This window comes from Sphingopyxis sp. (assembly GCF_051861155.1).
In the GTDB taxonomy this organism is placed as follows: domain Bacteria; phylum Pseudomonadota; class Alphaproteobacteria; order Sphingomonadales; family Sphingomonadaceae; genus Sphingopyxis.
Genome location: NZ_JBHYDE010000003.1, coordinates 170,912 through 225,465, shown reverse-complemented (window position 1 = coordinate 225,465; position 54,554 = coordinate 170,912). Strand labels below are relative to the sequence as shown.

58 protein-coding genes and 3 tRNA genes (2 of these 61 running past the window's edge) are annotated in these 54,554 nt (G+C 65.6%); 21 read left to right on the top strand and 40 right to left on the bottom strand.

Annotated elements, in window-relative coordinates:
• The 10 genes from ACTIFP_RS07080 to ACTIFP_RS07035 all read right to left on the bottom strand — a co-directional run.
• Positions 1–489, bottom strand: partial view of a DUF808 domain-containing protein gene (locus ACTIFP_RS07080; protein ID WP_439568010.1) — the 5' portion only. 447 nt of this gene lie to the left of the window's left edge; 489 of the gene's 936 nt are visible here — the first part of the coding sequence; it begins with the start codon at positions 487–489; its stop codon lies beyond the left edge, outside the window.
• 20 nt (positions 490–509) lie between these two features.
• On the bottom strand, positions 510–1,883 hold the full coding sequence (locus ACTIFP_RS07075; RefSeq protein ID WP_439568009.1) for an aspartate aminotransferase family protein: 1,374 nt from the start codon (positions 1,881–1,883) through the stop codon (positions 510–512).
• A 203-nt stretch (positions 1,884–2,086) separates the two neighbouring features.
• Positions 2,087–2,827 carry a gamma-glutamyl-gamma-aminobutyrate hydrolase family protein gene (locus tag ACTIFP_RS07070; RefSeq protein WP_439568008.1) on the bottom strand — a complete coding sequence of 247 codons (741 nt, stop codon included), beginning with the start codon at positions 2,825–2,827 and terminating at the stop codon, positions 2,087–2,089.
• 43 nt (positions 2,828–2,870) lie between these two features.
• Positions 2,871–3,914, bottom strand: coding sequence for a glucokinase (locus tag ACTIFP_RS07065; RefSeq protein ID WP_439568007.1), 1,044 nt, complete (start codon positions 3,912–3,914; stop codon positions 2,871–2,873).
• A 44-nt stretch (positions 3,915–3,958) separates the two neighbouring features.
• Positions 3,959–4,035: transfer RNA gene (locus ACTIFP_RS07060), tRNA-Arg, on the bottom strand.
• 44 nt (positions 4,036–4,079) lie between these two features.
• On the bottom strand, positions 4,080–4,607 hold the full coding sequence (locus ACTIFP_RS07055) for a DUF1254 domain-containing protein (RefSeq protein ID WP_439568006.1): 528 nt from the start codon (positions 4,605–4,607) through the stop codon (positions 4,080–4,082).
• A 1-nt stretch (position 4,608) separates the two neighbouring features.
• Positions 4,609–5,184, bottom strand: coding sequence for a DUF1214 domain-containing protein (locus tag ACTIFP_RS07050; RefSeq protein ID WP_439568005.1), 576 nt, complete (start codon positions 5,182–5,184; stop codon positions 4,609–4,611).
• A 95-nt stretch (positions 5,185–5,279) separates the two neighbouring features.
• Complete coding sequence (gene ppdK / locus ACTIFP_RS07045; RefSeq protein ID WP_439568004.1) at positions 5,280–7,940, bottom strand: pyruvate, phosphate dikinase; 2,661 nt, start codon at positions 7,938–7,940, stop codon at positions 5,280–5,282.
• A gap of 112 nt (positions 7,941–8,052) precedes the next feature.
• Complete coding sequence (gene glyS / locus ACTIFP_RS07040; protein ID WP_439568230.1) at positions 8,053–10,437, bottom strand: glycine--tRNA ligase subunit beta; 2,385 nt, start codon at positions 10,435–10,437, stop codon at positions 8,053–8,055.
• Positions 10,434–11,315: a glycine--tRNA ligase subunit alpha gene (locus tag ACTIFP_RS07035; RefSeq protein ID WP_439568229.1), complete on the bottom strand. Its 882-nt coding sequence runs from the start codon at positions 11,313–11,315 to the stop codon at positions 10,434–10,436. Before ACTIFP_RS07035 ends, glyS begins: the two co-directional genes overlap by 4 nt.
• A 251-nt stretch (positions 11,316–11,566) precedes the next feature.
• Between ACTIFP_RS07035 and ACTIFP_RS07030 the strand changes: the two genes are divergently transcribed.
• From ACTIFP_RS07030 to ACTIFP_RS07015, 4 genes are all read left to right on the top strand, one after another.
• Positions 11,567–11,782, top strand: coding sequence for a helix-turn-helix transcriptional regulator (locus tag ACTIFP_RS07030; RefSeq protein WP_137753487.1), 216 nt, complete (start codon positions 11,567–11,569; stop codon positions 11,780–11,782).
• Positions 11,748–12,389, top strand: coding sequence for a hypothetical protein (locus ACTIFP_RS07025; protein ID WP_439568003.1), 642 nt, complete (start codon positions 11,748–11,750; stop codon positions 12,387–12,389). The genes ACTIFP_RS07030 and ACTIFP_RS07025 overlap by 35 nt, the downstream gene beginning before the upstream one ends.
• Positions 12,390–12,455: 66 nt before the next feature.
• Positions 12,456–13,403, top strand: coding sequence for a TraB/GumN family protein (locus ACTIFP_RS07020; RefSeq protein ID WP_439568002.1), 948 nt, complete (start codon positions 12,456–12,458; stop codon positions 13,401–13,403).
• Between the two features lie 53 nt (positions 13,404–13,456).
• Positions 13,457–14,299 (top strand): TraB/GumN family protein, encoded by an 843-nt coding sequence (locus ACTIFP_RS07015; RefSeq protein WP_439568001.1) that lies wholly within the window; start codon positions 13,457–13,459, stop codon positions 14,297–14,299.
• A gap of 1 nt (position 14,300) precedes the next feature.
• Here the strand turns inward: ACTIFP_RS07015 and ACTIFP_RS07010 are convergent, their stop codons facing one another.
• From ACTIFP_RS07010 to ccmC, 10 genes are all read right to left on the bottom strand, one after another.
• Positions 14,301–14,801 carry an AHH domain-containing protein gene (locus tag ACTIFP_RS07010; RefSeq protein WP_439568000.1) on the bottom strand — a complete coding sequence of 167 codons (501 nt, stop codon included), beginning with the start codon at positions 14,799–14,801 and terminating at the stop codon, positions 14,301–14,303.
• Positions 14,802–14,810: 9 nt separating this feature from the next.
• Positions 14,811–15,644: a hypothetical protein gene (locus ACTIFP_RS07005; RefSeq protein WP_439567999.1), complete on the bottom strand. Its 834-nt coding sequence runs from the start codon at positions 15,642–15,644 to the stop codon at positions 14,811–14,813.
• Between the two features lie 102 nt (positions 15,645–15,746).
• Positions 15,747–17,708: a potassium transporter Kup gene (locus tag ACTIFP_RS07000; RefSeq protein WP_439567998.1), complete on the bottom strand. Its 1,962-nt coding sequence runs from the start codon at positions 17,706–17,708 to the stop codon at positions 15,747–15,749.
• A gap of 44 nt (positions 17,709–17,752) precedes the next feature.
• Entirely contained in the window at positions 17,753–18,403 is a 651-nt protein-coding gene (locus tag ACTIFP_RS06995; RefSeq protein WP_439567997.1) for a tetratricopeptide repeat protein, read from the bottom strand.
• Entirely contained in the window at positions 18,400–18,834 is a 435-nt protein-coding gene (locus tag ACTIFP_RS06990) for a cytochrome c-type biogenesis protein (RefSeq protein WP_439567996.1), read from the bottom strand. Before ACTIFP_RS06990 ends, ACTIFP_RS06995 begins: the two co-directional genes overlap by 4 nt.
• The gene (locus tag ACTIFP_RS06985) at positions 18,831–19,361 is read right to left on the bottom strand and encodes a DsbE family thiol:disulfide interchange protein (RefSeq protein ID WP_439567995.1); all 531 of its coding nucleotides are present in this window, start codon (positions 19,359–19,361) and stop codon (positions 18,831–18,833) included. Before ACTIFP_RS06985 ends, ACTIFP_RS06990 begins: the two co-directional genes overlap by 4 nt.
• Entirely contained in the window at positions 19,358–21,328 is a 1,971-nt protein-coding gene (locus ACTIFP_RS06980; RefSeq protein WP_439567994.1) for a heme lyase CcmF/NrfE family subunit, read from the bottom strand. The genes ACTIFP_RS06985 and ACTIFP_RS06980 overlap by 4 nt, the downstream gene beginning before the upstream one ends.
• Before the next feature lie 103 nt (positions 21,329–21,431).
• A complete protein-coding gene (gene ccmE / locus ACTIFP_RS06975) occupies positions 21,432–21,866 on the bottom strand; it encodes a cytochrome c maturation protein CcmE (RefSeq protein WP_439567993.1) in 435 nt (144 codons plus the stop codon).
• Positions 21,863–22,018 (bottom strand): hypothetical protein, encoded by a 156-nt coding sequence (locus ACTIFP_RS06970; RefSeq protein ID WP_439567992.1) that lies wholly within the window; start codon positions 22,016–22,018, stop codon positions 21,863–21,865. The genes ccmE and ACTIFP_RS06970 overlap by 4 nt, the downstream gene beginning before the upstream one ends.
• Positions 22,019–22,020: 2 nt before the next feature.
• A complete protein-coding gene (gene ccmC / locus ACTIFP_RS06965) occupies positions 22,021–22,755 on the bottom strand; it encodes a heme ABC transporter permease CcmC (RefSeq protein WP_439567991.1) in 735 nt (244 codons plus the stop codon).
• Between the two features lie 142 nt (positions 22,756–22,897).
• On the opposite strand from ccmC, the gene ACTIFP_RS06960 reads away from it, so the two are divergent.
• Together ACTIFP_RS06960 and ACTIFP_RS06955 are read left to right on the top strand one after the other, a co-directional pair.
• Positions 22,898–23,938 (top strand): AraC family transcriptional regulator, encoded by a 1,041-nt coding sequence (locus ACTIFP_RS06960; protein ID WP_439567990.1) that lies wholly within the window; start codon positions 22,898–22,900, stop codon positions 23,936–23,938.
• A gap of 31 nt (positions 23,939–23,969) precedes the next feature.
• Positions 23,970–24,890 carry a lysostaphin resistance A-like protein gene (locus tag ACTIFP_RS06955; RefSeq protein WP_439567989.1) on the top strand — a complete coding sequence of 307 codons (921 nt, stop codon included), beginning with the start codon at positions 23,970–23,972 and terminating at the stop codon, positions 24,888–24,890.
• A 362-nt stretch (positions 24,891–25,252) separates the two neighbouring features.
• Here ACTIFP_RS06955 and ACTIFP_RS06950 read toward each other — a convergent pair whose 3' ends face one another.
• The gene (locus ACTIFP_RS06950; RefSeq protein ID WP_439567988.1) at positions 25,253–25,606 is read right to left on the bottom strand and encodes a YbaN family protein; all 354 of its coding nucleotides are present in this window, start codon (positions 25,604–25,606) and stop codon (positions 25,253–25,255) included.
• Positions 25,607–25,779: 173 nt separating this feature from the next.
• Positions 25,780–26,829 carry a Glu/Leu/Phe/Val family dehydrogenase gene (locus ACTIFP_RS06945; protein WP_439567987.1) on the bottom strand — a complete coding sequence of 350 codons (1,050 nt, stop codon included), beginning with the start codon at positions 26,827–26,829 and terminating at the stop codon, positions 25,780–25,782.
• A 310-nt stretch (positions 26,830–27,139) separates the two neighbouring features.
• On the opposite strand from ACTIFP_RS06945, the gene ACTIFP_RS06940 reads away from it, so the two are divergent.
• Positions 27,140–27,334: a hypothetical protein gene (locus tag ACTIFP_RS06940; protein WP_439567986.1), complete on the top strand. Its 195-nt coding sequence runs from the start codon at positions 27,140–27,142 to the stop codon at positions 27,332–27,334.
• On the opposite strand, the gene ACTIFP_RS06935 is transcribed toward ACTIFP_RS06940, so the two are convergent.
• Complete coding sequence (locus ACTIFP_RS06935) at positions 27,324–27,671, bottom strand: hypothetical protein (RefSeq protein WP_439567985.1); 348 nt, start codon at positions 27,669–27,671, stop codon at positions 27,324–27,326. The two genes, ACTIFP_RS06940 and ACTIFP_RS06935, sit on opposite strands and share 11 nt — an antisense overlap.
• A 65-nt stretch (positions 27,672–27,736) precedes the next feature.
• Here ACTIFP_RS06935 and ACTIFP_RS06930 point away from each other — a divergent pair, with 65 nt between their 5' ends.
• The 5 genes from ACTIFP_RS06930 to ACTIFP_RS06910 all read left to right on the top strand — a co-directional run bounded on the left by ACTIFP_RS06930 (position 27,737) and on the right by ACTIFP_RS06910 (position 29,810).
• A complete protein-coding gene (locus ACTIFP_RS06930; RefSeq protein WP_439567984.1) occupies positions 27,737–28,042 on the top strand; it encodes a hypothetical protein in 306 nt (101 codons plus the stop codon).
• Positions 28,039–28,248, top strand: a complete 210-nt coding sequence (locus ACTIFP_RS06925; protein WP_439567983.1) for a hypothetical protein — start codon at positions 28,039–28,041, stop codon at positions 28,246–28,248. The genes ACTIFP_RS06930 and ACTIFP_RS06925 overlap by 4 nt, the downstream gene beginning before the upstream one ends.
• A 50-nt stretch (positions 28,249–28,298) precedes the next feature.
• Positions 28,299–28,508 carry a hypothetical protein gene (locus ACTIFP_RS06920; protein WP_439567982.1) on the top strand — a complete coding sequence of 70 codons (210 nt, stop codon included), beginning with the start codon at positions 28,299–28,301 and terminating at the stop codon, positions 28,506–28,508.
• Between the two features lies 1 nt (position 28,509).
• Positions 28,510–28,830, top strand: coding sequence for a hypothetical protein (locus ACTIFP_RS06915; RefSeq protein ID WP_439567981.1), 321 nt, complete (start codon positions 28,510–28,512; stop codon positions 28,828–28,830).
• Between the two features lie 128 nt (positions 28,831–28,958).
• The gene (locus ACTIFP_RS06910) at positions 28,959–29,810 is read left to right on the top strand and encodes a tyrosine-type recombinase/integrase (RefSeq protein WP_439567980.1); all 852 of its coding nucleotides are present in this window, start codon (positions 28,959–28,961) and stop codon (positions 29,808–29,810) included.
• A 248-nt stretch (positions 29,811–30,058) separates the two neighbouring features.
• Here the strand turns inward: ACTIFP_RS06910 and ACTIFP_RS06905 are convergent.
• Positions 30,059–30,135, bottom strand: a tRNA-His gene (locus ACTIFP_RS06905).
• A gap of 113 nt (positions 30,136–30,248) precedes the next feature.
• Here ACTIFP_RS06905 and ACTIFP_RS06900 point away from each other — a divergent pair.
• Positions 30,249–30,929 (top strand): prolyl hydroxylase family protein, encoded by a 681-nt coding sequence (locus tag ACTIFP_RS06900; RefSeq protein ID WP_439567979.1) that lies wholly within the window; start codon positions 30,249–30,251, stop codon positions 30,927–30,929.
• A 132-nt stretch (positions 30,930–31,061) separates the two neighbouring features.
• Here the strand turns inward: ACTIFP_RS06900 and ACTIFP_RS06895 are convergent, their stop codons facing one another.
• Positions 31,062–31,808, bottom strand: a complete 747-nt coding sequence (locus tag ACTIFP_RS06895; RefSeq protein WP_439567978.1) for an SIMPL domain-containing protein — start codon at positions 31,806–31,808, stop codon at positions 31,062–31,064.
• 134 nt (positions 31,809–31,942) lie between these two features.
• On the opposite strand from ACTIFP_RS06895, the gene ACTIFP_RS06890 reads away from it, so the two are divergent.
• Together ACTIFP_RS06890 and ACTIFP_RS06885 are read left to right on the top strand one after the other, a co-directional pair.
• A complete protein-coding gene (locus ACTIFP_RS06890; protein WP_439567977.1) occupies positions 31,943–33,718 on the top strand; it encodes an ABC-F family ATP-binding cassette domain-containing protein in 1,776 nt (591 codons plus the stop codon).
• Positions 33,719–33,774: 56 nt separating this feature from the next.
• Positions 33,775–34,272 carry a DUF2569 family protein gene (locus ACTIFP_RS06885; RefSeq protein WP_439567976.1) on the top strand — a complete coding sequence of 166 codons (498 nt, stop codon included), beginning with the start codon at positions 33,775–33,777 and terminating at the stop codon, positions 34,270–34,272.
• Positions 34,273–34,274: 2 nt separating this feature from the next.
• Here the strand turns inward: ACTIFP_RS06885 and ACTIFP_RS06880 are convergent, their stop codons facing one another.
• On the bottom strand, positions 34,275–34,757 hold the full coding sequence (locus ACTIFP_RS06880; RefSeq protein ID WP_439567975.1) for a DUF6456 domain-containing protein: 483 nt from the start codon (positions 34,755–34,757) through the stop codon (positions 34,275–34,277).
• Between the two features lie 88 nt (positions 34,758–34,845).
• Between ACTIFP_RS06880 and ACTIFP_RS06875 the strand changes: the two genes are divergently transcribed.
• Together ACTIFP_RS06875 and ACTIFP_RS06870 are read left to right on the top strand one after the other, a co-directional pair.
• Positions 34,846–35,406 carry a helix-turn-helix domain-containing protein gene (locus ACTIFP_RS06875; protein ID WP_439567974.1) on the top strand — a complete coding sequence of 187 codons (561 nt, stop codon included), beginning with the start codon at positions 34,846–34,848 and terminating at the stop codon, positions 35,404–35,406.
• Between the two features lie 108 nt (positions 35,407–35,514).
• Positions 35,515–36,687: a glycosyltransferase gene (locus ACTIFP_RS06870; protein ID WP_439567973.1), complete on the top strand. Its 1,173-nt coding sequence runs from the start codon at positions 35,515–35,517 to the stop codon at positions 36,685–36,687.
• Positions 36,688–36,786: 99 nt separating this feature from the next.
• Here ACTIFP_RS06870 and secF read toward each other — a convergent pair whose 3' ends face one another.
• Genes secF through yajC form a run of 3 tightly spaced genes read right to left on the bottom strand, consistent with a single transcriptional unit; the run spans position 36,787 to position 39,775 of the window.
• Positions 36,787–37,767 carry a protein translocase subunit SecF gene (gene secF, locus ACTIFP_RS06865; protein ID WP_439567972.1) on the bottom strand — a complete coding sequence of 327 codons (981 nt, stop codon included), beginning with the start codon at positions 37,765–37,767 and terminating at the stop codon, positions 36,787–36,789.
• 13 nt (positions 37,768–37,780) lie between these two features.
• A complete protein-coding gene (gene secD, locus ACTIFP_RS06860; RefSeq protein WP_439567971.1) occupies positions 37,781–39,394 on the bottom strand; it encodes a protein translocase subunit SecD in 1,614 nt (537 codons plus the stop codon).
• 51 nt (positions 39,395–39,445) lie between these two features.
• A complete protein-coding gene (gene yajC, locus ACTIFP_RS06855) occupies positions 39,446–39,775 on the bottom strand; it encodes a preprotein translocase subunit YajC (RefSeq protein WP_168452466.1) in 330 nt (109 codons plus the stop codon).
• 273 nt (positions 39,776–40,048) lie between these two features.
• Between yajC and ACTIFP_RS06850 the strand changes: the two genes are divergently transcribed.
• Positions 40,049–40,125: transfer RNA gene (locus tag ACTIFP_RS06850), tRNA-Pro, on the top strand.
• Positions 40,126–40,176: 51 nt separating this feature from the next.
• Here the strand turns inward: ACTIFP_RS06850 and ACTIFP_RS06845 are convergent.
• Entirely contained in the window at positions 40,177–41,034 is an 858-nt protein-coding gene (locus ACTIFP_RS06845) for an amidohydrolase family protein (protein WP_439567970.1), read from the bottom strand.
• 100 nt (positions 41,035–41,134) lie between these two features.
• Positions 41,135–42,124 carry an NADPH:quinone oxidoreductase family protein gene (locus ACTIFP_RS06840; protein WP_439567969.1) on the bottom strand — a complete coding sequence of 330 codons (990 nt, stop codon included), beginning with the start codon at positions 42,122–42,124 and terminating at the stop codon, positions 41,135–41,137.
• Positions 42,125–42,196: 72 nt separating this feature from the next.
• Here ACTIFP_RS06840 and ACTIFP_RS06835 point away from each other — a divergent pair, with 72 nt between their 5' ends.
• Both ACTIFP_RS06835 and ACTIFP_RS06830 read left to right on the top strand, forming a co-directional pair.
• Positions 42,197–42,766, top strand: coding sequence for a glycoside hydrolase family 108 protein (locus ACTIFP_RS06835; RefSeq protein ID WP_439567968.1), 570 nt, complete (start codon positions 42,197–42,199; stop codon positions 42,764–42,766).
• Positions 42,767–42,828: 62 nt separating this feature from the next.
• The gene (locus ACTIFP_RS06830; RefSeq protein WP_439567967.1) at positions 42,829–43,242 is read left to right on the top strand and encodes a holin family protein; all 414 of its coding nucleotides are present in this window, start codon (positions 42,829–42,831) and stop codon (positions 43,240–43,242) included.
• 97 nt (positions 43,243–43,339) lie between these two features.
• Here the strand turns inward: ACTIFP_RS06830 and ACTIFP_RS06825 are convergent, their stop codons facing one another.
• From ACTIFP_RS06825 to speB, 5 genes are all read right to left on the bottom strand, one after another.
• The gene (locus tag ACTIFP_RS06825; protein ID WP_439567966.1) at positions 43,340–43,816 is read right to left on the bottom strand and encodes an SRPBCC family protein; all 477 of its coding nucleotides are present in this window, start codon (positions 43,814–43,816) and stop codon (positions 43,340–43,342) included.
• On the bottom strand, positions 43,813–46,467 hold the full coding sequence (alaS, locus tag ACTIFP_RS06820; RefSeq protein WP_439567965.1) for an alanine--tRNA ligase: 2,655 nt from the start codon (positions 46,465–46,467) through the stop codon (positions 43,813–43,815). Before alaS ends, ACTIFP_RS06825 begins: the two co-directional genes overlap by 4 nt.
• 72 nt (positions 46,468–46,539) lie before the next feature.
• Positions 46,540–47,127: a hypothetical protein gene (locus ACTIFP_RS06815; protein WP_439567964.1), complete on the bottom strand. Its 588-nt coding sequence runs from the start codon at positions 47,125–47,127 to the stop codon at positions 46,540–46,542.
• Positions 47,117–47,743 (bottom strand): glutathione S-transferase family protein, encoded by a 627-nt coding sequence (locus ACTIFP_RS06810; protein ID WP_439567963.1) that lies wholly within the window; start codon positions 47,741–47,743, stop codon positions 47,117–47,119. Before ACTIFP_RS06810 ends, ACTIFP_RS06815 begins: the two co-directional genes overlap by 11 nt.
• Before the next feature lie 18 nt (positions 47,744–47,761).
• On the bottom strand, positions 47,762–48,577 hold the full coding sequence (speB, locus tag ACTIFP_RS06805) for an agmatinase (RefSeq protein ID WP_439567962.1): 816 nt from the start codon (positions 48,575–48,577) through the stop codon (positions 47,762–47,764).
• Between the two features lie 158 nt (positions 48,578–48,735).
• On the opposite strand from speB, the gene ACTIFP_RS06800 reads away from it, so the two are divergent.
• Positions 48,736–49,743 carry a hypothetical protein gene (locus ACTIFP_RS06800; protein ID WP_439567961.1) on the top strand — a complete coding sequence of 336 codons (1,008 nt, stop codon included), beginning with the start codon at positions 48,736–48,738 and terminating at the stop codon, positions 49,741–49,743.
• Positions 49,744–49,973: 230 nt separating this feature from the next.
• Here the strand turns inward: ACTIFP_RS06800 and recA are convergent, their stop codons facing one another.
• The 4 genes from recA to ACTIFP_RS06780 all read right to left on the bottom strand — a co-directional run.
• Positions 49,974–51,053 carry a recombinase RecA gene (gene recA, locus ACTIFP_RS06795; RefSeq protein ID WP_439567960.1) on the bottom strand — a complete coding sequence of 360 codons (1,080 nt, stop codon included), beginning with the start codon at positions 51,051–51,053 and terminating at the stop codon, positions 49,974–49,976.
• A gap of 230 nt (positions 51,054–51,283) precedes the next feature.
• A complete protein-coding gene (locus ACTIFP_RS06790) occupies positions 51,284–51,634 on the bottom strand; it encodes a response regulator (RefSeq protein ID WP_439567959.1) in 351 nt (116 codons plus the stop codon).
• Positions 51,627–53,975: a response regulator gene (locus ACTIFP_RS06785; RefSeq protein WP_439568228.1), complete on the bottom strand. Its 2,349-nt coding sequence runs from the start codon at positions 53,973–53,975 to the stop codon at positions 51,627–51,629. The genes ACTIFP_RS06790 and ACTIFP_RS06785 overlap by 8 nt, the downstream gene beginning before the upstream one ends.
• A gap of 122 nt (positions 53,976–54,097) precedes the next feature.
• Positions 54,098–54,554 carry the end of a M13 family metallopeptidase gene (locus ACTIFP_RS06780; protein WP_439567958.1) on the bottom strand. It continues 1,604 nt past the right edge of the window, so 457 of the gene's 2,061 nt are visible here — the last part of the coding sequence; the start codon falls outside the window, past its right edge; the stop codon is at positions 54,098–54,100.

Genomic DNA, 54,554 nt, shown 5'->3' with positions numbered 1-54,554 from the left:
CACTTCATTGAGGGCGATCACCATGATTTCGGCCGACAGGATGAAATCGGTGCGGATCGCACCCTTCACCATCACCTCTTCATGGTTGGGATCGACAACCTCGGCGGCGTCCTCAGCCAGGCTGTGTTTTTCGGCGGCAAAGCTGTGCCAGACCTTCTCGGCACCCTCGAAGCACAGATAGGCGCCGCCGACCATCAGCAGCGGCGTGATCGCCCATTGCGCCACCGCCGACAGCAGCAGCAAGACAGGCAGGATCAGCACCAGCTTGTTGAACATCGACCCCTTGGCGATGCGCCAGATGATCGGCAGTTCGCGACTGGGCTGAAAACCCGTGACGTAGCGCGGCGTCACCGCGGCGTCGTCGACCACCACCCCCGCGGCCTTCACCCCCGCTTTCGACGCGGCGGCGCCAATATCGTCGATGCTCGCCGCCGCCACCTTGGCGATCGTGGCGACGTCGTCGAGCAGGGCAAAAAGGCCGGAGGGCATAGGGTGTTGGTCTTTCCTGTTCAGAGCGCCCGGAGCTTGGGCAGCACCTCATCGAGCGATTTGCGGATGATGGCAACCATCTCGTCGATCTGCCCCTCCGAAATCACCAGCGGCGGGCACATCACCAGGCTGTCGCGAATGCCGCGGACCATCAGCCCGTTCGCGATGCACGCGTCACGCGCCATCGGCCCCGCGGTGCCCTCGGCCCCGCCAAAGCGCCCCCGGGTTGCCTTGTCGGCAACGATCTCGACCGCGCCAAGCAGCCCGATCGAGCGCGCTTCGCCGACCAGCGGATGGTCGTTCAGGCTCGCCAGCGCCTTCGCCAGATGCGGGCCGGTGACGCTGCCGGTGCGCTCGACCAGCCCCTCACGCTCAATGATCTCGATATTCTTGAGCGCGACCGCCGCCGCGACCGGGTGGCCTGAATAGGTAAAACCATGGACAAAATCGCCGCCGGTCTTGAGCACCTCGACAACATGCGCCGCAACCGCGGTTGCCGAGATCGGAAGGTAGCCCGACGACAGCCCCTTCGCCATCGGCATCAGGTCGGGCGCGAATCCCATCGTCTCATGCCCCCACATCTTGCCGGTGCGCCCGAATCCGCAGATCACCTCGTCGGCGACGACCAGCAGGCCATATTTGCGCGCGACCGCCTCGACCTTGGGCCAATAGCCCTTGGGCGGGATGATCACGCCGCCCGCACCCTGCACCGGCTCGCCGATGAACGCGGCGCAATTTTCGGGGCCGACCTCCAGGATCTTGTTCTCGATCGCCTGCACACAGGCGTCGCAGAATCCCTCCTCGGTCATCCCCTGCCCTTCGTTAAAGGCATAGGGTTGGCGGACATGTTCGACCCCGGCGATCGGCAGGTCACCCTGCGCGTGCATCGCCTTCATACCGCCCAGCGAAACCCCGGCGACGGTCGAGCCATGATAGGCATTCCAGCGGCTGATAAAGACGGTCCGGTTCGGTTCGCCCTTCAGCTTCCAATAATGGCGCACCATGCGGAACACCGTGTCATTCGCCTCGCTGCCCGACGCATTGAAAAAGACATGCGGCAGGCGATTGTTCGTCAGGCTCGCGATCTTTGCCGCCAGCGTCACCGTCGGCGGCGTCGCGGTCTTGAAGAAGGTGTTGTAAAAAGGCAGCTCGCGCATCTGCGCCGCCGCCGCCTCGACCAGCTCCTCGCGGCCATAGCCGACATTGACGCACCACAGGCCCGCCATCCCGTCGAGGATGCGATGGCCGTCGCCGTCATGAATGTAACAACCCTCGGCATGGGTGATGATGCGGCTGCCGCCGAGCTTTTCGATTTCGGCCCAATCGGCCTGCGCGGGAAGATGGTGCGCGACGTCGAGGCGCTTGAGTTCGGCGATGTCGTGATTGCGGGGCATGTTAGTCTTCCTGAAGTCCCCCTCCCGCTTGCGGGAGGGGTTAGGGGTGGGCACGCGCGCAGCGCGTCCAAGGGACGAGAGGATGGATGTTCGCCTGTGGCTCACCCCACCCCCAACCCCTCCCGCAAGCGGGAGGGGAGTCCTTGCTCAGGGCGAGAAACAGAGCCGCGCGAGATAGCGGTCATAACGGGTAACGCGCCGGTTCATAATTCGCCCCTTAGCGCGCGGCCCAGCAAGCGGAAATAGGTCTGGCTGTCATCGCTTTCGCCGGTCGCCCATTCGGGGTGCCATTGCACCGCGAGCAGCGGCGCGCCGTTCGGGCGCGCGCTATATGCTTCGACCAGCCCGTCGGGCGCCTGTGCCTCGATCGCCAGCCCGTCGGCGAGGTCGCCGACGCCTTGATAGTGCACCGAATTTACGTCGAGCGACGCGGCGCCATAAGCCGAGGCCAGCATCCCGCCCGCGACCAGATCGACCTGGTGACGATGGTCGAACATCGCGTCGAAATCGGCGCCGTCGGGGGCGTGGTGGTGCAGCAGCTCCGCGCTCGCAGAGGTATCGCGGCGCAACGTGCCCCCCAGCGCAACATTGATCTCCTGAAAGCCACGGCAGATACCGAACAGCGGCCGCTGCGCCGCGATCACCGCTTCGACCAGTTCGAGCATCATGCGGTCGCGGTCGGGATCGAACGGGCCCTCGCCCGCCCCCGCGTCGCCATAACGCGCCGGTTCGACGTTCGATGGGGTTCCGGTCAGCAGCACCCCGTCGAGCCGCCCGACCACCTCGTCGGCGCGCATGAATTCGGGCAGCGACGGGATGATCAGCGCCGCGCAATCGGCATATTGCATCGCCGCGGTCGCATAGCGGTTCATCACCGCCTGCGCCGTCTCGACCCCGACAATGCGGTTGCAGGCGATGATGCCAAGGACAGGGCGCGCGGACATGGTCCTTAGCTGCCGATTTTCGCGGCGGCGCGCCAGTGCTAATTTAGACGTATTGGCGCGCAAACGCCGCCGCGGCGCCGAACAGGCCGGGCTGCGGATGGGTGATCAGCTTCACCGGCAGCGCCGCCATGAACCCTTCGAACCGACCCTTTTCGATGAAGCGTTCGGGAAAGCCCGAACGCACCAGGCTGTCGCGGATGCGCAGGCCCAGCCCGCCGGCGATGACCACCCCGCTCGCCCCTTGCGCCAATGCCAGGTCGCCCGCGACGCTGCCCAGCGACAGGCAGAAGCGGTCGACCGCCGCGGCGGCAAGGCTGTCCTGCCCGCCGAGCGCCGCGGTCCAGATCGCCTTGTCGTCGAGCGGGGTCACCGCACGCCCTTCGAGCCCCGCCAGCGTTTCGTAAATATCGACGATCCCCGGGCCCGAAACGATCCGTTCGATCGACACCCGCCGGTGCCGCTTGCGCAATCGCGCCAGGATCGCATCCTCGATGCTGTCGAGCGGCGCGAAGTCGATATGCCCGCCCTCGGTCGCCTGAACGCGGTAGTCGGCGCCGTCGCGCCAGATATGCGCAACGCCCAGCCCGGTGCCGGGACCGATGACGCTGATCGTGCCGGTCTCCGGCAGCGGCTCGTCGGGGCCGGTCAGCCGCTCGAAAAAGCTGGCGTCGGCCTGCGCCACCGCATGGCCCACCGCTTCGAAATCATTGACCAGCACATGGCGATCGACGCCCAGCTTTTCGCCGATCAGCGCCGGACGGATGATCCACGGATTGTTGGTGAAGCGGATGATCTCGCCGCGCGTCGGCCCGGCGATCGCGATTGCGACGGCGCGCGGCAGGCCGCCCTGACGCTCGGCAAAATCCTCCCACGCGGTCTGAAAGCTTGCATGATCCTTGGTATGCAGCGTCGTCGCCTCGCCCAGCGACAGCACGCGGCCGCCCGCGATCTCGGCCATCGCAAAACGCGCATGGGTACCGCCGATGTCGACCGTGACGATGGTTTCGCTCATATCTCTCCCTCGCCGCTCGGTTGCGGCTTTGCCGTGCGGGAATGTCGCATGCCCCGCAGCGATGCAACAGGGCATAGCTATGCGCTCGGCAAAGGGCGGGATGTCCGGATTTGCGGAAATGGCGCACCCGGAACGATTCGAACGTCCGACCCCCAGATTCGTAGTCTGGTGCTCTATCCAGCTGAGCTACGGGTGCGTGGAGAGGCGCCTTTAAGGGGCACCGCGCGGGGGCGCAACCCCCTATTTCAGCTTTGTGACCGTCGCGCAGGATGATTGACGCCGCACCGCGTCCAGCCCGCCGATTTCCTTGGGGTCTTTGAGCAGCAGACGGATCAGCGCGATGCCGCGGTCGTGACCGGTGCGCACGACCTCGGCCCCCGCCGGCACCGCCTGCCCGTCGCGCGCGACGACGATTCGGAACGGTTTGCCGCCCGCCTCGACATCGTTGCGGACAAAAATCACGTCGGTCGCGGCGTCGAAGATGCTGAGCGAGGTGTAGCGCCCGGCCACCGGCCCCACGTCGATCGCCAGCGGCCCCGCCGCCAGGTCGTAGGGGCAGCTCGAATAGGCGAGATCAGGGCTGGGGCGCACGACCGGCTGGCGCGCCGGGGTCGCCAGATTGCCATAGGACATGATATTGACCCCGCCCTGCCCCAGCCGCTCCATCGCGACGTTCATCAGGCCATAGGGGATATAGGCAATCGCCGCCCATGCCGTCGCAGCGGCCAGGATCAGGCCAAGCGCGAACGGACCAAGCCAGTTTCGCATGTCAGCAGCCCTCCTGCACGATTTGCGGCAGCACCGCCTTGGCGGGATCGGCGCGGAACCCCGGCCCCGGATTATACATGCGCAAGGTCAGGTGAAAGCGCTGGCCCTTGATCCCCGGCAACCACGCCCCGGCGGCGGGCTTCGTCGGCGCGATGGTGACGCGCCATTCGCCCCTGGCATCGAGCGCGACATTGGCGCCATTGACCGACCAGATGTTCGCCGGATTGGCGACCAGATAGCCCGCTTCGTCATAGATGGTGACGCTCCACCATCGCGCATCGAGCGGCGCGCCCGACAGGCGGTAGCGGCAATTGCCGTCGAGCGGCGCGCCCGCAGCATCGGTCTTGGCCGACCAATAGACGGTTTCCTTGGCAGGCAACGCAAGCAGCCCCGACCGCGCGACCATCGCGCGGGTCAACGGATCGGTCGCCTTGGTCCCGTAACCCAACGAGGTCGTCCACGGCCCGTTGCGGATCGCGCCGTCGCCCAGTCCGCCGTTGGTCAGCGCCCAGGCGGCGCCAAGCCCGACAGCCAAGCCGCCCACCAGAGTGATCGCATAGCGGTGCCAGCTTTTCACGCGCCTGTCCCCTGCCCGTCGCCCCCGCGAAGGCGGGGGCCGCTGGCGGCGTTGTGCAAGGCCGATAGCAGCCCCCGCCTTCGCGGGGGCGACGATTATTTCGCCTTCAACGCCGCCTGTGCTGCCGCCAGCCGGGCAATCGGCACACGGTAGGGCGAGGCGCTGACATAGTCGAGGCCGGTTTTCTCGCAGAAATGGATGCTCGGCGCGTCGCCGCCATGCTCGCCGCAAATGCCCAGCTTGACGTCGGGGCGCGTCTTGCGGCCGCGATCGGCGGCGATCTCGATCAGCTGCCCGACGCCCTCGACATCCAGGCTGACGAATGGGTCGGTCAGGAAGATGCCCTTGTCGACATATTGGGTCAGGAAGCGGCCCGCGTCGTCGCGGCTGATGCCGATCGTCGTCTGCGTCAGGTCGTTGGTACCGAAGGAGAAAAACTCCGCTGTCTCGGCAATCTCGCCCGCCATCAGCGCGGCGCGCGGCAGTTCGATCATCGTGCCGACAAGGTACGCGATCTCGCGCCCCTTTTCGGCGAACACCGCCTTCGCCTGCGCGTCGACGACCGCCTTCATCAGGTCGAATTCGCGCCGCGTCGCCACCAGCGGAATCATCACCTCGGGGATCGGCGCCGCACCGGTGGCAGCGGCCACGTCGCACGCTGCCTCGAAAATCGCCCGCGCCTGCATCTCATAGATTTCGGGGTAGGTGACGCCGAGGCGGCACCCGCGATGACCCAGCATCGGGTTGAATTCGTGCAGCTCGTTGGCGCGCGCCTTCAGCGCTTCGATCCCCACGCCCGCCGCGGCGGCAACGTCGGCGAAATCCTCTTCGCGCGTCGGCAGGAATTCGTGGAGCGGCGGATCGAGCAGGCGGATGGTGACCGGCAGCCCCGCCATCACCTCAAAGATCGCGGCAAAATCGCCGCGCTGTTCGGGAAGCAATTTGGCCAGCGCCGCGCGGCGACCCGCTTCGCTGTCGGCCAGGATCATCTCGCGCACCGCGGTAATCCGCGCTGCGTCGAAAAACATATGCTCGGTGCGGCACAGCCCGATGCCCTCGGCGCCGAAATCGCGTGCCACTTGCGCATCCTGCGGGGTTTCGGCGTTGGCGCGCACCTTCATGCGGCGCACCTTGTCGGCCCACGCCATCAGCGTGCCGAAATCGCCGACCAGTTCGGGCAGCAGCGTCTTGACCTCGCCCGCCATCACTTCGCCGGTCGATCCGTCGAGAGTCAGGATGTCGCCCTCGCGCAGCTCGCGCCCGGCGACGCGCAGCACGCGGGCATGGCCGTCGATCGACAACCCGCCGGCGCCCGATACGCACGGCCGCCCCATGCCGCGCGCGACCACCGCCGCGTGGCTGGTCATCCCGCCGCGGGCGGTCAAAATGCCCCTGGCGGCGTGCATGCCGTGGATGTCTTCGGGCGATGTCTCGACGCGCACGAGGATCACCGCCTCGCCCATTTCGGCGGCCTTTTCGGCCGAATCGGCGGTGAACATGATCTTGCCCGACGCCGCGCCGGGGCTGGCGGGCAGCCCCTTGGTCAACACGTCGCGCGGTGCATCGGGGTCGAGCGTCGGGTGGAGCAGCTGGTCGAGCGCGCCCGGATCGACGCGGCCCACGGCTTCCTCTTCGGTGATCAGCCCTTCCGCCGCCATATCGACCGCGATCTTCAGCGCCGCCTTTGCAGTGCGCTTGCCCGACCGCGTTTGCAGCATCCACAGCGTGCCGCGCTCGACGGTGAATTCGATGTCCTGCATGTCGCGATAATGGGTTTCGAGCGTGTCGAAAACCTGGCCGAGCTCGACAAAGGTCGCGGGCATCGCCTCTTCCATCGACAGCGGCTTCGCCCCCGCCCGCTCGCGCGCCGCGGTGGTCAGATATTGCGGGGTGCGGATGCCGGCGACGACGTCCTCACCCTGCGCGTTGATCAGCCATTCGCCGTACCAGGCGCGCTCACCGGTCGCGGGGTCGCGCGTGAACGCCACCCCCGTCGCCGACGTGTCGCCCATGTTGCCGAACACCATCGCCTGGACATTGACCGCGGTGCCCCATTCGGCGGGGATCGAGTTCAGGCGGCGATAGACTTTCGCGCGGTCGCTTTCCCAGCTGGCGAATACCGCGCCGACCGCGCCCCACAGCTGGTCGTTCGGCTCCTGCGGGAACGGCGCGCCGGTCTCACGCTCGACGATCGCCTGATAGTCCTTGACCAGCGCCTGCCAGTCCGCCGCCGACATTTCGGTGTCGAGGTAGAAACCACGGTCCTCCTTGGCGATTTCCAGCGCCTCCTCAAACTCGGCATGGTCGAGCCCCATGACGACGTCGGCGTACATTTGGACAAATCGGCGATAGCTGTCCCACGCGAAGCGCGGGTCACCCGACGCTTCCGACAGGCCGACCACCGTACGGTCGTTGAGCCCCAGGTTGAGCACGGTGTCCATCATCCCCGGCATCGACACGCGCGCGCCCGAACGCACCGACACGAGCAGCGGGTCGGCGGCGTCGCCGAATTTTTTCCCCGTAATCCCTTCGATATGCGCGATCCCGCTCGCGACCTGTTCGATCAGCCCCGCGGGAAATTGTTCGCCGTTCGCATAATAAGCGGTGCAGACGTCGGTGGTGATCGTAAAGCCCGGCGGCACCGGCAGGCCGATCGAGGCCATTTCGGCAAGGTTCGACCCCTTGCCGCCCAGCAATTCCTTCGAACGCTCGGCCGTGGTGGCCGCGCCGCCGAACAAATGCACCATCTTCGTCATCATATGCTCCTGCTGCCCCGGGGAGGAGGTTGCGGCTGGATAGGTATGCAATCGCGGTTGGTCGATTCAGTTTTGCTTCGTTCGCTATAAGCTGCGGCGCATAGCGGGGCTGTCAGCCCTCGATCTTCGAAAAATCGGCCACGCCGTGCACCGCACCGGTAAATCGGGCGAGCAGGCCAAGGCGATAGGCGCGGACGTCCGCGTCGGGGTCGTTGACCATCACGCCGTCGAAAAACGCGTCAATCGGGGCGCGGAGCGAAGCGAGCGCGGCCATGGCGTCGGTGAAGCGTTCGTCGGCGACGGCGGCGGAAGCGGCGGGTTCGGCGGTGTCGAGCGCGGCGAGGAGGGCAGCGTCATGCGCCGTCATGCTCTCCGGCGGAAGCCGGAGCCCAGGGCGTGCATCCGCAGACGTCGGTTCTTGGCGGCCCTGGGCCCCGGCTTCCGCCTGCTTCAAAATATTAGCCGCACGCTTATACCCCGCGAGCAAATTCGCCCCGTCATCACTCGCCATAAAGGCCTGCAACGCCTTCACCCGCGCGAGCAGTCGCACCAGATCATCCTCACCACCAAGCGCAAACACCGCGTCGATCAGGTCGTGACGGACACCGGCCTCGCGTTGCTGGACCTTGAGGCGGTCCAGTAAGAACGCTGGCACTGTTTTGAAAGCCTGATCGCCACCGCTTGCAAGCGAGAGCATTTCGTTAATAGTACCCAGCAAATAATTCTCGTAGAGATCAAACAGCTTCGGCTCCGCAGTACGAAGTGAACTTACACGTTCTCCCAACTCGTCGTTAGGAGCAGTTGCAGGAAACTCGGGCCAAATAAGGTGCAGAAGTCGTTCGAACTCCTCATCCTTCCCAATTCGATTGATACCTGGACTTCTAGCAACCACACCGGCGACGAGTGCTATTGAGCGTTGGAGGTTGAGGCGAAGCGCTTGCTTTTGGAGCAAGGCCAGAATGCCCAAACCAGATCGACGCAGCGCATATGGATCTCTCGATCCAGTCGGTACTTCTCCCACAATGAAGAAGCTGACTAGCGTATCCAGCTTATCCGCCAATGCCACAGCCACCGTCACCGGCGCAGTCGGCACATCGTCACCCTGCCCGACCGGCTTGTAATGGTCGCGGATCGCATCGGCGACCGCATCGCCCAAACCTTCGGCGCGGGCGTAGTAGCCGCCCATCAGGCCTTGCAGTTCGGGGAATTCGCCGACCATTTCGGTGACGAGATCGGCCTTGCACAGGCGCGCAGTGAGTTCGGCCTGGTCGGCCAATTCCGTCGTGTTCCCCGGCGAAAGCCGGGGCCCAGGGCTGCCTTGCGCCCACGTTTGCTCGGTGCCGCTCTGGGCCGCGGCGTTCGCCGGGGAGCGGTCTGTGACGATGCCTTCTTCAACCAACCATCGCGCCAGCTTCGCGACGCGTTCGACCTTGTCGGCGACGGTACCGAGCTTTTCGTGGAAGGTAATACGATCCAGCTTCTTGGCGTGGTCTGCGAGGCTGGTCTTGCGATCCTGCTCCCAAAAGAAGCGCGCATCCGACAGCCGCGCCGCGAGCACCTTGCGGTTGCCCGCCACAATCTCTGCCCCGCCATCGACCGCGTCAATGTTCGCGGTGCAGACGAAGCCGTTCGCCAACTTGCCCGTCGCATCATTCACGACGAAATATTTCTGATTCACCCGCGCCGTCAGCTGAATGACCTCAGGCGGCACCTCCAGAAACGCTGCGTCGAAGCGCCCCAGCAGCGGCACCGGCCATTCGGTCAGCCCGGCATTCTCGATCACCAACCCCTCGTCCGCGACCAGCGTCAGCCCCGCATCGGCTGCAACTTTCGCCGCGCCGTCGCGGATGATGTTCTGCCGTTCTTCATGGTCGACGATGACATGGCACGCGCGCAGCTTTTCGGCATAGTCCGATGCCGAGCCGATGGTGATTTCGCCCGGACAGTGGAAGCGGTGGCCGCGGGTCGCGTAGCCCGACGCGACCCCGCCGATGTCGCACGGCACCAGCGCCTCGCCAAAGATCGCGACGATGCCGGACAGCGGGCGCACCCAGCGCAGGCTCTCGCTGCTCGCGCTGTCTTTGCCCCAGCGCATCGACTTGGGCCAGGCAAAGCCGCGGATGATCGCCGGGATCGCCTCGGCCAGCACGTCGGCGGTGGCGCGGCCGGGTTTGTCGATCACGGCGAAATAGACGCCATCGCGGTCTTCGAGCTGGTCCTGCGTCAGCCCGGTCTTGCGCAGGAAGCCTTCGAGCGCCTGCGGCGGCGCGCTGCTGCGCGGGCCTTTGAGTTCTTCGCTGACCGCCGCGGTCGCGTCGGGCAGGCCTTTGGCAATCAGTGCGAGGCGGCGCGGGGTCGACCAGATGGTGAGCTCGCCGACAGCGAGGCCCGCGGCGGCCATCTGTGCCCGGAACAGCTTGTCGAGCTCAGCGCGCGCACCGGCCTGCATCCGCGCCGGGATTTCCTCGCTGCGCAGTTCGAGAAGGAAGTCGGTCACAGCGTCCACCCCGGATATTTCGCGGTCCACGCGGCCGATTGGCTGTCGATCCACGCCTTGCAGCTGCCCTTGGCGAGGTCGCGGACGCGCGCCATGTAATTGGCGCGTTCCTGGACGCTGATCACGCCGCGCGCCTGGAGAAGGTTGAACAGGTGGCTGGCTTCGATCGCCTGGTCATAGGCCGCGAGCGGGACATTTGCGGCGATGGCGCGCTGGCACTCGGCCTCGGCCGCCTTGAAGCCCGCGAACAGGCTGTCGGTGTCGGCGACCTCGAAATTCCATTTCGAGAATTGGCGTTCGTTTTCCAGGAACACATCGCCATAACTGACCCCCGGCACGTCACCGACGGGGTCGGAAAAGCGCAGGTCGTACACATTGTCGACATTCTGGATATACATGGCCAGCCGTTCGAGGCCGTAGGTCAGCTCGCCCGCGACGGGCTTGCAGTCGAAGCCGCCCATCTGCTGAAAGTAAGTGAACTGGGTGACTTCCATCCCGTCGCACCACACTTCCCAGCCCAAACCCCACGCGCCCAACGTCGGGCTTTCCCAGTCATCCTCGACGAAGCGGATGTCGTGGAGCAGCGGGTCGATGCCGATCGCCGCCAGCGACCCCAGATACTGCTCCTGCAGGTCGGCGGGCGATGGCTTCAGGATCACCTGATACTGGTAATAATGCTGGAGCCGGTTCGGGTTCTCGCCATAGCGGCCATCCGTAGGCCGGCGGCTCGGCTGGACATAGGCGACGTTCCACGGCTCTGGACCAAGGCTGCGCAGCGTGGTCGCGGGGTGGAACGTCCCGGCGCCGACGCGCATGTCATAGGGTTGCAGGATCGCGCAGCCGCGGGCGCCCCAATAGGCGTGGAGGGTCAGGATCATGTCCTGAAAGCTTAAGGGTTTCGTCTCCGCCGCGTCCGCCACTGTCCGCTCTTTCGCACGTGCAACAAGTGTCGCCGCCCTTGGCGCAGCGGGGTCGCAGGGTCAAGGGCGCGTGGCGCGCGGATGTTGGCGAAAGTGCCGCGCAGCGCGACATTTGCGGAAAATGTCAGGTGTTGTTGACACAGTCAGCGAATCATGTCATTTAGTCAATAACACCTGACATTCGGTCAGGGACGCATGACGGGATGCCGATGAACAATCAGCTGAAGGTGCTGCGCGCGATGCGGAACTGGAGCCAGGCCGAACTGGCCGACCGGCTCGATGTGTCGCGGCAGGCGGTGAACGCGATCGAGACGGGGAAATACGACCCGTCGCTGCCGCTCGCGTTCAAGCTGGCGCGGCTGTTCGCGATGCCGATCGAGGAGATTTTCGATGATGGCCATGAAGGACATGACGATGGCGAATGACCCGAGCGAGCGCCGCGCGCCGAGCATGATCTGGCCCGTCGCGATCGGCATTGGCACGGCCATGCTGGCAGGCGGTTTTGCAGGCTATAACGAAGCCGCCGCCGAACACGGCGACGCGGTGCTGGCGCCGTGGATCGGCCCGGTCGTCGCGATCCTGCTCGGCGGTCTGGCCTTGGCCTATTATGTCCGGCGCCATGCCGACTGGTTCCGTAAATGGTCACCGCGCAAGCGGCTGTACTGGATCAGCCTGACATTGTCCGGGGCGCTCGGCTTTGTCGCCGCCATGGTGATGCAAGCCGGGGGCGACGGACCCGAGGGGCTGTTCAGCAACGCCGCAATGACCCCCATGGTCGCTATCGGCCTGTCGGCGATGTGGGTGGTCGGGCTGACCATCGCGCTGGTCCTCTATCATCGCACCGTCGATGACCACGAGCGCCAGGCCTATCATCTCGGCGGGCTCGCAGGCTTTTACGCCTTCGTCTTTCCGTGCCCCGTCTGGTGGGTGCTGTGGCGCGCCGATCTTGCGCCCCCGGTCGAGGCGATGCCGCTGTTCGCGCTGTCGCTGGCCGCCAACGCTCTTTTTTACTTCTGGTTCAAATTTCGCTGACCGAATTGCTCTCCCCTTCCCCCACCGATCCGGCCATAAGGGCCAAATAAGAAAGGACATTCTCCCATGAAGACCTGGTTCAAGACCCTCGCCGCCACCTGCGCCGTCATTCCCTTTGCCCAGTGCGCGGTGCTGCCCGGCAGCAACATTGCCAGTGCCGCAGAACCGGCCGCGGCGGTGGCGCCGGCCACGACCGCGTTGACCGACGCCGATCCGGCGCTGTGGGTGGTGAAGGATGACGACACGACGATCTATCTGTTCGGCACCGTCCATGTGTTGAAACCCGGCCTGAGCTGGTTCGACGAGGCGGTGAAGACCGCGTTCGACAAATCGGACGAGATGATGCTGGAAATCGTCCTGCCCGAAGATCAGGCCGCGGTCGCGCAGACGATGATGCCGCTGGCGATGGACATGACCGGCAAGACGATCCCGTCGCGCCTGACCGCCGACCAGCTGAAGGCCTATCAGGCGGCGATGGTCAGCGTCGGGATGCCGGCGAACGCCTTTGACGCGTTTGAACCCTGGTTTCCGGCGATGACGCTGTCGATCCTGCCGCTGACCAAGCTTGGCTATGATCCCGAACAGGGCGCCGAAAAGCTGCTGACCAAATTTGCCAAGGCGGCGGGCAAGCCGATCGCGGGGCTGGAAACGCTCGAACAGCAGCTCGGCTTTTTCGACACCCTGCCCGAAACGCAGCAGGTCGCCTTCCTCAATTCGGTGGTGAAGGATATGGACAAGCTGGGGCCGACGCTCGACAAGATGGTCGTGCTGTGGGCCAAGGGCGACCCCGCCGGTCTGGCCGTCGCCATGAACGAGAGCCTGGCGGCGACCCCCGAACTTGCCACGACGCTGCTCTACGACCGCAACCAGCGCTGGGCCGACCAGATCAAGACGCGGCTGGCAAAGCCGGGAACGGTGTTCATCGCCGTCGGCGCGGGGCATCTGGCAGGCGAAAAGAGCGTGCAGGATTATCTGAAGGCGCGCGGGCTGACCGCCGAGCGGGTCCAATATTGACGGCGGATACGCATCTTGTCCGACATCGGGGTCGCCGCCTTGCGGCGGCCCTTTTGCCGTTTTTGCTAGCGGCGTGCGGCACCGCCGAGCCGGCGCCCTCGGCGCGCCCGGCGATGTGGCTGGTCGCCGACGCCGATACGCGCATCTATCTGCTCGGCACGATGCACGCGCTGCCGCGCGGGACCAGCTGGGACCAGGGCAAGGTCGCGGGCGCGATCGGCGCCGCCGACGAGCTGGTGATGGAATTGACCCCGGCCGAGCTGGCCGCGGCGGGCGACGAATTTCGCAAACTCGCGCCGCGCACGGCGCCACTGGCGATCGACGCGCGGCTCCGCGGCGCGGCGCTCGCCAATTACCGCGCGCTGGAGGATGACGGCAGCGATTTTGGTGGCGACGCGCTCGACGACTGGGCGGTGATGGTGCTGATGGGCCAGCGCGCCGCGCAGCGCGCCGACCTGTCCCCGGCCGCGGGGGTCGAAAACGGGCTGACCGAAAAATTCCAGGCGGCGGGCAAGCCGATCGCCGGGCTGGAAACCGCGCGGACCCAGCTGATGCTGTTCGAAACGCTCGACGCGCCGACCCAGCGCGCGCTGCTGATCCGCGCTGCCGAGGGGGCGGACGACGCGGCGGCCGAAGTCGCGGCGCTCACCGCCGCGTGGCGCCGCGGCGACGTCGCGGCGCTCGAGGCGATGATCAACGAGGACATCGACGCGGTCCCGGCGGCGCGCCGCGCGATCATCACCGACCGCAACCGGCGCTGGAGCGCCTGGGCCAAACAGCGGATGGCGGCGCCGGGAACGGTGCTGATGGCGGTCGGCGCGGGGCATCTGGTCGGCGCCGACGGGGTGCCCGCGATGCTGGCGGCCGACGGGCTGACGGTGACGCGGGTGCAATAGACTATCGGTTTTCAGCCACCGCGTGCTGCCCGCCGAACAGCCGCGCGATCGCATCGTCCAGATAGGGGCGATCGACGAACAGCCGCATCGGATCGCGGCGATTGAGCCAGAAGCCGGCGCCATGCCGGTCGGTGAGCGCGCGCCGCGTCGCATCCTGAAGCAGCCGCAGCCGCATCGCCGCGGTTCGCCGCGCAGTGCGCAAATCGGCCGCCGCGTTCAGCGCAAAATGCCCGCGGATCTGTTCGACCCGCGCCGCGACGACGTCGCTATACCCCTGATGCGGCCCGCGGTGCAGCGCATGGCCCGACAGCAGTGCCGCGGGCTCACACGCGGGCAGTACCAACCCGTTGCGCGGAAAATGATCGAGCGCAAAACCTTCGACCCGCAACGCGTCGAACATCGCCGCCATCTGGGTCCGATGGAGCAGCGCGATGGGGATCAGGTGGTGGCGCTGATAGCCGGGTTGCGGCGGCGGGGCGCCGTGCCAGCCGCGGCGCGGCATCAGATGACCCTAGCGATCGTGGCCGAACTCGACGACCACGGTCGATCGCTGCGCCCCGATGCGCGGCGACGGCGACAGGTCAATCCATTCGCCCGCCTCCAGCCCGCGCATCGTGCGCGCGTCGCGGATCGGGCCGTTGAGCATCATGTCGAGCGCGAGCCGCGACAGACGCCGCACCATTTCGGCCACCGTCCAGCCGCCCGGGATGCGCCCTTCCAGCTCCTGCCCCGCGAACAGCGCCAGCCCGCGCGTCCCCATGCTGGCGCCCGCCGCATCTTCGCGGCGCCGGAACGCGACCAGATGCAGCACCGGCGGCATCCCGCTGACCAGCATTTCGGCGATCGAGGCGCGAAATTGCGGCGCGTCCGACCACAGCCGCGCCGGCGACCAGAAAATATGGCTGGCGTCGAACAGGTCGATCAGCAGCACCATCATCTTGAAAAATTCGCGCATCCGTGCCGGTTGTTCGGTCGCCGCGGCGGCATCGGGGTCGGGGTCGGGGATGAAGATCCAGCAGTGCCCGGCGCGGCGCCAGTCGCGCGGGAGGCGGGCGGCGAGCAGGCTGGTTGACGGATGATCGGGGTCTGCGGTGTCGAGCGCCGCATCGGCGGCGCGGCCCGCCAGCACCGACACCGCGCCGAAATGCAGGCGAAAGCGCGGCGCCGCGATGCGCGCGGCGATGGCGGCATCCTTTGCGGTCAGGCGGTCGGGCCGCAGCCCCATATGGCGCAGCGCGGTTTCCAGCGCATCGTCGGCATCGCCCCGCCGCGCGGCGCCGACGATCAGCGCAAAGGGTTCCGGCGGTACCGGCAGGATCAGAGCGTCGCTGTTGCCCACGTCCATATCGCTCGCCGACCTCCATCGGTTGGCGCTTGCATTGCAAGACTGGCGGCAATGTTCAAACGCTTAATCGAACCTATCGGTAAGTTAATGTCGAGGCGCGGGTCAGATCGCGACCTGGCTGCCCAGTTCGACGACGCGGTTGGTCGGCAGGCGGAAATATTCCATCGCGCTTTCCGAATTGCGCAGCATCCATGCGAACAGCTTTTCGCGCCAGATCGGCATCCCCGGCTTGCTCGCCGCGATCAGCGTCTGGCGCGACAGGAAAAAGCTCGTCTCCAGCATCTTGAACTCGCCGCCACAGCTCGTCACCCGCTTCAGCGCATCGGGCACGTCGACCGGCTGCATGAAGCCATAGTTCAGGATCAGGCGGTGGAACCCCTGCCCCAGATCTTCGAGCGCGCAGTGATTTTCCTCGCGCACGAACGGCACGTCGGCGACCTTGATGGTCAGCAGGATGATCCGCTGGTGCAGCACCTTGTTGTGCTTCAAATTGTGGAGCAGCGCGTGCGGCACCCCGTCGCTGCTCGATGTCATGAACACCGCGGTGCCCGGCACGCGCGTCGCGCTGTTCGCCGCCGATTTGACGAACACCGGGATCGGCATCGCGCCCTCCGCCATTTCCTGCTGCATCAGCTTGCGCCCGCGCGACCAGGTCGTCAGCAGGGTGAAGATGATGAGGCCGATGACCAGCGGCACCCAGCCGCCGTCGGGCACCTTGATCAGATTGGCGCCGAAATAGGCGATGTCGACGATGAAGAAGACCGCGAGTACCGGCAGCGCCTTCCACGCCGGCCATTTCCACAGCGTGAAGAGGACGACCGAGAGCAGGCAGGTGTCGATGAACATCGCGCCGGTCACCGCGATGCCATAGGCGGCGGCGAGGTTGCTCGACGATCCGAAAAACAGCACCAGGATGATCACCATGATCATCAGGAACCAGTTGACCACCGGGATATAGATCTGCCCCGCCGCCGACGCGCTGGTGTGTTCGACGCGCAGGCGCGGGATGAAGCCGAGCTGGATCGCCTGCTGGGTCAGCGAGAAGGCGCCCGAGATCACCGCCTGGCTGGCGATGATCGTGGCGAGCAGCGCAAGGATGACGACCGGCACCTCGAGATATTCGGGCATCATCTGAAAAAACGGGTCGGAGATCAGGTCGGCGCGCGGCCCGGCTTCGGCAGCAAGCACCATCGCCCCCTGCCCCATATAGTTGAGCATCAGCGCGGGCAGGACAAACGCAAGCCAGCTGATCCCGATCGGGCCGCGCCCGAAATGCCCCATGTCGGCATAGAGCGCCTCGGCACCCGTCACGGCGAGGACCACCGCTCCCAGCGCGATGAACGCGGTAAAGCCATCGACATAGAAGAAACGCAGCGCATTCACCGGATTGATCGTTTCGACAATAATCCAGGGATTATCGGCGATGTGCATGATGCCCAGCCCGGCCAGGGTCAGAAAATAGAGCAGCATGATCGGCCCGAACAACGCCCCGACCTTGGCCGTTCCATGCGACTGAATCGCGAACAGGCCGATCAGGATCGCCAGCGCGATCGGCACGATATAGGGCGCGAAGCCCGGGTCGATATACCGCAGCCCCTCGGTCGCCGACAGCACCGACATCGCCGGGGTGATCATGCTGTCGCCATAGAACAGCGCGGTGGCAAACACCCCGAGCAGGATGATCGGCCAGGTCCAGCGCTTCTCGCCCGACGAGCGGCTGATCAACGCGAGCAGCGCCAGGCTGCCCCCCTCGCCCTTGTTGTCGGCCTTCATGATCGTCAGCACATATTTGAAGGTGACGACCAGCATCATCGACCAGAACACCAGGCTGAGCACGCCGTAGATGTGCAGCCGGTCGGGCTCGATCGGATGATGCCCGGCAAAGGTTTCGCGAAACGCGTAGAGCGGGCTGGTGCCGATGTCGCCGAACACGACACCGATCGCACCGACGGCAAGCTTCAGCTTGCCGTCGCTGGCATGGTCGTGGCCATAATGGCCGGCGTTGGCGGCGGTCGGAGCGGCGCTGTCGGCGCCGCCTGCCGCGGTGTGCGACTCAGCAGTCATCGCCAGCCATTAGACGAGCCGGAGGCGTTGGAATAGCGTCCATATCAGGGGGTTTGTCCCGATGCGGGCGGCAATTGCGGCCCCAGCGCCTGCCGCAGCTGCGCCAGCCGCATTTCCAGGTCGGGGCGCCAGGGCGCATCGGCGGGGCTGCGCGCGAGCAGCTCGCCCCACACCGCCTCGGCACCTTTCAGGTCGCCGCCCTGTGCCAGCGCCAATCCGGCAAAAAAGGGCGGCGCCGGGTGCGCCGGATCGCGGCGCGCCGCCTCGTCGAACGCCAGCGCCGCGGCAGGCGACATCATGCCGCCGCCATGCGCGGCGAGCGCATTGCCGAGCCCGACCCACAGATCGACATTGTCGGGATAGCGCTCCAGCCCCTTTTCCAGCGTCTGCGCCGCGAGTTCGGTCTTCCCGGTGCGTGCAAAGCCATCGGACATGCCCAGCCATTGCGCCGCGGGGCCGAAGCGATCGGCCATGCCCTGCCGCTGGTCGGTGATCGCATCGCCGAACCCCGCGGGCTCCTCGGGCGCGGCGACCGGCTTGCCGGGCAGCGCGGGGCTGCCCTGCAGCGCATAGCCCGCCAGCCCCAGCATGACCGCGGCGCCGGCGAGTGGCCGCGCCGCGGCGGGCAGCCTGCCCAGCACGAACATCGCAGCAATGGTCAGCAATGCCGCCAGCATGACCCACAGCCAGATCATGCGCCGTCCTCCGCATCGTCGCTCGCGCCGCGCCGGAAGCGCCCGAACGCCAGCCAGCCGCCGAGCAGCAGAAACAGCAGCGGCCCCAGCCACAGGAACGCGGTCGCGCCGTCGAACGGCGGATCGTAGCTGACCCAATTGCCATAGCGCGCGACTAGCCACGCCTTGATCTCGTCGGGGCTTTCACCCGCGGCAATCTTGCTGCGCACCTCGTGGCGCATGTCGCCGGCGAGCGGCGCGTCGCTGTCGGCAATCGACTGGCCCTGACAGACCAGACAGCGCAGCTCCTCCATCAACGCCTTCGCACGCGCTTCCTTCGCCGGATCGCGCAGCTGTTCATAGGCGTAGGGCGCCGGCGGCAGGCGGTCCTGCGCGGTCAGGGGGGCTGTGAACGCACCCAGCAAACCAAGCGGGACGAGCAGCAATCTCACTTCATCGCCTCCAGCTTCGCCACGATCTCGGGCACCTGATCCGCCAGAATCACGCCCTGGATCTGCTCGCGAATGACGCCCTTGCCGTCGATCAGGAAGGTTTCGGGAACCCCCGACGACCCGAGCGCGATCTGGACGCTGCTCTGCATGTCTGCCCCGATGCGGTCGAAGGGGTTGCCATATTCGCGCAGGAACATCGCGACATCTTCGGGCCGGTCGCGGATCGCGATGCCGTCGATCGGCACCCCCGCGGCCTTCAAGGCTTCCAGCTGCGGCGCCTCGGCGCGGCACGGGATGCACCAGCTGGCGAACACATTGACCAGCCGCGGCCGACCGTCGGCCAGCTGGCTGCTTTTCAGCCCTGCAACCCCGGTGGTCGCGGGCGGCAGGTCGAACAGCGGCATCGGCTTGTCGATCCACTGCGACTGGATCAGCGTCTCGGCGGGCGTGACCAGCCGGTAGATGAAGGCGCCGAACAGCAATCCCATGATCGCCAGCGGCACGAAAAGAACCCAGCGGTTGGTCATGGCGCGAAACGCTCCTGTGCTTTCCGGTTACGCCGGGCGCGCCAGATGCCCGGCAGTTGCGCGCGGCCGAGCAGCGACAGCGCGGCGCCCAGCGCGATCAGTCCGCCGCCAAGCCAGATCCACCACACCAACGGCTTCCACCACAGGCGGATCTGGTAACGGTCGCGCGTCCCGTCGTCGCTGGTGACCGGCTGTCCCAGCACCGCATAGAGCTGCCCGCCCGGGCGCGTCAGCAACGCCGCCTCGTTGGTCTCGGTCGGCGCGGTGCCCATCAGCCCGGGAAAGGTCCGCGCCTCGGGCCGCATCGTGAACGACGCCCCAGCCGAGGTCGTCGCGACCAAAGTCCCTTCGATCGCGGTATAGTTCGGCCCGGCGATGGGTTTGACCCCGACAAATTTGACCGCGAAATCGCCGACCTTCACCACGTCACCCGGCGCCGCAGCGACCAGCCGCTCCTTGATGAAGGCGCTTTCGGCGCCCATCCCCGCGAGGCACACCGCGACGCCGAAATGCGCGATCATCATACCCCAGGTCGGCAGCGGCGTGCGGCGAAGGTTGCGGCCCCACAGCGGCGCAAGGCTGGCGACGGCGACGACCCCGGCGACGGTCATGCCGAGCAGCGGCAATACCCCGACCTTCCCGCCGAACAGGATCAGCGCGAACAGCACCGCCGCCCCGGCGAAGATCGCCAGCGGCAGGCGCGACCACATCTTCTTGCCGTCGTCCCTGCGCCAGCTGAGCAGCGGTCCCGCGACCATCACCAGACACAGCGCCAGCGCCAGCGGCCCGGCGACGCGGTTGTAATAGGGCGGCCCGACCGAAATCTTCTCGCCCATCGCCTCGGCGACGATCGGATAGAGCGTGCCGAGCAGGACGAGCGCGAGGATCGTCGTCAGCAGCAGATTGTTGATCACCAGCGCGCCTTCGCGGCTGAGCAGCGCGAACTTCTTCCCCTCCGCCACGCTTCCCGCGCGCAAGGCGAACAGGGTCAGCGCGCCGCCGATATAGATCGCCATCAGGACGAGCAGAAACGTCCCGCGCTCGGGATCGACCGCAAAGCTATGCACGCTCGTCAGCAGCCCCGAGCGGACGATGAAGGTGCCGACCATCGACATCGAAAAGCCAATGACGGCCAGCATCACCGTCCACGCGCGCAAGGCATTGCGCGTCGCCGTCACCGCGACCGAATGGAGCAGCGCGGCGCCCGCGAGCCAAGGGATCAGCGAGACATTCTCGACCGGATCCCAGAACCACCAGCCGCCCCAGCCGAGCTCATAATAGGCCCAATAGCTGCCCGCGGTGATCCCGATGGTCAGGAAGATCCAGCTGAACAGCACCCACGGCCGCATCGCGCGGGCAAAGGCCGGGCCGATCTCGCGCGTGATCAGCGCGCCAACGGCAAAGCTGAACGCGACCGACAGCCCGACATAACCGACGTAAAGCGTCGGCGGATGGAAGGCGAGCCCGATGTCCTGAAGCAGCGGGTTGAGCCCCTGACCGTCGGGCGGCGCGACCGGCAACCGCTTGAACGGGTTCGACGAAAAGATCAGAAAAGCAAAGAAACCAAGGCCGAGTGCGGCCTGCGCGCTCAAGGTCGCGATCAGCGTATCTTCGCGCAACCGCTTTTCAAACAGCGCGATCAGCGCCCCCGACAGCGACAGGATCGTCAGCCACAACAGCATCGATCCTTCATGATTGCCCCATGTCCCGGCGATCTTGAAGATCATCGGTTTCAGGCTGTTGCTGTTGCGCGCGACCAGCTCGACCGACATGTCGGAGCGTATGAACAGCGCGATCAGCAGGCCGAACGCGGCCGCGGTAAGCACCCCCTGCGCGATGCTGGCCGGGCGGACGAGCGCGGCGAGATCCTTTTGCCCGCCGCGCAAATACAGCGTGCCCGCGACAAGCGACAGACAGGCGAGCGCCGCGGCGATCCACAGGAGCGCGAGGCCGAGTTCGGCGATCATATAGCCGTCGCCCCCGCGGAGGCGGGGGCCGCCGTCGGTTTACGCGGCGCGGGAGGAGTAGGCCGATAGCGGCCCCCGCCTTCGCGGGGGCGACGAATATTCCTCATACCACCGGCGCCTTCATATTCTTCGGCATGTCGCCCATCTGCGGCGGCATGTAACGCTCGTCGTGCTTCGCCAGGATACGGTCAGCGACAAACGTCCCGTCGGCGCGCATCCGGCCGTCGGCGACCATGCCGCTCTCTTCGCCGAACAGGTCGGGGACGATGCCTCTATATTCGACCGGTACCGACGCCTTGCCATCGGTTGCAACGAAGCGGATCGTCAGCCCGTCGCTCTGGCGCTCGATGCTGCCCGCGGCGACCATGCCGCCCAGCCGCATTGGTTCGCCGACGGTGGCTTTGCCGCCCTTGATCTCCACCGGCGTGCGAAAATAGGCCGCCTCGTCGCGCAGCGCACTGGCCGCGAGCACGCCCGCGCCCGCGATACCGGCCAGCGCGACCAGCGCCAGCACCAGCCGTTGATGCTTCGCTTTCATTTACGATCCCGCCGCAGCGCATCGCTGCGCCGCTCGGCCTTCGCCATCGCGCGCCAGCTCGACCACAGCACGCCGCCGGTCAGCAGGACGGTCAGCGCATAAGCCGCCGCCACATAGGCCCATTGGCCGCTGCCGCTGATCACCCCCGTCACGCTTAACTCCCCTCGTCGTCGGCCAGCCGCCGCAGCCGCGACGCGACGCGGTTGTCGGCGATGATCCGCCGCATCCGCATCAACACGATGGCGCCGAATAACAGCGAAAAACCGAGCAAGGTCAAGCCCAACGGCCACAGCAGCGCATTGTCGATGCTCGATCCGCGCAAGGTGATGCTGGGCCCCTGATGCAGGCTGTTCCACCACACGACGCTGCGGTTGATGATCGGGATATTGATCGCGCCGACCAGCGCATAGATCGCCGCGCCGCGCGACAGCGAGCCGCCCTGCCTTTGCCCCTCATCGCCATTGGTCAGCGCGATAAAGCCCGCATAGAGGAACAGCAGGACCAGCATCGACGTCATCCGCCCGTCCCATTCCCACCAGGTGCCCCAGGTCGGCTTGCCCCAGATCGATCCGGTCGCGAGGCACAGCGCGGTGAACAACATCCCCGGCACCGCAATCGCGCGCGCCGCGATTCCCGACAAGGGGTGGCGCCAGACGAGTTGCACCAGCCCGGCGATGGCAAGGCTGGTCCAGCCGCCCATACCAAGCCAGGCAGCGGGGACATGAATATAGAGGATCCGCGCGGTCTCACCCTGCTTGTAATCGCCCGGCACCTGCGTCAGCCCGGCCCACGCGCCCGCCAGCACGAGCAGCAGGCCAATACCGAGCAGCCATGGCGTCAGCGGCTTGGCAATCGCCAGAAAACGGGTCGGATTCGCATAAGCGTGCATCGGTTCGCGTCCTTAGGGGAGCGTGGCGTGAGGGTCCAGCGATTTGCCCGAGGTGGCGGGGTGGCGCTGTGTTGCCCGCGCGGCGCGCGGGCAACGGCTGCTTGCGACCGGTTGCTGCCGTTCGACACCAGCGAGGCACCCATTGATTGCCGCCATTCATTCAAATGAAGCGCTAACAGAAGGTTTGTTGTGGTTTGAAGACTGGGAAAGGGCCGCACAGACCGACTTCCAACAGTCGAAGGAGGCCGTTTTTTGCAGGGAAAGCCAGAATGGGCGTAAAAGTTGCGCAACCGATCAGACAGTTATTTTCGGATCTGCAAGGTTTGCTTTCATGCAGTTCACGCCCATTATACTACCGATGATTTCTGCAACGCTTCCCCCGAGCCCATCGCATTCGACCGGTTCGTTCGAGCCGATAGAGCGGGTCGCAAACCGGCTGGTCGGGGCAGCGTTTTCGCCGCATCGGCACGATACTTACACCGTCGCTTTGACTATGGCTGGGGTGCAAGCGTTCAATTATCGCGGGGCGATGCGACATTCGCTGCCTGGGCAGGTGCTAATCCTCCATCCCGAAGAAATACACGATGGACATTGCCGCGATGAGGCGGGATTCAGCTATCGGGCAGCCTATGTTCCGCCAACTCATGTGCAGACGGTGCTTGGAGGCGCGGAGCTGCCGTTTGTGGCCAACGGCGTCTCGACAAATCCCGCCTTGATCGCGGCGGCCATGAGCATGGTGACAGACTGCACGGGCGTCGAGGATCCCGGCGCTTATGAAGACGCTCTCTACGATCTGGCGCAAGCCATGAACGAGGTGGCTGGCAAGGTGGCAGCTGTGAGGATCGCCAACCGAACAGCCGTGATGCGGGCACGCGAATTTCTCGATTCCGCCGTCGTTTCCGGTGCGCGACTTGATGAACTTGAACAAGTGGCCGACTGCGACCGCTGGCAGCTTTCGCGTGATTTCCGGGCATTGCTTGGCACCAGCCCCTATCGCTATCTGCAGTATCGGCGGGTCGATCTCGCCAAGCAGCTCTTGCGCGAAGGCGCGAAGCTGGCCGATGCTGCCCATGGGGCTGGCTTTGCCGATCAGAGCCATTTTGGCCGCACATTCCGCAAGACCGTTGGCCTCACGCCGAAGCAATGGCTTCGTTCGGACTTGTTCCGCACGATCATTCTATAGCCGTCCGCTGCCAGCGGGTAGCTGCGGCGGCATGACACAGATGATCTTTTCCGACGAACCGGCCAAGGGCTGGATACCGCCGAGTATCGCCGCCCCCTTTATCTGCATTTTCCTTCTTGTCATCAGCATGTTGCCGGGTGATCTCGGCCTCGCATATCTCGGCTTTACTGAGCCGATGGGCGCCCCGCGCGGACCTTTGGGCTTTTTCCTGATGCTGGTTTCGTTCATCGCCTTCGGGCTTGCGATATCTGGCTGGGTTCGCTGGGTCGAAAAGAGAAGCCTCGCCAGTGTCGGACTTTGCGGCGATGGGCGGCTGAAAAAGTTCCTGACCGGACTGGCCGTTGGCATAGCGATGATGGGCGCGATCGTGACGGCGATAGCCCTTTCCGGCGGATACCGTGTCGCTGATCTGGCCCCCGCCTTTGCCAGCCCCGCTGCGCTTGGCGGGGTCGCCTTGTTGCTTGCCGGCTTTGCCGTACAAGCGAGCGTGGAGGAGTTCGTCTTTCGCGGCTGGCTGTTCTCAACCATCATGCGGCGTTGGAACATGACTGCCGCCTTCATATTGTCGTCCGCCGCTTTCACCTTTGTTCACTTTTCGCCCAGAGCAACGCTGCTGGAGTTGGTCATGACCTTCATCTTCGCGATTTTCGCCTGCGCCTGGGTGCGGTATTCGAATTCGATCTGGGGGGTGATGGGCTGGCACGTCGGCTGGAACTGGTTTGGGGGCACCGGCTTTGATGTGCCGATTACGGGTTTGGATACCGGTCTGCCCGCACTGGTGGTGAAATTGGTGCCTGTCGGGCCGACCTGGCTCAATGGTGCCGGGGAGGGACCGGAAGGGAGCGTGTTTACGCTTGGCCTGCTGACCGTGGCTGGCCTGATCCTGCTGTTGCTTGGAAGGTCGCGCGAACCAAACCGAATCGATCCGCCACGTTCAGAACACCAACCCTAGCCGATTCGCTCCACAAGACCTTAGGGGACGGAAGGTCGGTAAGATGACCGAGCCCGAGAGCGCACCTGCAAAAGGCCGTCAGTGCGCTGACGGACTTGGCCCGCTGAGATTTCGCCGAATTCTGTGACCAGAGCCTTTCAAGTGAGGTGCAAACACCGAACGCCTCGGAAAAGGCGGAAAACAAAGATTCGAGACCCAGCTTCTATTCAATCAAAAGCGAACAGGGCCTAGGATACCGCGTTGAGCTATGCCAACCATCTGAATCGACGTCGCGGTTGGCGGATTGGAAACGGCAGTTTTCGCAATTTCCCGCCCAAAACCAAACAGTCAACACCCCGCCCCAACCCGGCCAAATCCTGCGCTCACCCCTCGGGCCGGGTCCAGATCCAGCTGCCCCCCACCGCTGCGGCGATGATCGGCGCCATCATCCACGGCCACGGCGCAAACAGCAACGCCAGCACGATGCTGAACGCAAAGGCGACGCTCGCTGCAATCTTGCCCTTACGGCTTATCGCGCCCTTTTCGCGCCACGCCAGAATGTGATGACCAAAAGTCGGATGGCTCAGCAGCCACGCCTCCAGCCGCGGCGACGATCGCGCGAAGCAAAAGGCCGCGAGGATGACGAAGGGCACCGTCGGCAGCAGCGGCAGGAACGCCCCGATCGCGCCGAGCGCGAGCGACGCCCAGCCGCCGACCAAAAACAAATGCCGCTTCATTGGCGGTGGCTTAGCGGAAATTTAGGGACGTGCCAGCCTTCGCCTAAATGGCGCACCCCAAATCCGTTCGTGCTGAGCTTGTCGAAGCACCGTCCTTCTTCTGGCAGCGTCAAAAGAAAGAACGGCCCTTCGACAGGTTCAGGGCGAACGGAATCTGGGTACCGTCCTTGCGACTACCCCCGCCCGATCAGCTTCTGCGCCATCCGGTCGGCCACTGCCGACGCCGGGGTGCCGCTCGCCTTGCTCTCGGCCCAGATTTCCGCCAGCCGCCCTGGGATCAGGTGGATGCGGCTTTCGACTTCGTCGCGGCTACCATGCCCCAGATATTCCAGCGCAACGTTGATGATGCCGCCGGCATTGATCACATAATCGGGGGCATAGGTGATGCCGCGGTCGTGGATGCGCTGGCCGTCGGCGGCGGTCGCGAGCTGGTTGTTGGCGCCGCCCGCGACGATCGGCACGCGCAATTTTTCGATGCTGCGCTCGGTCAGGATCGCGCCCAGCGCATTGGGGCTGAGCACATCGGCCTCGATTTCCATGATCGCCGCCGAATCGGCAAGATCGGCGCCCAGTTCCTCGGCGAGTTCCTTGGCGCGCGCCAGGTTGACGTCGGCCAGCGTCAGCTTCGCGCCCTCCGCCGCCAGCCGCCGCGCGACGCCGCCGCCGACGCTGCCGACACCTTGGATCGCGACGCGCACGTCACGCGCGCTGTCGGCGCCCAGGCCCTGCTTGATCGCCGCCTTGATCCCCAGATAGACGCCGAGCGCGGTCAGCGGGCCGGGGTCGCCGCCCGCCGCGCCGCTCGCCACCGGCAGGCCGCTGACATGCTTGGTATGCTTGGAAATCGCGACCATGTCGGCGTCGGACATGCCGACATCCTCGGCGGTGACATAAGCGCCGCCCAGCGATTCGACCGCGCGGCCGAACGCCGCGAGCAGTTCGGGGGTCTTCGCCGCGCCTTCGTCGGCCAGGATGACGCCCTTGCCGCCGCCCATCGGCAGCCCCGCCATCGCATTTTTATAGCTCATGCCGCGCGACAGGCGCAGCGCATCGGTGATCGCCGCCGCGCGCTGCGGATAGTGCCAGTAGCGCACCCCGCCCGCGCCGGGGCCAAGGTGCGTCGAATGGACCGCGATGACCGCCGTCAGCCCGCTGGCCCGATCGCGGAACATGTGGATATGCTCATGATCGTCGAAATCGGCGAAATCCCAGACTGCGGACATGGACTCAATCCTCGCGTTAAAAAATTACGTCAGAGCGTAATAATCAGACGCGAGCGCAGAGTCACGCCGAAACGCTGCCCGAACGATTGTCAGCAGGAAATGGGGCGACCAACGGGGCTCGAACCCGCGACCTCCGGTACCACAAATCACCTCGCCTGCAAGCATAAGACGCTTTTCTAGGCGTTAGCGGCTGGTCTCTACTCGACACACCCGCCACCAAATCGAGAACATCGCAGGAACACGCAGCCTCTTGGGTTCAAGTGAACTTAGGAGCACCGTTCCTGTCTGAACCCCAGAAAAGGAGAAGAACATGATCGACCGCATCACCGTGAAGAAGAAGGGCAAGAACGGCATCGTTGCCACCACCCGCATCGACTTGGTCCGGGATCGCGATCAGCGCCGGGGCTTGGCGAACGCCATCAAGGGCGCGCTGTTCGGTGGCAAGAGCACCTTCCGGCGCAACCACGATCGCGGCGCCGCTGCGTTGGCTGCTGCTAGGGCCTAGCACGCAACACTTGGGCAATCGCCTGCTTGCGGCGTAGCTCCACCAGCCTCGGCTCCGTGGTGTTCATGCGCCGCTTCGCCTCCACCTTCGACATGCCCCCGCTTGCCATCAGTTCAACCCCGGTGGCGACTAGCGCCTGCTGCTGCACGTAGCAGTCGGCGAGGGCAGCGTCGGCAATGTCCTCGGCTGGTGCCTGCTTAGGTGCCAGCTCGATGACGCTGTCCGTGATGCACAGCTCCCATGCCAGCTTGGCAGCGTCCATGTTCTGCACGGCTTGCTGGTCAGCCCAGCTCAAGTCCGGGGCAGCTTGCATCATCAGGGTCAATAGCAGCGACATAGGCGATCTCCTCCAAGGGGCGCCGCCCTTACCCAGATTATCCCCCAGTTTCAAGGAGACATCCCATGAACGGTACTCTCAACGCCGCATCGGCGTCCTCGCTTCTCCGCCGCCTCAAGGAAACGGAGTTCTCTCTGGTCCATCACCGGCTTGGCCGGGAGGGCAAGGAACAGCACCTAGGCACCATCCGGTCCCTCCGCAACGAGCTGGGGTTCGAGCAGCTCCCGCCGTACAACAGCACGGCCTTCTGCCGGTGGTCTCAGCACGTCTCGACCCGGGGCGACGAGGGATCGCCCTATCCGAGCCGCCTGTTCGCCACGGAGCCGAGACGCGGTCGAGCCTACCAAGAAGCCCGCAGGCAAGCGGCATGAGCCTGCCCTCGCTGACCTGCCCCGAGTGCGGGAGCAGCGAGGGTCTCTATGTCCGAGCCGACCTGCGCTGGATGCCCGAGGAGGGTGCCTTCAAGCTCCTCCCGGACATCGAAGAACCGATCGACTGTACGGCCTGCGACCACCGCTGGTGGTGGACCGACACGGGCATCGACCCCCTCGTGAGCGCCGGGATCAAACCCGCGTAACTCTCCCACTCTCCGACCCCCAAATGCAATTCTGACAAGAGGAGGCAGCTATGCCCAAGATGACGCGCACCCACTACAACCTGATCGCCGACGCCACCAACCAGATCATCGCGATGTTCTCCGAGCTGCTGCCCGAGAACGCCCCGGTCATCAAGGCGAAGGCTGCCCAGCTTATGACGGACGCCGTCGCCGGCACCACCAGCCAGTTCAAGGCTGACCGGTTCAAGGGCCGCTGCCTCGGCATCCGGCAGGGGCGGTGACATGAGCACCCAGCGCATAATCGACGCCGCCCAAGCCCTAGTGGACGCGGTGGACGGGGACATATTCACGGACGCCCCAGAGTGTACCGAGGCGGTCCAAGCGGTGTTCTACGCCGCCCGGCTAGTCGAGATCGCGATCCTCGCGAACACCAGCACGGTCGCCGTCACCTTCACCGCCGCTGACGTACCGGACTTTGTCGCCGATCCTGCGGACTTCATGGATCGCAACGGCAAACACATCCGGGACCGCCTGATCGAGCTTGGCAACGAGGTCATCCACGATCTCGCTGGCGAGGAGTTCGACCCGTTCGAGGAGGACTGACATGGCCGGGATCATCATAAAAGACCGAGCTGCCGTGCTGGCGAGGGTTGTGGACGACATGACCACCCGCTGCCTGAGCGACCCCGCACTTAACCGCTGACGCTCTCGCCTCTAAGGTGTGGGCAGGTATGCAACGGCGCGAGGTCGAGACTGTTGGCGAGGTCGTCGAGGCCTATCTCAACCAGCTCGGAGGCAAATATCAGGAGACCCGCAAGCGGGAAGCGTGGATCGCAGCAAAGCCCTTCTGGAGCAGCCGCAAGATCACGGAGGTCGAGGAGGCGCACAGCGCCGAGTACCTCAAGTGGCGCAAGCGAGCCGTCAATACCATGCGGCAAGAGCTGTCGCTGGTTCGCACGGCGCTGCGCTGGGGCTGCGACAATCGGCTGACCGATCGAACGCCCAAGGTCCTCGTACCCGACCCGCCTGAGACCAAGGTGACGCACCTTACTAAGGCGCAGTTTCGCACCTTCCTCAATGGCTGTGTAATGCCCCACGTCAAGCTGTTCGCGGCGCTGGCTGTCGCCACCGGGGCGCGCAAGACCGCCCTGCTCCAGCTCCAATGGGATCAGGTTGATCTAGACCGAGGTATCATCGTGCTCAAGCGGGATGAGATCGAAACCCACGCAGACGGGACGGTGCAGCAGCGGAAGAACCGCGCGACCGTCCCACTCAACGACCAGATATTACCCTTGCTCCGCGAGGCTAAGGAAAGTGCGATGACCGACTACGTCATTGAGCATCGGGGCCTGCCCGTGCTGGACGTCAAGAAGGGTATCGCCCTCGCCAGTCAGCGTAGCGGGATTAAAGCCCACCCGCATATGTTCCGGCACTCCGCCGCTGTGTGGATGGCCGAGGATCGCGTCCCCATGCCCGAGATTGCGTCCTTCCTAGGTCACCGGGACATCAACGTAACCACCCGGGTGTACGCCAAGTACAGCCCGGACTACCTCAAGAAAGCAGCAAGGAGCCTGACATGGTAGTCCTGTTCACGCCGACGTGCTGGGCCGAAGCGTTGCCACTCATCCGAGCGGAGAACGCCGAATGGGCCGCAAGGTGGGCAATTGCCAAGGCGAAGGAAGCCACCCGAGCCGCAAACCGCGCGAAACGCCGGATTGTAGGGACTACCGGGATCGAGGTCGCAAGGTCCAGTAGCAGGTCCATTGCCTTAGCGTAGGTTCAGTTGAACCTTAGACCTCCGGTCCTGCACTAGCAAAACTGGCGGAAAAGGTGGGGCGACCAACGGGGCTCGAACCCGCGACCTCCGGTACCACAAACCGGCGCTCTAACCAACTGAGCTATGGTCGCCACACACGCGGCGAGGGCGCCAGAAGCGGCCTCGACAGCGCGCGGCGAATAGGCGCGCATCGCCCCGTTCGTCAAGCATTGTTCGCACGCGCTTCCCTGCTAAATAGCGCGTCATGGCTGCAAATGATCCTGTCGACATGGCGACCTCGGGCGCCGACCGCACCGCAGCGCGGCTTGCCGCGGTCGCCGGTATCCGCCGCGCGCCGACGCCCAAGCTCGAACAATATATGCTGCCCGGCTTTCTCGACGCCGAAACCTGTGCCGGGTTGATCGCGCAGATCGACCGCGATGTGCGCCCCTCGACGATCGCCGATCCCAATGGCGACGAGGCGTTTCGCACCAGCACGACGTGCGACCTCGACCACCGCGACCCGCTGGTCATCGCGGTCAACAATCGCCTCCACGACCTCACCGGCATTCCGCTCGCCTATGGCGAACCGATGCAGGGTCAGCGTTACGACGTCGGGCAGGAGTTCAAGGCGCACACCGATTATTTCGACCCGCACGGCGCCGACTGGGAAACCTATTGCGCCATCCCCGGCCAGCGCAGCTGGACCTTGATGATCTACCTCAACGAGCCGGGCGCGGGCGGCGCGACGCGCTTCCTCGCCACCGGCAAGCTGCACCAGCCCGAGCTTGGCAAGCTGCTGGCGTGGAACAATGTCCGCCCCGACGGCAGCACCAACGCCGACACGCTCCACCACGGGATGAAGGTGCGCAAGGGGCGCAAATATATCATCACCAAATGGTTCCGCGAACGGCCCTGGCCGTGGGCGGAGGGGGAGTTGGGCTGACCCACCCATAACCCCGTTCGTGTCGAGCGAAGTCGAGACACCATGAACAGCGCGTGCGGCATGTCCCTCGACTTCGCTCGGGACGAACGGAAAACGGGAGTCGGCGTTAACCGACTCCCAACTCCCAACAGGTTACCGCACCAACCGATACTGAAAATTCAGCGTCAGCGTGTTCGACACGCGACCCGGCTCGACCGGCGTCGCCTTCCCCGCCGCATCCATCGCCTGCATCCGCACCATCGGCATCGGCGGGTTCGGGCCAAAGCTGCCGCCTTCGCTGAGCGACACCAGCTCGGCGCCGCGGAAACCGGCGAGCCGCGCATAGTCGGCCGCCTTGGCTTCGGCCGCCTTGATCGCGGCGCCGCGCGCGCCGACCAGCTGCGCGTCAGGGTCTTTCATGCCGAACGACGGGCCATCGATGTTCGTGCCGCCCGCAGCAACGAGGGCGTCGAGCAGCGGACCGATGTCGTCGATCTTCGACGTCGTCGCGCGGACCGTGTTCGACACCTGATAGCCCAGAAAGCGCGGCGGCTGGCCGTTGCCCTGATTGTTATAATCATATTGCGGCGACAGGCTGATGCCGCTCGTCTGGATGTCCTCGGCCTTGATGCCGCGCTTCTTCGCCGCGGCGATCAGCTTGTCCATCGCGGCGGCGTTCAGCCGCATCGCCTCGACCGCGGTCGGCGCGGTGGTGGTCACCCCGGCACCGACAGTCGCCTGATCGGGGCGCGAGCGCACTTCCTCGCTGACCGAAAAGGCCAGGATCGGTCCCTGCGTCGTTGCTGCGGTCACCGTCGACCCTCCCTGCTGCGCAAAGGCGGGCGCTGCCGCCATCATGGCCAGTCCGGCCGCCATCACGGTGAACAATTGCTTCGTCATGTCATTCTCCTGCCGGCCGGACCCCCGGCCATTTCCGATTTCCGACCCGTAACGCAGACGGACCAGACCCGTTCCGGCCTTTGTGCGCACGGCGCTTGCATGATGCTGAACACCTCAGTAGCGAGCCGTTCATCATGGCAGCTCCCATTCTTTCATACGAAGGCCTTGGCCTTGTGCAGGGCAGCGGCTGGCTGTTCCAGGATCTCGACATCTATGTCGGCGAGCGCGACCGGCTGGCGCTGATCGGCCGCAACGGCGCGGGCAAGACGACGTTGCTCAAATTGCTCGCGGGACAGATCGACGCCGACAAGGGCAAGCGCGTGATCGTCCCCGGCACCCATGTCGTGATGCTCGAACAGGAACCCGATTTTTCGCGGTTCGCGACGCTGATGGATTTCGCCGTCGCCGCGCCGGACGCGCCCGAGGCGTTCGAGGTCGCCGCGATCGCCGACCAGCTCGGCATCGACATGTCTCGCACTGCCGCCAGCGCGTCGGGCGGCGAGCGCCGCCGCGCCGCATTGGCAAGGGCATTGGCGCAGAACCCCGACGTGCTGCTGCTCGACGAACCGACTAACCACCTCGACCTCGCCGCGATCGACTGGCTCGAGAGCTGGCTGGCGCGCTACACCGGGGCGTTTGTCGCGATCAGCCACGACCGCACCTTCCTCACCCGCCTGACCCGTCAGACCCTGTGGCTCGACCGCGGCAGCATCCGGCGCAAGGAAATCGGCTTCGGCGGTTTCGAGGAATGGAGCGATGCGGTCGCCGCGGAAGAAGCCCGCGCCGCCCAGCGCCTGGATTCGAAACTGCGGCTCGAGGCGCACTGGCTCGAACGCGGCGTCACCGCGCGCCGCAAGCGCAATCAGGGCCGCCTCGAGAAGCTGAAGGAAATGCGCGCCACCCGCGCCGCGATGATCGGCGGCCCCGGGGTCGCCAAGCTCGGCCTCGCCAACGACGACGTCCGATCGAAATCGGTGATCGTTGCCGAGGGGGTCGCGAAAAGCTTTGGCGACCGCGTCATCATCAGGGACTTCGATTTCCGCGTCCAGCGCGGCGACCGCATCGGCATCGTCGGCGCGAATGGCGCCGGAAAGTCGACCCTGCTCAAGCTGCTGACCGGCGAAATCCAGCCCGACAAGGGCAAGATCACCCTCGCCCCGACGCTCGACGGCATCATCATCGACCAGCAGCGCAGCCTGATGTCGCCCGACAAGACCGTGCGCGACATTCTCTCCGACGGCGGCGACTGGATCGAGGTGCGCGGGGTCAAAAAGCATATCCAGGGCTACCTCAAGGAATTTCTCTTCGAACCCGGCGTGGTCGAGGCCAGCGTCGGCGCGCTGTCGGGCGGCGAACGCTCGCGGCTGCTCCTCGCGCGCGAATTCGCCCGCGAATCGAACCTGCTCGTGCTCGACGAGCCGACCAACGACCTCGACCTTGAAACGCTCGACCTGCTCCAGGAAGTCATCGCCGACTATGCCGGCACCGTGCTGCTGGTCAGCCACGACCGCGACTTCCTCGACCGCACCGTCACCGTGACGCTCGGCCTCGACGGATCGGGCAAGGTCGACATCGTCGCGGGCGGCTATGCCGATTGGGAAGCCAAGCGGGTCAAGCCGAACGCCGCGAAGGCCAAGGCCGCCAGCGCTGCCCCCCCGCCCCCACCGACCGCGCGCAAGAAATTGAGCTACAAGGACCAGCGCGATTACGACCTGCTGCCAGGACGGATCGCGGCGATCGAGGCTGAAATGGCCGCGATCGAAAGCGACCTGTCCGACGGCAGTCTATTCACGCGCGATAACACCCGTTTCAATGCGCTGACAAAGAAACTCGACACGCTCCGGGACGAAAAGACTGTCGCCGAAGATCGCTGGCTGACGCTTGCCGAAGAGGTTGAAGCGCTGGGATAATCTCGCAGTTGCACGGCCCACCTTCATTCGCCACAAGGGTCGAGGGGGATGTGGGCATGACGGATTTTACGGAAACACCGGAACTGAAGGGCGTCGCCGGCTGGCTGCGTCTCTTCGTGATCATCCTCGCGGTGATTTCGCCGATACGCGCAATCCTTCAGACAGCCACTCTGCTCCAGATCGACCCAGCGATAGAAGCCCAATTGGGGCGCGAATGGGCGATCTACGAAGGCTTTACCTGGTTCCTGACGGCGGCGACGGTCGCCGCGACGTTCTATTTCGCCTATCGCCTCATTTGGGTGCAGAACCGGTCGACGGTCCGCCTCGTCATCCGGGGCTTGTGGATCGTCACCGTCGGAGCGCTCGCGCTCGACTTTATCGTGGCGGGCGCGCTGTGGCCCGAGGATATTGCCCAGATCAACGCCGAATATGTGAAAGGCGTTTTCCAGTCGCTGGTCTTTGCCACCATCTGGTCGCTCTATCTCGCCAAATCGCGGCGCGTCGCCAACACATGTGTCGATGACGAGCACGAGGCCCAGCGTATATTCGGCTAGGTTCACCCCACCCCGTAAAACCGTGCCAGCCGGTCCAGCGCCAGCCCCAGCACGAGCTTCCCCGACCGCGCTGGCCACCCCAACCCCTTCTCGGCCCCGCCTATCCCCTCACCCGCACAAATCACCCGCCAACAAATGTCGGCCAAGCCCGGCCCCGCCGCATCGAGCGCGCCATGAAAACGCCGATGCGCGTCGATCCGCGCCAGCGAGGCGTCCGCCGCGCGCGCGCCGCCGCGGCTTTTCGCGGGCGGCGCCGCGTCCCAACGCATCGTCACCCGCGCCGCGAGGCCCGCGCGCTCGTAATCGGCGCGCAGCCGTTCGCCCGCATAAAGCTGCGCCTGCGTCAGATGCCCGCGCGCGGCCAGCCATGCGATCGGGCTTTCGGCCATATTGATCGTCACCTGCCGCATCGCTTGCAGGCCGGTCTTGGCCGGGTCGATGCGGTCGTCGGGGTGCGGGCGGGTGGCAAGCTGGCGTGTCGTCATTCCAATCTCCTTAAACAGAAGACCGGGCTTGACACTGGAATAATTTGTAGGAAAGAAGAAACCGATTTGGTTATTTGAGGGTTTTGCGATGATCAACAGCATTCGCTCCGTCCGCCGCGCCAAGGGCCTGACGCTCGAAGAGGTCGGCGCGCGCTGCGATCCGCCGACCACCGCGCAAACGATCGGCCGCCTCGAAACCGGCACGCGCACCCTCTCGCTCGGCTGGATGAACCGCATCGCCGCGGCGCTCGGGGTCGATGCCGCCGAGCTGGTCCAGCTGCCGCAGGATACCCAGCTGACGATCACCGCGCACCTCGGCGCCGACGGCGCGCAGGCGCCGACGCGCGTCGAGCAGGCGCTGACCGCGCGCCCGGGCGAGGATATGGTTGCGGTGCGCGTCACCTCGTCGATCGGCGATTATCGCGCCGGCGACGAAATCTGGTGCCGCCGGATCGCGGGCGACTGGACCAGCGCGCTCAACCGCGACCTGCTCGTTCCGCGCCCCGCCGGCCGCTTTTTCTTCGCACGGCTGCTCAACGTCGACGGCGAGAAATTGCACCTGCTGCCGCTGGGCACCGGCGCCCGGCAACAGGTCGTCAGCAACCCGCCTTGGGCGGCGGTCGCGGTGCGGTTGATCCGGTCGCTCTAATCCAAGTCCGTTCGCCCTGAGCTTGTCGAAGGGCCGTCCTTTCTTCTACCGACGCCAAGGAAAAACGGTGCTTCGACAAGCTCAGCACAAACGGATGAGAGGGTGCGCATGACCCGCCTCCGCATCCTGTCGATCGCCACGCTCTTCCCCGACACGGCGCGCCCCAACTTCGGGCTGTTCGTAGAAAAAAGTCTGCGCGCGCTTGCCGCGCAGCCGGGGGTCGACCTCACCATCGTCGCGCCGGTCGGCCTGCCGCCCTTCCCCTTGTCGCTTCATCCGCGCTACCGCCAGCTCCGCGCCCTGCCCCGCGCCGAAAGCTGGAACGGCCTTGTCGTTCACCGTCCACGCTTTCCGCTGATCCCGCGCATCGGCGCGCGCTTCAACCCGGCAATGGTCGCGCGCGCCGTGCTGGCGGCGGTGCGCGGTCAGGCGTTCGACGTCGTCGACGCCCAATTCTTCTACCCCGACGGTCCCGCCGCGATGCGCGTCGCGGACGCGCTTGGCCTCCCCTTTTCGGTCAAGGCGCGCGGCGCCGACATCAGCCATTTCGGCCATGACCCGGCAACCGCGCCGCAGCTGATCGAGGCCGCAGACAAGGCCGCAGGCCTGCTCGCCGTGTCGGACGCAATGCGCCGCGACATGGCGGCGATCGGCATCGATCCCGCCAAGATCGCGGTCCACTACACCGGCATCGACACCGCCCGCTTTGCCCCCGGCGACCGCGCCGCGGCGCGCGCCGCGCTGGGTATCGGCGACGCGCCGATGATCCTGACCGTCGGCGCGCTTATCCCGCGCAAGGGGCAGGCATTGGTGATCGAGGCGCTGCCCGCGCTGCCCGGCGTCGATTACCGGCTCGCCGGGGCGGGCGAAGCCGAAGGCCACTACCGCGCGCTCGCGCAGCGGCTCGGCGTCGCCGATCGCGTCCATGTCATGGGGCCGGTCGCCAATGCCGACCTGCCGATGCTCTATCGCGCCGCCGACGCGGTGGTCATGCCGTCGGTCAGCGAGGGCCTGGCCAATGCGTGGGTCGAGGCGATCGCGTGCGGCACCCCGATCGTCATCAGCGATGCCGGGGGCGCCGCCGAACTGGTAACATCGCCCGCCGCGGGGCGGATCGTCCAGCGCACCCCCGAAGCGATCGCCGCCGCGGTGCAGGTGATCCTGGCGAACCCGCCCGCGGCGTCGGACGTCGCCGCGAGCCTTGGTGATCGCTTCGACTGGGACCGCAACGGCCGCGAACTCGCCGCGCATCTGCGCCGCTGTGCGGGTTCTCGCGAATAGTTTGAATCGTCATTGCGAGCGAAGCGAAGCAATCCAGAGCGGCTTGTCACACGCTGGATTGCTTCGCTCCGCTCGCAATGACGAAGAGAAGATTACGCCCTAAACAACCGCGCCGTCGTCCTTGCGCTCGACCCGTTCGCCGCCGGTCATGCCCGCGGTGGTGCGCGGGACAAAGCTGTCCGGGCCGACCTTCAGCCAGACCAGCACCGGGGTCGACATCAGCACGGACGAATAGCCGCCGATGAACACGCCGAACAGCATCGCAGCGGTAAAGCCGAAAATCACGTCGGGGCCAAAGATCAACAGCACGCCGAGCGCGAGCACCATCGCCAGGGTGGTCATGACGGTGCGCGACAGCGTTTCGTTAATGCTGAGATTGAGGAGCGGAACAATCTCCATCTTCCGGTATTTTTTCAGATTTTCGCGAATGCGGTCATAGACCACGATCGTATCGTTGAGCGAATAGCCGACGATCGTCAGCAAGGCCGCAACGCTGTTCAGGTCAAACTGCATCTGCGTCACCGCGAACAGGCCGAACGTCAGCGACACCTCGTGGAACAGGCGGCCCAGCGCACCGACGCCGAACTGCCATTCGAACCGTATCCAGATATAGATCGAGATGCCGATGATCGCGAGGCCCAGGCTGATCGCGCCGGTACGGATCAATTCGCCCGACACCTTGCCCGACACGGTTTCGACCGAACCCGCCTTCGCGGTCGGAAAGGCTTTCTGGATACCCGCTACCAGCTGCTGCCCGGCGCGCTCGGCGGCGGCCTTGTCGCCTTCGGGCAGCGCGGTGCGGATCGATACCGCCTTGTCGGATCCGAACTGCTGGATCGTTGCTTCGCCCAGGCCGATCTGGCCGACCTTTTCGCGAATTTCATCGATCGGCGGCATATTCTGCGCGAATTCGACCCGCACCGACTGGCCGCCGACAAAATCGACGCCGAAATTAAGCCCTTTGACCGCGACCAGCGCAATCGACACGGCCACCAGGAAAAAGCTCATGAAAGAGGCGAATTTCCGCCACCGCAGAAAGTCGATATTCGTGTCGTCGGGGACGAGTTTCAGCAAGCGCATCTCTTCGCTCCCTTTAGATGTTGATCGACGTCGGACGCGCCGTCCGCAGCCAATGGGCCACGAACATACGGGTAACGGTGACGGCGGTGAAAACGCTGGTGACGATGCCGATGGTCAGCACCACGGCAAAGCCCTTGATCGGGCCCGAGCCGAACCAGAACATCAACACCGCGGCGATGACGTTGGTGACGTTGGCGTCGAAAATCGCACGGCTGGCTTCGGAATAGCCCAGGTCGATCGCCTGGAACACCTTGCGTCCGCGTTTCAGTTCCTCGCGTATTCGCTCGTTGATCAACACGTTGGCGTCGACCGCGGCGCCGATGGTCAGCACGAAACCCGCGATGCCCGGCAATGTCAGCGTCGCGTTGAACGCCGCCATGATCGCGATGATCAGGAACACGTTAAAGAACAGCGCAATATTCGCATAGATGCCGAAACGGCCATACACGACCATCATCAGCACCAGCACCGCGACGGTGGCGATGATGCCCGCGATTGCGCCCTTGCGGATCGAATCGGCGCCAAGTTCGGGAGTGACGGTGCGTTCCTCGACCACCGCCATCTTCACCGGCAGGGCGCCCGAGCGCAGCGAGATCGCCAGCGCATTGGCGCTCGCCACCGAAAAGCTGCCCGAAATTTGCGCGCTACCGCCCAGGATCGGTTCGTTGATCGACGGCGCCGACAGCACCTTGCCGTCGAGCACCATGGCAAAGCGCTTGCCGACATTCTGCGCCGTCACCTTGGCAAAGGTGTTCGCGCCGCCCGAATCGAAACTGATCGACACGACCGGCTGGTTGTTCTGCGGATCATAGCTTTGCTGCGCGTTGATCAGCTGCTCGCCGCTGATCATCACCTGGCGGCGCAGCACTTCGAACGACGCGCCATTGCCCTCGCCCTCGGCATAGGGGACGATTTCGCTGCCCACCGGGACGCGGCCCGCGGCCGCCTCGGCAGGGTCGGCGTTGGGATCGACCATGCGGAATTCCAGCCGCGCGGTCTTGCCGATCAATTCCTTCAGCGCCGCCGGATCCTGCAGGCCCGGCACCTGGACGACAACGCGGTCGTTGCCCTGGCGGATGATCGTCGGTTCGCGGGTACCGAGATCGTTGACGCGCTTGTCGATGATGTCGCGCGCCGAATCCATCGCATCGGCGACCGCCTGCGTCTGGCCGGCGGTGGTCGGGGTCATCACGATGCGGGTGGTATCGATGATGTCGATATTCCAGTCGCGCTGGCCGGTCATCGCGGCGCCCTGCGTCTGGCTGAACAACCGGTCGCGCGCCTCGTCGAGCTGCGCCTGATCGCGGATCAGAAAGCTGATCTTGCCGCCCGCGGTCGCCAGTTCGCCGATCGCGATATCGTCGTCGGGGCCGCGCTCGCCGCGCATCGCGGTGCGCACGGTCTTTTCCATGTTGGTCAGCTGGGTCTTGCGCAGATCCTCGATGTCGGCCTCGAGCAGCAGATGGCTGCCGCCGGCGAGGTCGAGACCCAGGTTGACCTTGGCCTGCAGGAACGACGGCAGGCTGTTCAGCGTCTTTTCGGGCAGGAAGCTGGGGACGGAAAAGATGATACCGAGCAACAGGATGATGCTGATGCTGATGGTTTTCCAGCGCGGGAAATCGAGCATGGTCTAAAGGTCCGATAGCATGCGCGGGGCGGCGACGCCGGCCCCGCCGCGTCAGTCGTTGGCGGGCTTGGCGCCGGGCTGCATCACGTCGGCCAGGGTCGATTTGACGACCTTGATCTTGACGCCCTGCGCGATTTCGACGTCGGCGAAATCATCGTCGACGCGCGTGACCTTGCCGACGATGCCGCCGCCGGTCACCACCTGATCGCGCGGCTTCACCGCCGCGATCTTGGCGCGATGCTCCTTGGCGCGCACCTGCTGCGGGCGGATCAGAAAGAACCAGAACACGACAAAGATCAGCAGATAAGGCACCAGCATCAGGAAACCGGCAGCCCCGCCGCCCGATCCGGCCGCCTGGGTCAGAAGCAATTGCGTCGACATGGGTGAAAAACTTTCCGTTTGAAAACGCGGCCCGTTCCAGGCGGAACCGGCGCGGATGAATGGCGCGGCGCCTATCATGCAGGGGGCCAGCGCGCAACCGGTCGCTGCGCCGCCCCCTTTCGCAGGCGCCGCCGAAATGGGGAGGATGGCGCCAAGGTCAAGGGCGCCAGGGCACGCGATCCGTCTGCCACCTCGCGCCGCGCCTTTGCTCAGGAGAGCCTTGCATCCCCCGCCAACCCGCGCTAGGGGCCTCGCCTGCCCAACAGGGCCGGTCGGGACGTAGCGCAGCCTGGTAGCGCATCACACTGGGGGTGTGGGGGTCGGAGGTTCGAATCCTCTCGTCCCGACCAATTATTCCATAAGGCCCGCCGCGACCCGCGCGGCGCTTTGGTGGACCGATCTCAATCCAGCCCGAGCAGCTTGCGCGCATTGCCGCCGCGAATTTGCGCGCGCTCGGCCTCGGTCAGGTCGAGCTTGTCGAGTGCATCGAGGGTTTGCGGCAGCGACATCTGCGGAAAGTCCGACCCCAGCAGCACTTTGTCGACCCCGACATTGCGGATCGTCCACACAAACTCGTCCTCGATCGGCGAATCGGCGGCAATCAGGACGGTGGCGCTGATGTCGAAATAGACATTGTCGGCGAACAGATTTTCCGCCGTCCGCGCCAGCGCCAGCATGTTCCAGAAGCGGAAATTGAGCGCCCCCATATGGGCAAAGATGAACCGCGTCTTCGGCGCCTGCAGCGCGAGGTTGAACAGATTTTCATTGTCGTTGGCGACGATATTGGCGTTGTCCATGACGACGATCAGCCCGACCTCGCCCGCCCGCCGCACCAGCGCCAGCACCCGCGGATCGGCGGCATCGAACCGCTGCGTGTGCGGATGGATCTTGAGCAGCTTGACGCCGCGCGCGGCGACGCGCTCGACCTCGGCAATGGCGGCGGCGCCGTCATAGGGGTGGACGGTCGCGATCGCGATCATGCCCGAATGGCGCGCCGCGAGCGCGATCAGCGCGTCGTTGTTGGCGCGAATCCGCTCGGGATTGCCCGCCAGTGCCTGGTTGGGGCCGCCGAACCACATCGCGCCGAACGCCGCGACCGACTGGCCCTTGGCCTTCAGCTGTGCCCGATAGTCGCCGATCGACGCTTCACCCTTGTGCAGATGGACATGGGTATCGATCACGACGTCTTGTGCGGCCGCCAACCCCGGCGCGGCGAGCGCGAAGGCCAGCAGGGAGAGCGCCAAAGCCAGGGTCCGCATGATGGTTCCTTTTTCGATGGGCAAGCGATGCGCCGCCCTGCCACGCACTGCCACAGGGCGGCGGGGCAGGACAACTACGCCCGGGATAAAGCCCGGCGGGTCAGGGGCGCAGCACGACCTTCCCCACCACTTCGCGCCGTTCGAGCATCGCAAAGCCCGCGCGCCAGTCGGCAAGGTCGAGCGCGGCGTGAACGTGCGGGCGGATCGTTCCCGCCGCCGCCAGCGCATCGATCGCCGCGACATTCTCCGCCCCGCGCGCTGGAAAGCGGCGGCCATATTCGCCCGCGCGCACCCCGACGACCGAAAAACCCTTGATCAACGGCATGTTCACCGACACCTCCGGAATGCGGCCCGACGCAAAGCCGATCACCAGCAAGCGGCCGCCGAAGGCGATACAGCGCGTCGATTCGTCGAAGACATCGCCGCCGACGGGGTCGAAGATCACATCGGCCCCGTCCTGCCCTGCGCTGCCGCCGGTCAATTGCTTGACGCGTTCGCGAAACCCCGGCCCGCCGTCGATCACCGCATCGGGGGCGTAAAGCCGCGCGATCGCATCCTGCTTGGCGGCGCTGCTCGCCGCAGCGATCACCCGCGCCCCGAGCGCCTTGGCCAGATCGACCGCCGCCAGCCCGACGCCCCCCGCGGCGCCATGCACCAGCGCCCATTCGCCGGGCTCCACGCGCGCCCCGCGGACCAGCGCCACATAGGCGGTGAGGTAGGCGACCGGATAGGCCGCTGCTTCGTCCCACGACAGCCGATCGGGTTTCGCCCGCAGCGCCTCCGCCGGCGCGACGCAATATTCGGCCATCGCGCCATAGCGGTTGCCGCCGACCACCGCGTCGCCGACCCGCCAATCCGCGACCCCCTCGCCCAGCGCGTCGATCTCCCCCGCAAACTCCAGTCCCGACACAAAGGGCAACGGCGGCTTCAGCTGATAATCGCCGCGCGTCATCAACAGGTCGGGAAAATTGACCGCCGCCGCGCGCACCCGCACCCGCACCTCGCCCGGCCCGGGCTGCGGCACCGCCACCTCGCTCAGCGCCGCCCCCGCATGATCGGGCAATAATTCGCGCACCTGCAACGCCCGCATCGAAAAAGGCCTTTCCTACAATTTTCCAATATGGTTCGTTACTGAACATAGAACAAACCACAGGAGCGAATCATGTCCCGAACCGATTGCCCGCGCGTCGACGCCGACGCGCTGATCGATGCCGTCATCGACCGCGAAGGCCGATATGTAAACCACCCCGCCGACCGCGGCGGCCCGACCTGCTGGGGAATCACCGAAGCGGTGGCGCGCGCGCAGGGTTATGACGGGCCGATGCGCGACCTGCCGCGCGCCGACGCGGCGGCGATCTATCGCCGCACCTACTGGCTGCGCCCCGGCTTCGACCGCGTCGCTTTGCGCGCGCCCAAAATCGCGGCCGAGCTGTTCGACACCGGCGTCAACATGGGGACCGGCACCGCGGCGGGGTTCCTCCAGCGCGCGCTCAACGCGCTCAACCGCGCCGCGCGCGACTATCCCGACATCGCGGTCGATCGCGACATCGGCGCGCGCACCCTGTCGGCGCTCGATGCCTTTCTGCGCGCGCGCGGCGTCGGCGGCGAGACGGTGCTGCTGCGCGCGATGGAGGCGCTGCAGGGCGAACGTTACATCGCGCTCGCCGAACGCCGCCCCAGCCAGGAAGCCTTTCTCTACGGCTGGCTCGCCAATCGCATCGGCGAGCACTGACGCCGTTCGGCGCGCCATTGGGCTGAACTTCCCTGAACTTTGAACCTGCAAGGAGTATCGCCATGAGCATCATCGAAGGCCTGATCGGGCCGATCGCCAAGCTGATCGACAAGATCATCCCCGATCCCGAAGCGCGCGACCGCGCCAAGCTGGAACTCCTCAAGATGGAGGGCAGCCAGGAAATGGAAGCGATCCGCACCCGGATGACCGCGATTGTCGCCGAGGCGAACAGCGCCGACCCGTGGACCAGCCGCGCGCGGCCCAGCTTCCTCTATGTCATGTACACGCTGCTGCTCTGGGCCATCCCGATGGGCCTGATCGCCGCGGCGCGGCCCGAGATGGCAAAAGGCATTGCGGAAGGGATGAACGCCTATCTCGCGGGGATTCCCGAGCCGCTCTATGCGCTCTTTGGCACGGGGTATCTGGGCTACACCGCGGCACGCGCGTGGGGGAAGGCAAAGGGGGTGGAAAGTTGAGTTAAATCGTCGTCCCCGCGAAGGCGGGGACCGCTGGAGGACTGCTCGGCATCGCTGCGTAAACCGCCAGCGGTCCCCGCCTTCGCGGGGACGACGTTCAGCCCTCCACGACCTTCGCCAAATTCGCCAACGACGAATTCAGCCCTTCCAGGTGATCCTTCGCCGAAATCCCCGGCGGCACATGATGCGCGTCGATCGTCACCAGCGTGCCGCCGCCTTGCCGCGACAGATACCAGTGCATCGCCATCGTCCCCGAAAAGCGCGGGTCGTCGGACGCGAATTCGACCTCCCACACGATCAGGCGGCCGTCGTCGAGCGTCGGGATATAGACCTCGACGACATCGCTGTCGTCGTCGCTCTTGGTCTCGACGTCGGCATCGTCGAACGTCAGCCGCATCAGAAAGCCGCCGCCCGGGCGCAGGTCGACATGCTCGAATTCGCCCGTCGCCCCCTCGGGCGGCAACCACCGCGCCAGTTTCGCCTCGCTGGTGAAGGCCGAAAAGACGTCGACCAGCGGCGCCGCGATCAGCCGTTCGGCATGATCGGTGCGCCGCGTCTTCTTGGTCGGTTTCAAACCAGTGCGGCTTTGACCGCGGCCACCGCGCTATCCGCCGCGCCGCCGTCGGGACCACCGCCCTGCGCCATGTCGGGCCGCCCGCCGCCGCCCTGCCCGCCGAGCGCCGCGACCGCGAGCTTGACGAGATCGACCGCATTATGGGGGGCGCCGTCGGTCACCCCGACCGCCACCGAAGCGCGCCCATCGTTGACCGCGACCAGCATCGCGACGCCGCTGCCGACCTGCTTCTTCAGCCCGTCAACCGTGCCGCGCAGTTCCTTGGGATCGAGCCCGTCGACCACCTGCGCGATGAACGCGGTGTTACCGACCTGCTCGACGGCCGGCCCGCTCGCCGCACCGCCGCCGCCCATTGCCAGCGCCTTCTTCGCATCGGCGAGCTCGCGCTCGGCTTTCTTCAGCGCCTCGGCCAGCTGCGCCACGCGCGCCGGGACGTCGTCGGGCGACGTCTTGAGCGCCGCGGCCGCTGCCTTCAGCGCCTCGTCACGGCCATTCAGCCACACCCGCGCGGCGTCGCCGGTCAGCGCCTCGATGCGCCGCACCCCCGACGACACCGCGCTTTCGCTGATGATCTTGAACAAGGCGATGTCGCCCAGCGCCCGCACATGCGTGCCGCCGCACAGCTCGACCGAATAGTGATTCTCGGTCGCCTTGCCCATGCTGAGCACGCGCACCTCGTCGCCATATTTCTCGCCAAACAGCGCCAGCGCGCCCGCCGCGACGGCGTCGTCGGGGGTCATCAGCCGCGTCGTCACCGCTTCATTGCCGCGGATCTGGGCGTTCACTTGCGATTCGACGTCGGCGATCTCTTCGGCGCTCAACGCCTTGGGATGCGAGAAGTCGAACCGGAAACGGTCCTCGGCAACCAGGCTGCCCTTTTGCGTCACATGCCCGCCCAGCCGATTGCGTAATGCCGCGTGCAGCAAATGCGTCGCGCTGTGATTGGCGCGGATGCGGTCGCGGCGTTCGGCATCGACGGTCAGCTGCACCGTGTCGCCGACCTTCAGCGTGCCCGCCTCCAGCTTCGCCTGATGCGCGTGCAGCCGCCCGAGCGGCTTGCCGGTGTCGCTGACCGATGCCCTCGCGCCGCCCAGCGTCGCGATCGTGCCGCTGTCGCCCATCTGGCCGCCGCTTTCGCCGTAAAAGGGCGTCTGGTTGGTCAGCACCACCAGCTCGTCGCCCGCCTGCGCGGCATCGACCTGAACGCCGTCCTTGACCAGCGCGATCACCTGGCCTTCGCCCACGGTGGCGCCGTAACCGGTGAATTCGGTGCTGCCGTTCGTTTCGGCCAGGTCGAACCAGATTTCCTCCGACGCCTTTTGCCCGCTGCCCTTCCATGCCGCGCGCGCCGCCGCCTTCTGCTGCGCCATCGCGGCGTCGAAGCCCGCACGGTCGACCATAATGCCTTGCGTACGGAGCGCGTCCTCCGTCAGATCATAAGGAAAGCCATAGGTGTCGTAGAGTTTGAAGGCGACATTACCCCCGAGCGTCATCAACTCACCATCGGGGTTATGAGATTTGATCGTTTGCACGGCCTCATCAAGAAGCTTCAGCCCCTTGTCGAGCGTCTGGCGGAACTTGGTTTCCTCGCGCTCCAATGTCTCGGCGATCAGCGGCTGGGCGCGGATCAGCTCGGGATAGGCGGCGCCCATTTCGGCGGTCAGCGACGGCAGCAGCCGGTACATCAGCGGATCCTTGGCGCCGAGCAGATGCGCGTGGCGCATCGCGCGGCGCATGATCCGGCGCAGCACATAACCGCGCCCTTCGTTCGACGGCAGCACCCCGTCGGCGACCAGGAAGCTCGAGGCGCGGAGATGATCGGCGATCACCCTGTGGCTCGCCTGCGTCGCGCCTTCGGCCGGCACGCCGGTCAGGTCGACCGACGCCGCGATCAACGCCTTGAACGTGTCGGTGTCATAATTGTCGTGGACGCCCTGCAGCACCGCCGCAACGCGCTCCAGCCCCATGCCGGTGTCGATGCTGGGGCGCGGCAGGTCGACGCGGTCGCCGGGGCCGCGCTGGTCGTACTGCATGAACACCAGGTTCCAGATTTCGACAAAGCGGTCGCCGTCTTCCTCCGGCGATCCCGGCGGGCCGCCCCAGATATGGTCGCCATGGTCGTAAAAGATTTCGCTGCACGGCCCGCACGGCCCGGTGTCGCCCATCGACCAGAAATTGTCGTTGGTCGCGATGCGGATGATCCGCTCCTCGGGCAGGCCCGCGATCTTCTTCCACAGGTCGAACGCCTCGTCATCGGTGTGATAGACGGTGACCGTCAGCCGTTCGGGCGCCAGTCCCCAGGTCTTGGTAATCAGGTTCCACGCATGGTGGATCGCCTGCTCCTTGAAATAATCGCCGAACGAGAAATTGCCCAGCATTTCAAAGAAGGTGTGGTGGCGCGCGGTGAAGCCGACATTGTCGAGATCGTTGTGCTTGCCGCCGGCGCGGACGCATTTCTGCGACGAGGCCGCCGTGCTGTACGGCCGCTTTTCCAGCCCGGTGAAGACATTCTTGAACGGCACCATCCCGGCGTTGACGAACATCAACGTCGGGTCGTTGTACGGCACCAGCGGCGCCGACGGCTCGATATGGTGCCCGGTGCCCCCGAAATAGTCGAGGAACGAGCGGCGGATGTCGTTGGTCGATGTCATGCGCGCGAATTAGGGATTTTGCTGCCATGCGACAAGCCGCTTCGTGTCGATGATCATCAACGCCGTAATCGATCAGAAAGCGGTGGCGATCCCCTTGCCCAGATAGCAGGGCAATTGGCGCAGCACGTCGGCCTTTGGCACCCCGTCCTCGATCAGCTCGGCGGGCACTTCGGAGGTGTCGGTGCGCACCACGGTCCACTCGGCGCCGGGCGCGGTGCGGTGCACCGCGACATAACCGCAATCCATCGTCCCGTCCTGGCGATTGCCGCGGAAATCGAAGGCGGCGTAGAGCCCCGGCGGCTGCCCCGCGGGGTCGGCATACCAGTTCAGGCGCAGCACGCGGAGGGTGCCGTCGGCCCACAAGGTCGGGCGCTTGCGCAGTTTCATCTCCCATTCGAGCCGCGGGTTCGCCGCCTGGAACGACAGGCGCAGCATCGCATAGGCGCTAGCGTAGTCGCGCTTCGCGAGCGCCATCGTGTAGGCGGCGAAGCGGCCCATCGCGGCGCTTTCGTCGGCCGCCGGGGCGGTGAAAGTTGCGCCGTCGGCGCCGGTCGCGATCCGCTCGACCTCGGAGCCGAGCGGTGGCGCCTGCGCCGCCGCCGCGCCGGCGATCAGCCCCAGCGCGGCCAGCGGCAACCAGCGCCGCCGGTCAATAGCCATAATAGGCGCCGCCCTTTTCGCGCGCGCGCTGCCACGCCGGGCGCGAATGGCAGGCGTTCACAAAGGCGGCGAGTTTGGGATAGCGCGGCGCCATCCCCTGCATGATCGCGATTTCGGCCGGGAAGCTCAGCATGATGTCGGCCGCCGACAGGCTGTCGCCGATGAAATGGCCGGTCTCGCCGACGCGGCTTTCCATATAGGCGAAATGCGCGTCGAGTTGCTGGTTGATCCGCGGTTCGAGCGGCGCCGCCGCCTCGCCCAGCCGCGCGGTGTAGATGCGCAGCAGGATCGGGGTCATCGCCGATCCTTCGGCGAAATGCAGCCATTCGAGGTGGCTGACATGGTCGTCGGTGCCGCGCTCGGGCACCAGATGCCCGCCGCCGTGCCGTTCGCACAGATATTCGGTGATCGCGCCCGATTCGATGATCACGCGACTACCATCCGAAATCACCGGCGACTTGCCGAGCGGATGCACCGCGACCAGCTCGGGCGGCGCCAGGTTGGTCGTCGCGTCGCGGTCATAAAATTTGATCTCGTACGGCGCGCCGATCTCCTCGAGCAGCCACAGGATGCGCTGCGAACGGCTGTTGTTCAGATGGTGGACGATCAGGGTCATGATGCTCTCCTCAAAGGGTCAGGTCTTGTATGGGCCGTTGCGGTCGATCAGCGCCGCGAGTTCGCGAACCAGCTTCGCGCCGAGGATCGCGGTGACATCGCCGATATCGCGGCCGGGATGATGCTCGACGATGTCGGCACCGACGATCGGCGCGGTCTGCTTGTGCAGCACCGCCAGCACTTCGCGCACCGTCAATCCGCCGGGTTCGGGATGCGCGACGCCGGGCGCCGCCGACGGATCGATGCCGTCGAGGTCGATCGAGATGTAGAGCGGGCCGTCGAGCACGGGGACGCGATCGGGGGTAAAATCGGCCATCGGAATGATCTCGACCCCGAAGCGCGCCGCCTGTTCGCGGCAATGGTTGGTGAGCGTGCGGATGCCGACCTGCACCAGCCGCGCCGCATGGCCGGCCTCGCAGATGCGGGCAAAGGGCGAAGCGTGGCTGCGCGGATTGCCCGCAAAATCGTCGTAGAGATCGGGGTGGGCATCGAGATGGAGGATGCTCACCGGCCCAAAGCAGGTCGCCGCGGCCTCGACGAGCGGAAAGGTTACCGCATGGTCGCCGCCGAGCGCCAGCGGCACCTCGCCATCCTCATGCAGCATCACGACGTGGCGGCGGATCGCGGCATCGTCCTGCGCGGTGTTCTCGGTCAGCGGCAGGTCGCCATCGTCGGTGAACGCGATGTCGGTGCCGATTTCGGGACCGAGCTCGCTCGCCATATTGCCGCGGTCGCTGAACAGCGCGGCGCGGATCGCGGCGGGTCCGGCGGCCGCGCCGCGCTCGAAGCTGCTGTTGATATCGGTGGGCAGGCCAAAGAGGCGGATCGCAGGCATGGCCCGCTTGTAGCTGTTGGTCGGGGGTGTGCAAGGCGCGGCGAAGCTAATTGCAGTCGCAGGAGAGCATGTGCAGCATGTACGTAAATCACCTAGCCGTTGAAGCCGACTTATCGAACCCGATTGTGGACGTTGATCAACTCAGGCATCGTTCGCCTATGTCCCCACGCACCACCCTCCGGTATCTGCCTATCCCAACCGGATGGCAGGCGCTTCGTTATGCCATTCTGTCAGATGGTAACTTGGCCGTTGTCGCGACGGACGTTGACCTTGCGAAGGAATGGTCGCGCATTTTTGACGGTCTTGGAAGTGACGGGCCGATTGCCCCGCCGAGCCGTATCGACCAGCTAACCGACAGCGGGCGGGCGCGTCTGCTGACTTGGGACGCAGGAAGTTGGCAAGATGGTCCCGTCTTTCCGCTTGAGACCCCGCATCCGTTGGTTGATCGCTTTGCAGATGGCCGATGGCTTGTGGTGGGGGCTCGCGCAGTCGGCAAACCAAACGCGAGGGTACTAACCCCAGAAGGAGCGTTGCTAGCCAGATTCATGCTTGGCGACGGGATTGAACACATTGCGATCGACGATGCAGACCGGATCTGGGTCGGCTGGTTCGACGAAGGCATTTTTGGCGAAGGATGGAGCGTGCCGGATATGGAATGGCCGCCTTCCAGCAATGGTGTTGCGTGCTTCGCGCCAGACGGGAGCTTGGTGGACTTACCGTTATTGCCAAAGGAGGCTGGTTTCATCGCCGACTGCTACGCGCTCGCTCCTGCTGGGTCCGGTGTATGGGCATCGCCCTTCACCGACTTTCCGTTGGTTCGCTTCGTTCCCGGTATGCCGACGCGTTGGTGGCGAAGCGAACTTGATGGGCCGAAGGCGATCGCGGTCGATGGCACTTACGCGCTGGTCGCGGGAGGCTATCGTAACGACGCCGCGCGGTTGGCTTTGGTCCAACTTGAAGGACCGGGAAACGGTGAAGAGGCGATGCTTCTCGCGACATGGAGCATGCCGTTACGCTCCGCGCCTCCCGCTCAAAATGATCGGGTGCCAACGTGGGAGAGTCCGGATCTGCTAGCGGGTCGAGGCGATACCCTGCACCTGCTCGACGATGGTATGTGGCATCAATGGCGAGTAGCGGATGCCGTCGCTGCTCTCGGGCATACATAGAAACGAATGATAGCTTTGACCTGCTTGCCGCCAAAAAAGCAGACCTTCCCTAATCCACTCCAAAGCGGACGGGACGTTGCTCGCCCGCAAAACCGCCACAGCACAAAAGGTCAACGGCGGGCGGGTCGACCTGCGGGGAGAGGGGCGTGCAGGTGCCCATAGTTACAAGGGGGCTGAAGACCCGCCGCCGTTTCCCGGTCGGCGCCAAACCGGCACCGACCGGATCGGGATCAATTGTCGTCGTCGCCGTCGTCGTCGGAGCCGACCATCATTTCTTCGGCCACCGCGTCGGTGCGGCTGCGGATCGCGGCTTCGAGCCGTTCCTTGAGCTCGGGATTTTCCGTCAAAAAATTCTTCGCATTTTCGCGGCCCTGACCGATGCGGATCGAATCATAGCTGAACCAGGCGCCCGATTTTTCGACGAGGCCAGCCTTGACCCCAATGTCGAGGATCTCGCCGATCTTGGAAATGCCCTGCCCGTACATGATGTCGAATTCGACCTGTTTGAACGGCGGCGCGACCTTGTTCTTCACCACCTTCACCTTGGTCGTGTTGCCGACGATCTCGTCGCCATTCTTGATCTGGCCGGTGCGGCGGATGTCGAGGCGGACCGAGGCGTAGAATTTGAGCGCGTTGCCGCCGGTCGTCGTTTCGGGGTTGCCGTACATCACGCCGATTTTCATGCGCAACTGGTTGATGAAGATCACCATGCAGCGCGAGCGACTGATCGAACCGGTGAGCTTGCGCAGCGACTGCGACATCAGGCGCGCTTGCAGGCCGACATGGCTGTCGCCCATCTCGCCCTCGATTTCGGCGCGCGGGACGAGCGCGGCGACCGAGTCGACGACGAGCACGTCGATGGCATTCGAGCGCACCAGCGTGTCGACGATTTCGAGCGCCTGTTCGCCGGTGTCGGGCTGCGACACGATCAGTTCGTCGATGTTGACGCCGAGCTTGCGGGCATAGACCGGGTCGAGGGCATGTTCGGCGTCGACGAAGGCGACGGTGCCGCCGCCCTTTTGCGCCTCGGCGAGCGTGTGCAGCGCGAGTGTCGTCTTGCCCGAGCTTTCCGGACCGTAGATTTCGATGACGCGGCCGCGCGGCAGGCCGCCGACGCCGAGCGCGATGTCGAGGCCGAGCGACCCGGTCGAGATCGCCTCGACCTGCATCGCCTCCTTCGAGCCCAATTTCATCACCGAGCCTTTACCAAAGGCGCGGTCGATCTGCGCGAGCGCGGCGTCGAGCGCCTTTTGCCTGTCCGTGCTGTTCACTGATTTCCCCGATTCGACGAGTGACAATTGACCGGCCATCTGCCGTCCTTTCCTGCTCTAAAGCGAAGGCTGAACCACCGCAACGCCCGAACGATGTACGGCATTTGTTCCTATAGAACAAGAGAGGAACAAAAAGAATCTGTCATATTGTTCCGGTCATCCCGGCGAAGGGTGTTCAGAGGCGCGTGACTCTGAAACACGATCTCGCCGGTGCGTCGGCCCGCGAGGTCGAGATCCCGGCCTTCGCCGGGATGACGATTATGGTCGAGCTAACTCCCGAATTCGGCCAGCGCCGCCTCAATATCGCTGATCCGAAAGGGTTTGGCGACCAGCGTGCGGTGGGCATGCGCCGGCGGCAATATATCACCGCCGCCCGACGTGAAGGCAAATGGAATCCCCCGCTCGGCCAGCGCGTCCGCCACCGGCCAGCCCTTTTCATCGCCAAGGTTGATGTCGACGAGCGCGCCGCCCAAGGATTCGGCGGCGATGATCGTCAGCGCCTCGTCCATGCTCGCCGCCTGCGCGGGTTCGGGCAGCCCGAGCGCGTCGAACATGTCGGCGAGCATCATGCCGATCAGCACATCGTCCTCGACGAGCAGGATGCGCAGCGGATCAGCCATTTTTCACCCGATGCGCGGCATCGTCGAGCGCCGCCGATGTTGCCTCGGCCAGTTGCGCGACCGAAAAGGGTTTGGGCAGGAAGGCGACATCGTCGATGTTGATCGACTGGCGCAATTGTTCCTCGGCATAGCCCGACATGAACAGCACCGGCAGATCGGGCCGTTTGGCGCGCAGTGCGCGCACCATTGCGGGGCCGTCCATCGTCGGCATGACGACGTCGCTGATGATCAGGTCAACCTCTGCCATCTGGGCAAAGCGTTCGAGCCCCTCCTCGCCCTGCGACGCGGTGACGACCGTATAGCCCGCGCGGGTCAGCGCGCGTTCAGCCACCGCGCGCACCATATCTTCGTCCTCGACGAGCAGGATGGTGCCCGTGCCCCACTGGCTTTTCTTGGGCTTGGCGGGCGGCGGTACCACGACCGGGGTGTCGCTGCCGACGCGGTGGACGGGCAGATAGATGACGAAGCTGGTCCCCTGCCCCGGCTGGCTGTCGGCAAAGATGAAACCCGCCGACTGTTTGATGATGCCGTAAACGGTCGACAGGCCGAGGCCCGTCCCCTTGCCGACATCCTTGGTGGTGAAAAAAGGTTCGAAAATCTTGGGCAGCACGTCGGGCGCAATGCCGGTGCCGGTGTCGCTGACCCGGAGCGCGCAATAATCGGCGGGGGGCATGAATTCATTGCCCATCTGCCGCACGTCCGCCGCCGAAACCGGATAGGTTTCGATCGTCAGCGTCCCGCCGCCCGGCATCGCGTCGCGCGCGTTGACCGCGAGGTTGATGATCACCTGTTCGAGCTGGCCGGGGTCGGCGCGCACCGCGCCCAACCCGCGACCATGGTGGACCGCCAGCTGGACGGTCTCGCCGATCAGCCGTTTCAAAAGGTGCGACACTTCCGAAATCACGTCGGGCAGTTGCAGGATCTGCGGCCGCAGCGTCTGTTGCCGCGAAAAGGCGAGCAATTGCCGCGTCAGGCTGGCGGCGCGGTTGGCGTTGCTGCGGATCTGCTGAATATCGTCATAGTCGCTGTCGCCGGGGGTATGGCGCATCAGCATCAGGTCGCACGCGCCGAGCACCGCGGTCAGGATGTTGTTGAAATCATGCGCGACGCCGCCGGCCAGCTGGCCGACTGCCTGCATCTTCGATGCCTGCGCAACCTGGCGCTTCAGCCGCGATTCCTCGCTCGAATCCTTCAGGCTGAGCAGCACCGCCGCCTCACCCAGCCCACGCACCCCGACAACGCGCATCGACACGGGGTCGCCGCTTTGTCCCGCGAGCCGGATCGACAGGTCGCCGCCGACCTGCTGGCCGCTGCTGTGGCGGCGGATCATGTCGGCCAGCGGCCCCTTGTCCTCGCCGACGACGATGTCGCCGGGGTAGCGCGGCATCTTCCCGTCCCCGAGATTCGCCGCGCGCACGAACGCGCGGTTCATGTAGAGGAAACGCCCGTCGCGATCGACCATCGCGAGCCCGAACGGCAACAGCGACAGCAAGGTTTCGACATAGGTTTGCGCGGTGCCGCGATCGGCCGGCCCCATTTCCTCGTCGAGCATCGCGAGCAGCACCGGGGTGTTGTTGTCGGCGGGAGCGAGCGGGATTTGCAGCATCCGCACCGGGGTCGCACGGTCGCCCTCGCGCGCGAAATACAGCGCGCCGCCGTCGTCGATGCGCAGCATCGGCGCGACGTCGCGGCCAGCATAATGACCAGCGTCGTCCTCACCCAGCGCGCGGAGCAGAAACGCCTGATTGGCGACACGCAGCCGTCCCTCGGCGTTGACGAGCGCCGCCATCACCCCAGCGTGGCCCAGCGTGCGACCCGCGGGTCCATCAAGGTGGCGGGTCACTTCCGAGGCCAGGTCGAGCCGTTCGAGCGCCGAGAAGCGCCAGACGAGATAATCCTCCGCCTGCCCGGTGCGCGTGACCTGCGCGCGCAGTTGCAGCGGCCCGATCGCAAGGTCGTCGGCGCGTCCCTCGCCATCGCGCCACGCGATGCGGCCCGCGTTCTTGAGAAGATCGGCGCCGCGGGCTTCGAGCGGCAGTCCGGGCGGGGTGACAAAGCCGCCCATCCAAGTGCCGAACAGATCGTTCGCGCACACCATGCGGCCCGCGCGGTCGGTGACCGCGATCGCGACATCGTCGTGATTGACCGCCTGACGCAGCATCGACCAGTCGGGCAGCACCGCTTCGCCGACGACGGCGGCCGGAAACAGCCGCCGCGCGAGCAGCACCCCGCCCGCCGCGACCGCCAGCCCGGCCAGAAATCCTGCGGCGAGGATCGGGTCGCGCGTCGCCCAGAACAGCAGCACCGCCGACAGCAGCGCCAGCCCGCCGAGCAGCGCCATGTCGAGACGCGACAGCCCCGCCGGCACCGCGAGCGGGCCGACGGCGCCCGCCCCCCTGATGAAATCACCATCAGCGGAGGGCAGGCTTTGCGCGGTCAACGACTAACTTTCTGTTCGGCGCGTCACCAGATGCGGACGCGGTCCTTGGGTGCCAGATACAGCTTCTGGCCTTCCTTGATCTGATACGCCTTATACCACGGGTCAAGGTTGCGCGAGACCCAAGTCCGCTGGATCGACGGCGAATGGGGATCGGTGGTGATCCGCTGCGACAGATTCTGCTCGCGATAGTTGCGCCGCCACACCTGCGCCCAGCCGAGGAAGAAGCGCTGATCGCCGGTCAGGCCGCCGATCACCGGCGCTTCCTTGCCGCCGAGCGAAGCCCGGTACGCGTCATAGGCCACGGTCAGCCCGGCGACGTCACCGATATTTTCGCCCAGGGTGAAGGTGCCGTCGAGCTTTTCGCCGGGCAGCACTTCATAGGCGTCATATTGCGCGATAAGCGCTTTCCCGGCGGCTTCGAACGCCGCAACGTCGGCCGGGGTCCACCAGTCGGCGAGCTTGCCGGTCTGGTCGTATTTC

Coding starts and splice junctions, on each gene's coding strand:
- ACTIFP_RS07075 (WP_439568009.1), bottom strand. CDS start 1,883: ATGCCCCGCAATCACGACATCGCCGAACTCAAGCGCCTCGACGTCGCG.
- ACTIFP_RS07070 (WP_439568008.1), bottom strand. CDS start 2,827: ATGTCCGCGCGCCCTGTCCTTGGCATCATCGCCTGCAACCGCATTGTC.
- ACTIFP_RS07065 (WP_439568007.1), bottom strand. CDS start 3,914: ATGCCCTGTTGCATCGCTGCGGGGCATGCGACATTCCCGCACGGCAAA.
- ACTIFP_RS07055 (WP_439568006.1), bottom strand. CDS start 4,607: ATGCGAAACTGGCTTGGTCCGTTCGCGCTTGGCCTGATCCTGGCCGCT.
- ppdK (WP_439568004.1), bottom strand. CDS start 7,940: ATGACGAAGATGGTGCATTTGTTCGGCGGCGCGGCCACCACGGCCGAG.
- ACTIFP_RS07035 (WP_439568229.1), bottom strand. CDS start 11,315: ATGATCCTGACCCTCCACGCCTATTGGGGCGCCCGCGGCTGCGCGATC.
- ACTIFP_RS07030 (WP_137753487.1), top strand. CDS start 11,567: ATGAACAATCAGCTGAAGGTGCTGCGCGCGATGCGGAACTGGAGCCAG.
- ACTIFP_RS07025 (WP_439568003.1), top strand. CDS start 11,748: ATGATGGCCATGAAGGACATGACGATGGCGAATGACCCGAGCGAGCGC.
- ACTIFP_RS07020 (WP_439568002.1), top strand. CDS start 12,456: ATGAAGACCTGGTTCAAGACCCTCGCCGCCACCTGCGCCGTCATTCCC.
- ACTIFP_RS07010 (WP_439568000.1), bottom strand. CDS start 14,801: ATGCCGCGCCGCGGCTGGCACGGCGCCCCGCCGCCGCAACCCGGCTAT.
- ACTIFP_RS07005 (WP_439567999.1), bottom strand. CDS start 15,644: ATGGACGTGGGCAACAGCGACGCTCTGATCCTGCCGGTACCGCCGGAA.
- ACTIFP_RS07000 (WP_439567998.1), bottom strand. CDS start 17,708: ATGACTGCTGAGTCGCACACCGCGGCAGGCGGCGCCGACAGCGCCGCT.
- ACTIFP_RS06995 (WP_439567997.1), bottom strand. CDS start 18,403: ATGATCTGGCTGTGGGTCATGCTGGCGGCATTGCTGACCATTGCTGCG.
- ACTIFP_RS06985 (WP_439567995.1), bottom strand. CDS start 19,361: ATGACCAACCGCTGGGTTCTTTTCGTGCCGCTGGCGATCATGGGATTG.
- ACTIFP_RS06980 (WP_439567994.1), bottom strand. CDS start 21,328: ATGATCGCCGAACTCGGCCTCGCGCTCCTGTGGATCGCCGCGGCGCTC.
- ccmE (WP_439567993.1), bottom strand. CDS start 21,866: ATGAAAGCGAAGCATCAACGGCTGGTGCTGGCGCTGGTCGCGCTGGCC.
- ccmC (WP_439567991.1), bottom strand. CDS start 22,755: ATGCACGCTTATGCGAATCCGACCCGTTTTCTGGCGATTGCCAAGCCG.
- ACTIFP_RS06955 (WP_439567989.1), top strand. CDS start 23,970: ATGACACAGATGATCTTTTCCGACGAACCGGCCAAGGGCTGGATACCG.
- ACTIFP_RS06950 (WP_439567988.1), bottom strand. CDS start 25,606: ATGAAGCGGCATTTGTTTTTGGTCGGCGGCTGGGCGTCGCTCGCGCTC.
- ACTIFP_RS06945 (WP_439567987.1), bottom strand. CDS start 26,829: ATGTCCGCAGTCTGGGATTTCGCCGATTTCGACGATCATGAGCATATC.
- ACTIFP_RS06940 (WP_439567986.1), top strand. CDS start 27,140: ATGATCGACCGCATCACCGTGAAGAAGAAGGGCAAGAACGGCATCGTT.
- ACTIFP_RS06935 (WP_439567985.1), bottom strand. CDS start 27,671: ATGTCGCTGCTATTGACCCTGATGATGCAAGCTGCCCCGGACTTGAGC.
- ACTIFP_RS06930 (WP_439567984.1), top strand. CDS start 27,737: ATGAACGGTACTCTCAACGCCGCATCGGCGTCCTCGCTTCTCCGCCGC.
- ACTIFP_RS06925 (WP_439567983.1), top strand. CDS start 28,039: ATGAGCCTGCCCTCGCTGACCTGCCCCGAGTGCGGGAGCAGCGAGGGT.
- ACTIFP_RS06920 (WP_439567982.1), top strand. CDS start 28,299: ATGCCCAAGATGACGCGCACCCACTACAACCTGATCGCCGACGCCACC.
- ACTIFP_RS06915 (WP_439567981.1), top strand. CDS start 28,510: ATGAGCACCCAGCGCATAATCGACGCCGCCCAAGCCCTAGTGGACGCG.
- ACTIFP_RS06910 (WP_439567980.1), top strand. CDS start 28,959: ATGCAACGGCGCGAGGTCGAGACTGTTGGCGAGGTCGTCGAGGCCTAT.
- ACTIFP_RS06900 (WP_439567979.1), top strand. CDS start 30,249: ATGGCTGCAAATGATCCTGTCGACATGGCGACCTCGGGCGCCGACCGC.
- ACTIFP_RS06895 (WP_439567978.1), bottom strand. CDS start 31,808: ATGACGAAGCAATTGTTCACCGTGATGGCGGCCGGACTGGCCATGATG.
- ACTIFP_RS06890 (WP_439567977.1), top strand. CDS start 31,943: ATGGCAGCTCCCATTCTTTCATACGAAGGCCTTGGCCTTGTGCAGGGC.
- ACTIFP_RS06885 (WP_439567976.1), top strand. CDS start 33,775: ATGACGGATTTTACGGAAACACCGGAACTGAAGGGCGTCGCCGGCTGG.
- ACTIFP_RS06880 (WP_439567975.1), bottom strand. CDS start 34,757: ATGACGACACGCCAGCTTGCCACCCGCCCGCACCCCGACGACCGCATC.
- ACTIFP_RS06875 (WP_439567974.1), top strand. CDS start 34,846: ATGATCAACAGCATTCGCTCCGTCCGCCGCGCCAAGGGCCTGACGCTC.
- ACTIFP_RS06870 (WP_439567973.1), top strand. CDS start 35,515: ATGACCCGCCTCCGCATCCTGTCGATCGCCACGCTCTTCCCCGACACG.
- secF (WP_439567972.1), bottom strand. CDS start 37,767: ATGCGCTTGCTGAAACTCGTCCCCGACGACACGAATATCGACTTTCTG.
- secD (WP_439567971.1), bottom strand. CDS start 39,394: ATGCTCGATTTCCCGCGCTGGAAAACCATCAGCATCAGCATCATCCTG.
- yajC (WP_168452466.1), bottom strand. CDS start 39,775: ATGTCGACGCAATTGCTTCTGACCCAGGCGGCCGGATCGGGCGGCGGG.
- ACTIFP_RS06845 (WP_439567970.1), bottom strand. CDS start 41,034: ATGCGGACCCTGGCTTTGGCGCTCTCCCTGCTGGCCTTCGCGCTCGCC.
- ACTIFP_RS06840 (WP_439567969.1), bottom strand. CDS start 42,124: ATGCGGGCGTTGCAGGTGCGCGAATTATTGCCCGATCATGCGGGGGCG.
- ACTIFP_RS06835 (WP_439567968.1), top strand. CDS start 42,197: ATGTCCCGAACCGATTGCCCGCGCGTCGACGCCGACGCGCTGATCGAT.
- ACTIFP_RS06830 (WP_439567967.1), top strand. CDS start 42,829: ATGAGCATCATCGAAGGCCTGATCGGGCCGATCGCCAAGCTGATCGAC.
- alaS (WP_439567965.1), bottom strand. CDS start 46,467: ATGACATCGACCAACGACATCCGCCGCTCGTTCCTCGACTATTTCGGG.
- ACTIFP_RS06815 (WP_439567964.1), bottom strand. CDS start 47,127: ATGGCTATTGACCGGCGGCGCTGGTTGCCGCTGGCCGCGCTGGGGCTG.
- ACTIFP_RS06810 (WP_439567963.1), bottom strand. CDS start 47,743: ATGACCCTGATCGTCCACCATCTGAACAACAGCCGTTCGCAGCGCATC.
- speB (WP_439567962.1), bottom strand. CDS start 48,577: ATGCCTGCGATCCGCCTCTTTGGCCTGCCCACCGATATCAACAGCAGC.
- ACTIFP_RS06800 (WP_439567961.1), top strand. CDS start 48,736: ATGTCCCCACGCACCACCCTCCGGTATCTGCCTATCCCAACCGGATGG.
- recA (WP_439567960.1), bottom strand. CDS start 51,053: ATGGCCGGTCAATTGTCACTCGTCGAATCGGGGAAATCAGTGAACAGC.
- ACTIFP_RS06790 (WP_439567959.1), bottom strand. CDS start 51,634: ATGGCTGATCCGCTGCGCATCCTGCTCGTCGAGGACGATGTGCTGATC.
- ACTIFP_RS06785 (WP_439568228.1), bottom strand. CDS start 53,975: ATGGCGCTGCTCGGCGGGCTGGCGCTGCTGTCGGCGGTGCTGCTGTTC.